56 protein-coding genes and 2 pseudogenes (1 of these 58 only partly in view) are annotated in these 55,818 nt (G+C 68.0%); 21 read left to right on the top strand and 37 right to left on the bottom strand.

Annotated features, from left to right (window positions below; translation table 11 throughout):
* From KME80_RS27760 to KME80_RS27725, 8 genes are all read right to left on the bottom strand, one after another.
* Positions 1-298, bottom strand: partial view of a hypothetical protein gene (locus tag KME80_RS27760; protein WP_219509302.1) — the beginning only. The gene continues 1,754 nt to the left of window position 1, outside the view; only the first 298 of its 2,052 coding nucleotides appear in the window; the start codon lies at positions 296-298; its stop codon lies beyond the left edge, outside the window.
* Positions 298-855 (bottom strand): TraA-like protein, encoded by a 558-nt coding sequence (locus KME80_RS27755; protein WP_219509301.1) that lies wholly within the window; start codon positions 853-855, stop codon positions 298-300. Before KME80_RS27755 ends, KME80_RS27760 begins: the two co-directional genes overlap by 1 nt.
* Positions 852-1,073 (bottom strand): hypothetical protein, encoded by a 222-nt coding sequence (locus tag KME80_RS27750; RefSeq protein ID WP_219509300.1) that lies wholly within the window; start codon positions 1,071-1,073, stop codon positions 852-854. Before KME80_RS27750 ends, KME80_RS27755 begins: the two co-directional genes overlap by 4 nt.
* Complete coding sequence (locus KME80_RS27745; RefSeq protein WP_219509299.1) at positions 1,070-1,324, bottom strand: hypothetical protein; 255 nt, start codon at positions 1,322-1,324, stop codon at positions 1,070-1,072. Before KME80_RS27745 ends, KME80_RS27750 begins: the two co-directional genes overlap by 4 nt.
* Complete coding sequence (locus tag KME80_RS27740; RefSeq protein ID WP_219509298.1) at positions 1,324-2,214, bottom strand: DUF2637 domain-containing protein; 891 nt, start codon at positions 2,212-2,214, stop codon at positions 1,324-1,326. Before KME80_RS27740 ends, KME80_RS27745 begins: the two co-directional genes overlap by 1 nt.
* A gap of 154 nt (positions 2,215-2,368) precedes the next feature.
* Positions 2,369-2,752, bottom strand: a complete 384-nt coding sequence (locus tag KME80_RS27735) for an RRQRL motif-containing zinc-binding protein (RefSeq protein WP_219509297.1) — start codon at positions 2,750-2,752, stop codon at positions 2,369-2,371.
* Positions 2,753-2,784: 32 nt separating this feature from the next.
* A complete protein-coding gene (locus tag KME80_RS27730; RefSeq protein ID WP_219509296.1) occupies positions 2,785-3,177 on the bottom strand; it encodes a WhiB family transcriptional regulator in 393 nt (130 codons plus the stop codon).
* Between the two features lie 258 nt (positions 3,178-3,435).
* The gene (locus KME80_RS27725; protein ID WP_219509295.1) at positions 3,436-4,221 is read right to left on the bottom strand and encodes a GntR family transcriptional regulator; all 786 of its coding nucleotides are present in this window, start codon (positions 4,219-4,221) and stop codon (positions 3,436-3,438) included.
* A 75-nt stretch (positions 4,222-4,296) separates the two neighbouring features.
* Here KME80_RS27725 and KME80_RS27720 point away from each other — a divergent pair, with 75 nt between their 5' ends.
* Entirely contained in the window at positions 4,297-4,731 is a 435-nt protein-coding gene (locus tag KME80_RS27720; RefSeq protein WP_219509294.1) for an NUDIX hydrolase, read from the top strand.
* Positions 4,732-5,018: 287 nt separating this feature from the next.
* On the opposite strand, the gene KME80_RS27715 is transcribed toward KME80_RS27720, so the two are convergent.
* The 13 genes from KME80_RS27715 to KME80_RS27655 all read right to left on the bottom strand — a co-directional run bounded on the left by KME80_RS27715 (position 5,019) and on the right by KME80_RS27655 (position 15,324).
* A complete protein-coding gene (locus tag KME80_RS27715) occupies positions 5,019-5,936 on the bottom strand; it encodes a DNA-processing protein DprA (RefSeq protein WP_219509293.1) in 918 nt (305 codons plus the stop codon).
* A 1,549-nt stretch (positions 5,937-7,485) separates the two neighbouring features.
* The gene (locus KME80_RS27710) at positions 7,486-8,850 is read right to left on the bottom strand and encodes a tyrosine-type recombinase/integrase (RefSeq protein ID WP_219509292.1); all 1,365 of its coding nucleotides are present in this window, start codon (positions 8,848-8,850) and stop codon (positions 7,486-7,488) included.
* Positions 8,847-9,035 carry a helix-turn-helix transcriptional regulator gene (locus KME80_RS27705; protein WP_219509291.1) on the bottom strand — a complete coding sequence of 63 codons (189 nt, stop codon included), beginning with the start codon at positions 9,033-9,035 and terminating at the stop codon, positions 8,847-8,849. Before KME80_RS27705 ends, KME80_RS27710 begins: the two co-directional genes overlap by 4 nt.
* Positions 9,032-10,600, bottom strand: a complete 1,569-nt coding sequence (locus KME80_RS27700) for a replication initiator (protein WP_219509315.1) — start codon at positions 10,598-10,600, stop codon at positions 9,032-9,034. Before KME80_RS27700 ends, KME80_RS27705 begins: the two co-directional genes overlap by 4 nt.
* 38 nt (positions 10,601-10,638) lie before the next feature.
* On the bottom strand, positions 10,639-10,791 hold the full coding sequence (locus tag KME80_RS27695) for a hypothetical protein (RefSeq protein WP_219509290.1): 153 nt from the start codon (positions 10,789-10,791) through the stop codon (positions 10,639-10,641).
* A complete protein-coding gene (locus KME80_RS27690) occupies positions 10,784-10,984 on the bottom strand; it encodes a hypothetical protein (RefSeq protein ID WP_219509289.1) in 201 nt (66 codons plus the stop codon). The genes KME80_RS27695 and KME80_RS27690 overlap by 8 nt, the downstream gene beginning before the upstream one ends.
* Complete coding sequence (locus tag KME80_RS27685; protein ID WP_219509288.1) at positions 10,981-12,399, bottom strand: FtsK/SpoIIIE domain-containing protein; 1,419 nt, start codon at positions 12,397-12,399, stop codon at positions 10,981-10,983. The genes KME80_RS27690 and KME80_RS27685 overlap by 4 nt, the downstream gene beginning before the upstream one ends.
* Positions 12,400-12,488: 89 nt before the next feature.
* Positions 12,489-12,803 carry a hypothetical protein gene (locus KME80_RS27680; RefSeq protein ID WP_219509287.1) on the bottom strand — a complete coding sequence of 105 codons (315 nt, stop codon included), beginning with the start codon at positions 12,801-12,803 and terminating at the stop codon, positions 12,489-12,491.
* Positions 12,800-13,216, bottom strand: coding sequence for a plasmid replication, integration and excision activator (locus KME80_RS27675; protein ID WP_219509286.1), 417 nt, complete (start codon positions 13,214-13,216; stop codon positions 12,800-12,802). Before KME80_RS27675 ends, KME80_RS27680 begins: the two co-directional genes overlap by 4 nt.
* Positions 13,217-13,336: 120 nt before the next feature.
* Positions 13,337-14,047: a GntR family transcriptional regulator gene (locus KME80_RS27670; RefSeq protein ID WP_246645882.1), complete on the bottom strand. Its 711-nt coding sequence runs from the start codon at positions 14,045-14,047 to the stop codon at positions 13,337-13,339.
* A 106-nt stretch (positions 14,048-14,153) separates the two neighbouring features.
* Entirely contained in the window at positions 14,154-14,570 is a 417-nt protein-coding gene (locus KME80_RS27665) for a hypothetical protein (RefSeq protein WP_219509282.1), read from the bottom strand.
* Positions 14,567-14,902: a hypothetical protein gene (locus KME80_RS27660; protein WP_219509281.1), complete on the bottom strand. Its 336-nt coding sequence runs from the start codon at positions 14,900-14,902 to the stop codon at positions 14,567-14,569. The genes KME80_RS27665 and KME80_RS27660 overlap by 4 nt, the downstream gene beginning before the upstream one ends.
* Positions 14,899-15,324, bottom strand: coding sequence for a hypothetical protein (locus tag KME80_RS27655; protein ID WP_219509280.1), 426 nt, complete (start codon positions 15,322-15,324; stop codon positions 14,899-14,901). The genes KME80_RS27660 and KME80_RS27655 overlap by 4 nt, the downstream gene beginning before the upstream one ends.
* Positions 15,325-15,432: 108 nt before the next feature.
* Between KME80_RS27655 and KME80_RS27650 the strand changes: the two genes are divergently transcribed.
* Positions 15,433-16,650: an NsdA family TPR-like regulatory protein gene (locus tag KME80_RS27650; protein WP_219509279.1), complete on the top strand. Its 1,218-nt coding sequence runs from the start codon at positions 15,433-15,435 to the stop codon at positions 16,648-16,650.
* Here the strand turns inward: KME80_RS27650 and KME80_RS27645 are convergent.
* The 3 genes from KME80_RS27645 to KME80_RS27635 form a co-directional block, all read right to left on the bottom strand.
* Positions 16,628-17,191 (bottom strand): NUDIX hydrolase, encoded by a 564-nt coding sequence (locus KME80_RS27645; protein ID WP_219509278.1) that lies wholly within the window; start codon positions 17,189-17,191, stop codon positions 16,628-16,630. The genes KME80_RS27650 and KME80_RS27645 overlap by 23 nt on opposite strands.
* A gap of 1,678 nt (positions 17,192-18,869) precedes the next feature.
* Complete coding sequence (locus tag KME80_RS27640) at positions 18,870-21,119, bottom strand: ATP-binding protein (RefSeq protein ID WP_219509277.1); 2,250 nt, start codon at positions 21,117-21,119, stop codon at positions 18,870-18,872.
* A gap of 92 nt (positions 21,120-21,211) precedes the next feature.
* Complete coding sequence (locus KME80_RS27635) at positions 21,212-22,180, bottom strand: DNA adenine methylase (RefSeq protein ID WP_219509276.1); 969 nt, start codon at positions 22,178-22,180, stop codon at positions 21,212-21,214.
* Positions 22,181-23,248: 1,068 nt separating this feature from the next.
* Here KME80_RS27635 and KME80_RS27630 point away from each other — a divergent pair.
* Positions 23,249-23,875: pseudogene (locus KME80_RS27630) on the top strand (DUF8453 domain-containing protein); the annotation flags it as partial.
* Positions 23,876-24,980: 1,105 nt separating this feature from the next.
* On the opposite strand, the gene KME80_RS27625 reads toward KME80_RS27630, so the two are convergent.
* The gene (locus KME80_RS27625; protein ID WP_219509274.1) at positions 24,981-25,469 is read right to left on the bottom strand and encodes a hypothetical protein; all 489 of its coding nucleotides are present in this window, start codon (positions 25,467-25,469) and stop codon (positions 24,981-24,983) included.
* 421 nt (positions 25,470-25,890) lie between these two features.
* Positions 25,891-26,025 (bottom strand): DUF6461 domain-containing protein, encoded by a 135-nt coding sequence (locus tag KME80_RS52030; RefSeq protein ID WP_281427200.1) that lies wholly within the window; start codon positions 26,023-26,025, stop codon positions 25,891-25,893.
* Between the two features lie 776 nt (positions 26,026-26,801).
* Between KME80_RS52030 and KME80_RS27615 the strand changes: the two genes are divergently transcribed.
* Positions 26,802-27,758 carry a trypsin-like serine peptidase gene (locus KME80_RS27615; protein WP_308125951.1) on the top strand — a complete coding sequence of 319 codons (957 nt, stop codon included), beginning with the start codon at positions 26,802-26,804 and terminating at the stop codon, positions 27,756-27,758.
* A 498-nt stretch (positions 27,759-28,256) separates the two neighbouring features.
* Here the strand turns inward: KME80_RS27615 and KME80_RS27610 are convergent, their stop codons facing one another.
* Positions 28,257-28,409 (bottom strand): hypothetical protein, encoded by a 153-nt coding sequence (locus KME80_RS27610; protein ID WP_246645881.1) that lies wholly within the window; start codon positions 28,407-28,409, stop codon positions 28,257-28,259.
* Between the two features lie 628 nt (positions 28,410-29,037).
* On the opposite strand from KME80_RS27610, the gene KME80_RS27605 reads away from it, so the two are divergent.
* Together KME80_RS27605 and KME80_RS27600 are read left to right on the top strand one after the other, a co-directional pair.
* Complete coding sequence (locus KME80_RS27605) at positions 29,038-29,685, top strand: DJ-1/PfpI family protein (RefSeq protein ID WP_219509269.1); 648 nt, start codon at positions 29,038-29,040, stop codon at positions 29,683-29,685.
* Between the two features lie 49 nt (positions 29,686-29,734).
* Positions 29,735-30,919 (top strand): MFS transporter, encoded by a 1,185-nt coding sequence (locus KME80_RS27600; RefSeq protein WP_219509267.1) that lies wholly within the window; start codon positions 29,735-29,737, stop codon positions 30,917-30,919.
* Between the two features lie 502 nt (positions 30,920-31,421).
* Here KME80_RS27600 and KME80_RS27595 read toward each other — a convergent pair.
* Positions 31,422-31,757 (bottom strand): SCO4225 family membrane protein, encoded by a 336-nt coding sequence (locus KME80_RS27595; protein WP_219509265.1) that lies wholly within the window; start codon positions 31,755-31,757, stop codon positions 31,422-31,424.
* Between the two features lie 133 nt (positions 31,758-31,890).
* Here KME80_RS27595 and KME80_RS27590 point away from each other — a divergent pair, with 133 nt between their 5' ends.
* The 8 genes from KME80_RS27590 (at position 31,891) to KME80_RS27555 (ending at position 37,979) form a co-directional block, all read left to right on the top strand.
* Positions 31,891-33,141: a hypothetical protein gene (locus KME80_RS27590; protein WP_219509263.1), complete on the top strand. Its 1,251-nt coding sequence runs from the start codon at positions 31,891-31,893 to the stop codon at positions 33,139-33,141.
* An 87-nt stretch (positions 33,142-33,228) separates the two neighbouring features.
* Positions 33,229-33,741: a SigE family RNA polymerase sigma factor gene (locus tag KME80_RS27585; protein WP_219509261.1), complete on the top strand. Its 513-nt coding sequence runs from the start codon at positions 33,229-33,231 to the stop codon at positions 33,739-33,741.
* Entirely contained in the window at positions 33,738-34,676 is a 939-nt protein-coding gene (gene mltG, locus KME80_RS27580; RefSeq protein ID WP_219509259.1) for an endolytic transglycosylase MltG, read from the top strand. Before KME80_RS27585 ends, mltG begins: the two co-directional genes overlap by 4 nt.
* 45 nt (positions 34,677-34,721) lie before the next feature.
* On the top strand, positions 34,722-35,057 hold the full coding sequence (locus tag KME80_RS27575) for an ArsR/SmtB family transcription factor (protein ID WP_219509257.1): 336 nt from the start codon (positions 34,722-34,724) through the stop codon (positions 35,055-35,057).
* Between the two features lie 13 nt (positions 35,058-35,070).
* Positions 35,071-36,135: a GNAT family N-acetyltransferase gene (locus KME80_RS27570; RefSeq protein WP_219509252.1), complete on the top strand. Its 1,065-nt coding sequence runs from the start codon at positions 35,071-35,073 to the stop codon at positions 36,133-36,135.
* Positions 36,136-36,194: 59 nt separating this feature from the next.
* Positions 36,195-36,518: an ArsR/SmtB family transcription factor gene (locus KME80_RS27565; protein ID WP_308125950.1), complete on the top strand. Its 324-nt coding sequence runs from the start codon at positions 36,195-36,197 to the stop codon at positions 36,516-36,518.
* Complete coding sequence (arsB, locus tag KME80_RS27560) at positions 36,515-37,591, top strand: ACR3 family arsenite efflux transporter (RefSeq protein WP_219509250.1); 1,077 nt, start codon at positions 36,515-36,517, stop codon at positions 37,589-37,591. Before KME80_RS27565 ends, arsB begins: the two co-directional genes overlap by 4 nt.
* Positions 37,584-37,979, top strand: a complete 396-nt coding sequence (locus KME80_RS27555; protein WP_219509248.1) for an arsenate reductase ArsC — start codon at positions 37,584-37,586, stop codon at positions 37,977-37,979. Before arsB ends, KME80_RS27555 begins: the two co-directional genes overlap by 8 nt.
* Positions 37,980-37,982: 3 nt before the next feature.
* Here KME80_RS27555 and KME80_RS27550 read toward each other — a convergent pair whose 3' ends face one another.
* The 6 genes from KME80_RS27550 to KME80_RS27525 form a co-directional block, all read right to left on the bottom strand.
* Positions 37,983-39,299 (bottom strand): M28 family metallopeptidase, encoded by a 1,317-nt coding sequence (locus KME80_RS27550; protein ID WP_219509246.1) that lies wholly within the window; start codon positions 39,297-39,299, stop codon positions 37,983-37,985.
* Positions 39,296-39,478, bottom strand: coding sequence for a hypothetical protein (locus tag KME80_RS27545; protein WP_219509244.1), 183 nt, complete (start codon positions 39,476-39,478; stop codon positions 39,296-39,298). The genes KME80_RS27550 and KME80_RS27545 overlap by 4 nt, the downstream gene beginning before the upstream one ends.
* Positions 39,479-39,563: 85 nt before the next feature.
* Positions 39,564-40,616, bottom strand: coding sequence for an ArsO family NAD(P)H-dependent flavin-containing monooxygenase (locus tag KME80_RS27540; protein ID WP_219509242.1), 1,053 nt, complete (start codon positions 40,614-40,616; stop codon positions 39,564-39,566).
* A gap of 10 nt (positions 40,617-40,626) precedes the next feature.
* A complete protein-coding gene (locus KME80_RS27535) occupies positions 40,627-40,983 on the bottom strand; it encodes an ArsR/SmtB family transcription factor (RefSeq protein ID WP_219509240.1) in 357 nt (118 codons plus the stop codon).
* A gap of 66 nt (positions 40,984-41,049) precedes the next feature.
* Complete coding sequence (locus KME80_RS27530) at positions 41,050-42,438, bottom strand: FAD-dependent oxidoreductase (RefSeq protein ID WP_219509238.1); 1,389 nt, start codon at positions 42,436-42,438, stop codon at positions 41,050-41,052.
* A 79-nt stretch (positions 42,439-42,517) separates the two neighbouring features.
* Complete coding sequence (locus KME80_RS27525) at positions 42,518-42,835, bottom strand: ArsR/SmtB family transcription factor (protein ID WP_246645880.1); 318 nt, start codon at positions 42,833-42,835, stop codon at positions 42,518-42,520.
* Positions 42,836-42,894: 59 nt separating this feature from the next.
* Here KME80_RS27525 and KME80_RS27520 point away from each other — a divergent pair, with 59 nt between their 5' ends.
* The gene (locus KME80_RS27520; RefSeq protein WP_219509236.1) at positions 42,895-43,962 is read left to right on the top strand and encodes an NAD(P)-binding domain-containing protein; all 1,068 of its coding nucleotides are present in this window, start codon (positions 42,895-42,897) and stop codon (positions 43,960-43,962) included.
* 39 nt (positions 43,963-44,001) lie between these two features.
* On the opposite strand, the gene KME80_RS27515 is transcribed toward KME80_RS27520, so the two are convergent.
* A complete protein-coding gene (locus tag KME80_RS27515) occupies positions 44,002-45,552 on the bottom strand; it encodes a carboxylesterase/lipase family protein (RefSeq protein WP_219509235.1) in 1,551 nt (516 codons plus the stop codon).
* Between the two features lie 370 nt (positions 45,553-45,922).
* On the opposite strand from KME80_RS27515, the gene KME80_RS27510 reads away from it, so the two are divergent.
* Both KME80_RS27510 and KME80_RS27505 read left to right on the top strand, forming a co-directional pair.
* Positions 45,923-47,332, top strand: a complete 1,410-nt coding sequence (locus tag KME80_RS27510) for a cellulase family glycosylhydrolase (protein WP_219509234.1) — start codon at positions 45,923-45,925, stop codon at positions 47,330-47,332.
* A 312-nt stretch (positions 47,333-47,644) separates the two neighbouring features.
* A complete protein-coding gene (locus KME80_RS27505; RefSeq protein ID WP_246645879.1) occupies positions 47,645-48,520 on the top strand; it encodes an alpha/beta fold hydrolase in 876 nt (291 codons plus the stop codon).
* Here the strand turns inward: KME80_RS27505 and KME80_RS27500 are convergent.
* A complete protein-coding gene (locus tag KME80_RS27500) occupies positions 48,498-49,133 on the bottom strand; it encodes a TetR/AcrR family transcriptional regulator (RefSeq protein ID WP_246645878.1) in 636 nt (211 codons plus the stop codon). The two genes, KME80_RS27505 and KME80_RS27500, sit on opposite strands and share 23 nt — an antisense overlap.
* Positions 49,134-49,220: 87 nt before the next feature.
* Here KME80_RS27500 and KME80_RS27495 point away from each other — a divergent pair, with 87 nt between their 5' ends.
* From KME80_RS27495 to KME80_RS27485, 3 genes are all read left to right on the top strand, one after another.
* Positions 49,221-50,405: a cytochrome P450 gene (locus KME80_RS27495; protein ID WP_219509232.1), complete on the top strand. Its 1,185-nt coding sequence runs from the start codon at positions 49,221-49,223 to the stop codon at positions 50,403-50,405.
* 80 nt (positions 50,406-50,485) lie between these two features.
* On the top strand, positions 50,486-51,427 hold the full coding sequence (locus tag KME80_RS27490; protein ID WP_219509226.1) for an ATP-binding cassette domain-containing protein: 942 nt from the start codon (positions 50,486-50,488) through the stop codon (positions 51,425-51,427).
* Positions 51,424-52,185, top strand: coding sequence for an ABC transporter permease (locus tag KME80_RS27485; protein ID WP_219509225.1), 762 nt, complete (start codon positions 51,424-51,426; stop codon positions 52,183-52,185). The genes KME80_RS27490 and KME80_RS27485 overlap by 4 nt, the downstream gene beginning before the upstream one ends.
* Here KME80_RS27485 and KME80_RS27480 read toward each other — a convergent pair.
* On the bottom strand, positions 52,169-55,309 hold the full coding sequence (locus KME80_RS27480) for an AfsR/SARP family transcriptional regulator (protein ID WP_308125949.1): 3,141 nt from the start codon (positions 55,307-55,309) through the stop codon (positions 52,169-52,171). The genes KME80_RS27485 and KME80_RS27480 overlap by 17 nt on opposite strands.
* A gap of 141 nt (positions 55,310-55,450) precedes the next feature.
* On the opposite strand from KME80_RS27480, the pseudogene KME80_RS27475 reads away from it, so the two are divergent.
* A pseudogene (locus KME80_RS27475) lies at positions 55,451-55,818 on the top strand (cytochrome P450); the annotation flags it as partial.

The following is a 55,818-nucleotide window of genomic DNA, read 5'->3' as shown; positions in this document are numbered from 1 at the left end:
GCGTCGAGGCGGTGGTGTGGGTCTTGCCCCACGGGCCGCGGGCGTGCGAGGTGCCGTAGGTGACGCCGGTCAAGATGATCACGCAGACGGTGACCACGCTCGACCAGGCACCGATGGATGCAGGGCTGTAGAGGATGAAGTGCAGAGCGGCGGCCAGGCCGAAGCCGAACAGGCCGACGATCCACGGGGTGACCAGGGTGAGCAGCTTGGACACGCCCTTGGCGGCGACCTTGGCCATGCTGGATTCTTCGATCGTGGCGGTGGCGAGCTCGCGACCGCTCGTGGTGCGTCCGGGCATCAGTCGTCATCCCATCGGAAGGTAGAGGGACGCTGCTCGGGTTTGGCCTTGGGCAGGATGTCCACGAATTCCTTGCGGAACTGGGCGTGGAACTTCACCAGCTCCACCCCCGCACCGCGCTGCAGCTCGGCGGCGCGCTTGAGCCGCTTGACGACCCGCTTGGCACGCCGACGCACATCCGGAGCGCCGATCATGGCCAGCAGCGGGTGACCCTTGAACGAGCGGATCAGGACCGCATACAGCTCGTCCGAGCCCATCGCGAACTCTTCGCCCAGGTCCCGGCACAAGGCGCGGCCGGTGCGGGCGTAGTCGGTGATGGCGCGAGGCCCCGCCCACGGGATCGTGGACAGTTCCGGGATACGTCCGCGGCCGGATGACGACGCGGACGCGTGACGCGGCGCCGCGCCGTTCGAGGTGCTGGAACCGGCCGCGCGGCCACCATGCCCGCGTTCCTCGTTGATGAACACGCCGTTGTCGCCACTCATGCGTCGTCCTCCCTGGCCAGGCAGCACGTACGTCTGGTCGTTGTGGTGCGCCTCGTTTCCGGTGAAGGTCATGGCCCCTCCTCTCGTGCGGTCTCCCGCACCACCTCGGCGAAGCGGTGCAGCAGGCAGGACAGCCGGGGCAGGCCCACGTACGAGGTGGCCAGCGCGTCGATCGCGCCGGCCACCAGGACGATCACGTGACCGAGCAGGGTCAGCGCGGCCAGCACGTAGGCAACCGCGAGCATCACCACCACCCGCGCGAGGGTGGCGATATCGTCGCTGCTGTTCATCGGCGCGCACCTCGCCTATCGGCCCGGCGCGCTTCCCGGCGGGTCAAACGGGCAGTCGGCCGGCGCCGCCGCGGGAACACGACGGCCTCGACGGCGGTCAGGACGATCACGACGCAGGCGAGCGTCAGCCCGAAGCCGACCGGCGACCAGCCGAGCAGCAGCCAGGCCAGGCCCACGACCGCAACCATCACGAGCACGCTGCCGAAGTCGGGGCCGGGCCGGCGACGCGGCGCGAACTTACCGCGGGCCATCACACCTCACCCCCAACGCCGTTGCCGGCCATGAGGGCGGGCGCTTCCTGGTGCACGGGGATCACGCGGTCGCCCCAGCGGACGGCGGGAGCCTCTTCGGATTCCTCGACGACCGTCTCGACGTCCTCGACCGTCTCGGCGGGCCGGTCGGCCAGCCGAGCGTTGATGAGCTCGACCGCGCGCCGCTCGGTGATGCCGAACCGGGCGATCAGGTGGTCCGGGTGCGGCGGCTTGCCCTGCATCCGCAGTGTGGTCGCGACCAGCTCGTCAACCAGGTCGCCGATGATGGTCCGGGCCGCGGTACGGGTGAGCTTGAACCGGTCGGACAGTTTGCGTTCCGACAGCGGCTCACGCGCGAGCACGCTCGCCCCGTAGGCCAGGCGGGCGGCTTCCTCGACCGTGCCGGCCACGACCGGCGTCGGTTCGACCGGCTCGGCGGCCTCGCGGTGGGTGTGGTCCTCGACCGGCTCGGGCCAGGTCTCCACGGGGGGTACGGTGGCCGGGCGCGGGATGCGGCGCAGCATGCCCATCAGCAGCTCATAGGCGACCACGAGCACGATCGGCGCAACCGCGCTGATCAGGCTGGATGCCAGGCCACCGGACCAGCCGTGCGCGACGTTCGCCGCGAGGGTGGCGACTGCGCCGGCGATCAGCGCGAGGCGGGCCAGCCACGGCGCCTTGTCACCCCGGCGGGAGGCGTCGAGCATGACGAGCGATCCCATGATGATCACGCCGTCGATCAGGACGGGCAGCGTCCACGCCGTGGCGGTCGGCTCGCCTGCCGTCACGGCCAGGCCGTGCTGATGGCGGAAGCTGACGTAGGCGGCCACCGCGGCGATCACCGATACGACGGCGATGGCGACCCGGCGCGTGGCCAGACCCGCGGCCATCGCGCCATGAGGCGGGGCGGGAGGCGGGTCGGCCGGCTCGGTAGGGTTCGGATTCACAGTCTGGATCTCCCTTGAATGCGGGGACGGATTGAGGTCCCCGACCGGTGTTGCGACCACTGGCCGGGGACCGCTGACGAGGTGGACGGTGGCGCGGTCAGGCGGCGGCCTGCTCGGCGCAGTCGTTACAGGTGCCGAGTCGGCGCGACAGCACGTAGCCGACATCGCGCAGGCACTCGGGGCAGGTCCGGCGGACGGCATTCGCCTTGGCCAGCGCGGCACGCTGCCGGACGGTCGGGACGCGCTTCGGCAGGGCCAGCCGCACGTCATACAGGAAGGCGACCCGGACGCCACCGCGGGCGCGGTAGCGGCGCGAGCACCACAACACTTGACCCTGCACGTCCTGTCCGCCGGGCCGAAGTCCGGCGGCGGTGAGCTGTCGCAGGGTGAGCAGGTGCGGCGGCGCCATCTGCCACGGCCACGTCGGCAGTGCGTAGCGCTGGCCGGTCGGGTCCCAGAAGCGGGCGCGGATGCGGCTCATGAGTCCATCACCGACTTTCCGGTGGGGAGCCGTCAGGCCGCTTCGCGCGGCGTGGGCGTCGAGGCGCCCTGTCCGCCGAACGCGTCGAGCTCGTCAGGGGTCAGGCCCGCCCACACGCCCGCCTCGGGGCGCGCGTCGAGGGCGTAGAACAGGCAGGAGGCCCACACCGGGCACTCGGCGCACACCTCACGGGCGACCTGCTCGCGGGCGGCTCGGGCGTCGGCGGGTTCCTCGGTGAAAGCGTCGGGGCCGGCGTGCAGGTCCGGATCGAACCGGCAGGCGGCCTCCTCGGCCAGGTGACGCGGCATGCCCTCGACGATCGAGGCCAGCAACGCCTGATAACCGCGGGCGGCTTCCCGGACCAGCCGGGATTGCGCCTGGTCGTAGGCGCGATCGTGCACGGTGAACGATCGAGGCAGCTCCATAGCGAATCCCTTCGGGGCGTGCGTCTCGAAGCAGTGAGCATGAGGTGCGAGGAACAGCCCCACACGAGCCGCCTTTTCGGTGGGAGGCGGTGACCCGAATGAAGTTGTGGCAAGCAGCAGGCGCTACAGCCCCGTCGGCGTGCGGCATGAGCCACCTTCCCCGGTCTTCCGGGCTGTCGCTTCGATCTCATCTAGGCGTCTACTCGACTAGAGGAGCTCTGATTCAGGTATCTCAAACTCGTCTAGAGGAGTCAAGTACTACCTTGCAGGAAGTTGGTAAGCGAGCACGTAGGCATCGCTCGACATCACGGTGTCGCAGACCTCGACGGGTCTACCATCCTCGGCAAAAGCTGTTCGAACGAGGTGGAAGACCGGCGTTCCGGGCGCAAGCTTCAGGGCCTTGGCCTCCTCGCGCAGTGGCATCCGGGCCTTGATCTCTTCGTCGAAGTGGTCCAACCGATAGCCCATCTCCTCCAGGCGGGCGTAGATGCCTCCTGGCCCTGTGTCGGGCTCAGCGATCCGTGTCCCCCCAGCGATTGCCGCAGGCAGGTAGGAGACGGCCGTCTCCACGGGATGGCCGTTGATCAAGTAGCGGCGGGAGCGTACTACGACCTTGTCCCGCGTGGTGAGACCTAGTCGCTCCGCCACGTCGGACGAAGGGTGCTCCTCGGTGATCTGAATTGAGTCAACCGAAGGCTTGCCTCCCGCTTCCTCCGTCTCCACGATGAAGGCCGCTTTCCCTCGATCCCGGTGACGTCGAGCGAAGCGGTCGGACGCCAGCCGGCGAACTGGTGGACGCGAGCGAACAAACACTCCACGCCCGTGCTCTGCAACGGTCAACCCTTCACTTTGGAGCAGTTGTAGGGCACTTCTGACAGTCATGCGTGCCACGCCATAGTGGGCCATCAGTGTCGCCTCAGACGGAACCTTGTCTCCGGGCGCGAGGTGGTCTCCTCGCTCGATGGCCTCCCGGAGATGGTCGGCGATCTGCTTGAACACCGGGCGGTCTGACGCTGAGTCCAGGCCGGGCAGAATGAGGTCCATTGCCGGTCAACTCCTCCACTCGTACATACGTGTACTAGCTTGGGAGTCTAGCTAGGTCCAACGTGAAGGGTGGCCATGGATCAAGAGTCACGTCATTCAGTGAGCGTCGCTGGTGTCATCGTGGACGATCAGGGCAGAGCCTTGCTTATCCAGCGCCGGGACAACGGACACTGGGAAGCTCCGGGCGGCGTCCTTGAGCTAAATGAGGACATCATCAGTGGATTGCGGCGCGAAATCAGGGAAGAGACCGGCCTTGATGTCGAGCCGGAGCTACTAACTGGTGTATACAAGAACATGAAGCGCGGTATCATTGCGCTCGTTTTTCGCTGTCGTGCCACTGGCGGATCGCTAACAGTAACCAACGAGTCGCAGGACTTCCGCTGGCTGGCCGCGGACGAGGTGCGCACGCTGTCTGTCCAAGCGTTTGCTGTGCGCGTCCTTGACGCGCTAAACAGCGACGGCAAGCCTTCCATCCGAGAACATGATGGAATTCGCGTTATAGGGGATTAGGTCGATCTATTCCCGTTTTGTCCGTGTTATATCGAAGTACCGTGTTCTCTGGCGTGGATGTAAGAGATGCTCTATACGCAGGGAGAACTCGCTAGCTTGCTGCGCTGCTGCAACGCACATGAGCGACCTTGCCTTACTTCTACAAGGTCATGCAGCTTCGCGCGCTTGAAAGGCGTGATATCGAGATTATCGATTGATCTGGAGAGTTGCACTTCTAGGGCGTGATTCCCGTTTGAACGAATCCCCTCCAACGAAAGTTTATCGATAGTGAGATGGTGGGACGATGCTCAGAGATGATCTCCGCGCGACTCTGACGGTCCACTGACTGAGCCGCCGAATATGGGAAGTTCCCCTTGCTCGGCGTCATTTTTGACGCTGAAGTTGCCGATAATTGCTTCGCCAAGTTCATCGCGAGAACGAATTGATTGCCCACCTGCAGCAACCAAAATGCGATTTCCTTCAGGCGTACTCTCGCCGAAATTCAGCACGAGAACCGGCCGCCCAGCTCGCATTGCCCCTTGTCCAGCGGCAAGAGTCCCACCTTTCTCGCCGGCTTCGACAACGACCAGTGCGCGACTCAGACCGTATATTACACCGTTCCTTGCCATGGCGGCGTAGGCTGTCCATCGCTGAGATGGCTGGAACTGTGATATCACCAATACGCGCCTTGCGTCGAACGTTCCGGAGAAAACTCTCTTTATTCGGAAGTGATTGAACCCCTCTGCTAGCACTACTACAGTCTTGCCTCCCGCGGTGAGGGCGGCAAGATGGGTTGTGGTATCGACGCCCTTTGCGTAGCCCGACACTACTACCATGTTGTGTCTAGTGACCTCTTCTCCGCAAGCGTGGGCTGCCTTCAATCCGAGCTGAGTGGCGGATCGTGACCCGCACATTCCGACTGAAGGTGCATGGAAGAGATCGGAATTTCCCCAGTAGAAGAGAATCGGCGCTATCGGCCGCCCTTTCCTGATCAAAGACTTTGGATAGTCTGGATCGGTGAACATTGTAACGCGAATCGCTTTCTCGGTAAGGGCTGATGCCTCCTCTAGAATAGATTCTCTGTCCGTGTCGTCAAGCTCATCAAAAAGCTGCACTAATGCTTCCTGGCCGTGATCGCACAAAACTTGCGTTATCCGTGATGGAGTACGAAGTTCTCTGAATGCTACGAGGGCGAGAGCGAGCGTGAAGTGCTCAGCGTAGGACATGCTTAGCTCCTCATGGTGCGGACGGCACTAAGGCCAAAAACCCTTGCCGCTCCGGACTGTCGTGCTGCGAGAGCGGCCTTGCGCATCGACGATCCACTTCGACATACATCGTCTAGGACAATCACGTCCTGCCCATGCAAAGTAGTTGGGATCTCAAAGGTGGCATCGGCAGCGCTACCACCTTCCTTTGCTGGTGGCCTAGGGCCGGACGTGCATACGGTTTGAACTAGTGGCTTGTCGACCTTTTGCGCTACTGCCGCGGCGAGCTTCTCGCCGAAACTCTGTCCGTCCGCCTTGTGGCCTGGGACGGTTACTATTACATCGCCATCTCTGTATAAGGGATGGCGTCTGAAGAAGTTCGCGAACACGTCAACTAAATCTGTGCGAGCTTGATTTCTTGAGGTTCCCGCTGTGTAGTATTTACCCCTGTAGACCAATTCCCCGATGGGCGTATTCTTCCATTGCATCGGATCCTCCGACGACTCCGGGTCCTTGTACCAGTCTAGCGCTATCGAGCAATCAAGTCCGGGATTTCTTCGAAGACTTAGCACTTCGGTTAATAAACCGGCTAATTCCCGTATCTCGTTTGGCAGGCCCGTTGGGAACTCTAGCTCGTGTGTGTACGCCTGCATCCTTTCCGAAGGAACTGGCACTAACCTGCAGAGATCGGGGGCTGCCATTAGAATTTGCTGCGCCGCTTCTTCTGGTCCGCGCAGATCGAGCCACCGTAGGGGGCGATCCATGTCGCGGTACTTGTAGACCGTGTAATCCGCCAGTCGATTGGCCCTGCTGTCCGGTGTGAAGGGTGGAACAGGCCGGAAGAGTGACACGCTCTCGCTCCGAGTGTCCTAGCTGATGATGTTGGTCGCAAATGCTTGATCTCATAGTGTGAGCCCTTCGTGCAAGATTGGACAGAGATGTGAGCTACCCAAGCGCGACAAACCCGGTCAGAGCCCCCGGCTGCATCGCTGGCATGGTAGGCGGTTCTAGGCTCTGGACTATAAGGATGGCGGCCGACAGTTTGTTCGAAAGGCTATTGGCTTGCCCCTGTGACCTGCTGCTCAGCGACTTAGCGCCTGTGAAGAGGCGTTGGAGATCAGCTACCACGCCTGATCTGCGGTGGCTTCGAAGGATGAGACTCTCGACAGGGCCCCTCCAAGATGGAGCGGGCGGAACCTGGTGTGTCCGGGGCGAGAGGCTGCGTTGAATGGGTGCGAAGCTGGCCGACTCGCAAGGCAAAGGTGCAGGTCAGAGGCGCCTCCGCGGATCCCCTGTAAAACCGTCGGCTCAGCCTACGCAAGTTCGAACCTTGCACCTGCCACCAGCAGTAGCTGCAGGTCAGAGGCCCTACGGGGCCTCTTCTGCGTTTCAGGGGTGTGCAGCCGTGAGCAGTCCTGAGCGGCCGTTTGTCGCTGGTCACGCAATATACGCGCAATGATCTTGAGGGCGTTTTCCCTGGTCGGGGCGAGCTTTCGCGGGTTGATGTGCCCCTGGAGACGCAAGCGAGCCCCGGAGATCATCCGGGGCTCGGTGTGTGTGAGAGACAACGTCAGGCCGCCAAGGCGTCAGCTATCCGGCGGTTCGCGATCTCCTGTTGGCCGTCGATGCACTTGGCGTAGACCCGCAGAAGGACGTCAACGCTGTGGCCTGCCCGCTCGGCCACTTCGGGAGCCGAGACGCCCGCGTTGAGCCAGAGGGAGACGGCCGCGTGTCGGAGGTCGTACGGCCGTTTGGCGAGCGGAGAGGCGGCCTGGGAGGGCGTCAAGGCGAGCTTGCGGGCTTCCTGCCAGACCTCCGTGTAAGCCGTCGAGGCGACGACGCCGCCGCGCTCACTCTGGAAGAGCCGTCCGTCCGGACCAAGGCCGAACTCCTCGATGTGTTGCCGGAGGATCTTCACCAGGGTCGGAGGGATGGGGACGGGACGCACATCGTCACGTCCACGATGCTTCAGCCCCCGCTCTTCGTGGGCGTCCCAGGTGTCTGTCCACTGCCTGTTGACCTCAGGGCGGGATACGTCGATGAGGAAACGTCCCCAGCCGGTTGCCGGAAGATCGCAGTCCTCTCTGCGGAGGGCGATGGCTTCGGCGGGGCGAAGAGCCGCGTAGTACATGCAGGCGAACAGGGGCATGAGCCGCCGGCCTCGCCCCCGCCTGCCTACGTAGGTCACCGCGGTCAGCAGCTCTTGTGCCTGCCGAGGGTTCACCACGATTCGTGGATCGACGGTCTCGGTCGTCTTGGTCGGCTTCCACTTGATCCGGTGCAGCGGATTTGCCGAAAGCTCTTCCAACTCTACGGCGTACTCCAGAAGCGCGTGCAGGACAGCTCGCTTGCGCCGGATCGTGTTGGCGCTGGCGGCCTTGCCGTCGAGGCGAAGCGCGATGGCGTCGAGCGCCAGCCGGACGGTCTTGGCCTCGCCGAGGGCAGTCAGATCGAGCGAGGCGCCTTCGAGCCAGCGGATCACCCGTGCCGCGTCCGGGGGAGCAGCAGGCCGCTTGCTCTCGGGAAGGAGCGCGTACTTGCGCAGGGCCGTCCGCAACGACTCGACGTCAGGGCGTCCGGGACGGTCCTTCACGAGGGCGGGAAGCGCCGTGGAGAGGGCGTCCGAGATGCTGTCCCGGGTCTTGGCTGCCGCGTGAGGCCACTTCATCTCTATGTACGCCCGGACGAAGTCGAAGATCGTACGGGCGCTCTTGGCCTGCAACATGGACAGGGGGAGACCCGTCTCCATATCGAACGGCTCGCCACGCTTGGCCGCCTGCCGGAGGTCGGACAGGAGGCTTTCCGCGAGCGCCTTGGTCCTGAGAGTCTTCGACTTCTGCCGACCGCCGACCTTCCAGCGGACGACGAAGGACGGCGTCTTGCTCGACTCGTTCCGGGTGATCGTCCAGAACTTCACGTCGTAGGAGGTGTTCACGCCGCCTCCCGGAGGTCTTCCAGCCAAGCTGTGAGTTCGCTGCGGTAGATGCGGATCTCCCCGTTGGGCAGCTTGAAGCCCTGGGGTGCCTTGCCAATCTCACGCCAGCGGTAGAACGTCCGGCGCGAGATTCCGCCGAGTACGTCGAGGATTTCGGGGACCGTCATCAGCTTGTCGTCCTTCATGCTGCCCTCCCTTCGATTGCCGGAAGATCTTGGCCCGCTGCTTGGGCTTCGAGATGGGCCATGTGGGCTCGCCATCGTTGGCGTTCGGCCACGGTGCGGAGGAGCCGGACGGCCAGCGGTGGCACGTTGGCGTCTCCGGCCGGGACGGGCTTCCAGGCGTATCGGTGGGGGTCTGTGGGTTGGTCGGTTTGGCCGAGGGCTTCCAGGACCCAGGTGCGGCGGTCTTGCTTGTGTTCGGCCAGGGTCTTGTTGGACCACTTGCGGGAGACCAGGACGCGGCGGCCGGCGTAGCCAAGGTGTTCGGGCTTGTGGGCCTTGCCCCGGCAGCGGCCCGGGGTCATCCCGGCCTTGGCTCCCTTGGGCTGGATGCCGTAGCGGAGCCAGTTGGCGCAGGTGGGGGAGCAGGGTTCGTAGCGCAGGGCTTCGGCCAGGCGGGCGGCGTGGTCGCGGCGTGCTTGGTCGTCGGTGTCGAGGCTTTCGCCGAGTGACTTGGTCAGGTACTTGGACAGGTAGCGGATGCATTGGTCAGCGTCGGGGGTGCCGGCCAGCACGCCTTGCACGTCCACCTGGGTGCCGAAGCGGATCACGTGGAGGGGTTCGGCTGTGTCGTCGGTGTCGAACTGGTCGAGGGCCTCGTCCCAGGTGGGCAGGAGCTCGCCCGTGGCCGGATCGATGTAACCGGCCTGCTTGTCCCAGACGGGCAGGTGTTCGCCGTCGAAGACGACCCGGTCGGCCGGGGGCCACCACACTTGGTGGTAGGTGGCCGCCGCGATCTGCTTGATCTCCGCGCGCGGCAGGGTGCCCCTGATCGCCATGTGCAGGTGTGGGGCGAGCCGCTTCTGAGGCTCCACGGAGGCGAAGTACTGGACGTCGTAGCCCGCCACCCGGCGGAGGTTCTGCACGAAGCGATCGACCAGCTTGGAGAAGTGCAGCGCGTCACGGGCCGCCCGAGCGTAGTCGTAGGTGTCGGGATCGATCGGGACGCCGTCGCGGATCTTGCCATAGCTGGGCAGGGTCAGCGTGACGAACAGTGAGGGCCGGTAGATCTTGCCATCCGAGCTGGTGAACGTCCGGCCGAGTGTTGTGCTGGCCATCTTGCGGCGGGGCAGGTCGGGGGCGTCCTGGCGTCGCCGGGTGGATCGGGTGCGCTTGGGCGTAGTCCGGCCGAGGACATGGCCGCGCATTCCGGCCGCGTTGATCTCGTCGTCCAGACCGGAGATGACCGCGTCCAGGTCGGTGGTGTCCTCGCTGGCCTGCTCGGCGGCGTCGCGGCGGGCTTGCATGTCGGCGCGGAACTCGATCAGCCAGCGTTGTTCGTCGTTCGGTTCGTCCGGGGTGATGGCGGGTTCGTGGTCGAGGTGCCAGCCTTCCCGGCATTGGGCCATGCGGAGTTGCCGGTTGCGCTTGGCGCACGGCGGGCAGACGGCCTCTCGCGTGGCTCCGCAGGGCACGTCGATGATCTCGCTCTGCCCGGTCTGGAGGTCGATGCGCTTGAGTGCGACGGGTCGGATGCAGACGCCGTACTGCTTGGCGACCTCCAGAGCGACGTCACGCGCCCACGGCATGCGCAGCCGTTCGGCCCGGGGCAGAGCGCGATCGTAGGTCACGGCTCCTCCCCTTCGTCGGCGACGATGAGCGCGCCCTGGCCGCATTCGCGGCACTCGACGAGGCCCGGCTCCAGGTCGAGCCAGAGTGTGTTGTCGGACTGGCAGGTCGAGCAGCGCAGTCCCTCCAGCAGGTAGGCCACGTCACGCATCGGGGTGCACCTCCGTCTCGGCCATCTCCGCGCACAGCCGGTACCCGCCGTCGTAGGGGTGGGCGAGGACGCGGGCCTGGTAGAGCTCGAAGACCCGCATGCGGGGCAGGTCCCGGGCAGTCAGGAGAACCATCAGCGGGCGGCCCGTCACCAGGTCGAGTTCGTCGGCGGTGCCGTGGAAGCAGATCCTCATGCCGCCCTCCCGAAGGTGGCGACCATGGCGCGGATGTCGTTGTCGGAGACGTAGGCCGCGCGGACCCGGACGGGTTCGGGGCTGCTCTCCAGCCGAACGTAACCGATGCCCGCGCCGAGTTCGGGGACGGGGGAGATGTGGTCTGCAAGGGCTCCCCGGTCGCGGGCGCCGTCGCCGAGGACCATGTCCACCTGTTCCGACTCGTCCAGCCGGAGGGCGATCTTGTCGGGGAACAGGTTGCGGATGTTCATGACCTCCTTGCGGGGGTCCTGGAGTGCTGCCAGGACGCCGACGCCGACCGCGCGGCCCTGGGTGGTGAGGGTGGCCAGCGCGCCGGAGATGCGTTGCTTGAGCTGCCGGTCTGTCTGGTACGCGGTCAGGAACGCCACCTCGTCGACCACGACCAGGACGAACGGGTCATCGACGGTGGGCGTGTGGTTGCGCTGGAGTCCGGCGAATCGAGCGGCGCGCTTCTGCATGATGCTGACGGCCTCGTCGAGGAGGTCGGCGCACTCTTCCGGGGTGGCGGCGTAGCGTGACCCGAACAGGTCCCGGCCGTAGGACAGTTCCATCAGCTTGGGATCCAGCGCCCAGAGTTCGGCCAGGCCTTCGGCTACGGCGGGGAGAAGCCCGCGGATCGCGGACCACAGAATCGAGCCCTTACCGGCCCCGGTCGCGCCGGCGACGAGGACATGGGTGCCGTGGACCCTGAGCCGCCACGGCCGCCCGTCCTCCTGCTTGCCGACCTCGATCGCCTCGACGGTGGCCGCGTCCGGCAGCGGGCGTGATGGGATCGGGACGGAGAGGGGGTCGTGACGCGGGAAGGTGAGTGTCAGCCGCCCGGAGTGAGTCAGCGCGACCCGGCAGGAGACGGCGCCGAAGCCCTGGGCGAGGTGGTCGATGCGATCGGCCCAGTCCTTGACCGCCTGTCCCTTGAGCATGCGCACGGCTACCAGGTCCGCCCACGGGGTGCAGGTGACCTTGACGAGGCGGGGCAGGTAGTCGCGTCCCCGGATGTGCCTGCCGAGACCGGAGACGATCATGACGGGTTGCCAGTGCCGCCGGTAGATCCAGATGAGCCGCCACCAAGCTTGCAGCCGACGCCCAACCAGCCGGACGAACGAGTCCCTATCGGTCAGCGCCCAGGCGGCGAGTCCTGCCGGGGTGGGTGCGGTGAGCAGAAGCGCGGTCTGCCAGCCGTACAGGATGGTGAGCACGCCAGGAGCGACGACGGCGAGCACGGCGATGGGGTGTCGCCAGGTCATCCGGACCAGCCCGGCCAGGACACGTCCGGCGAGGATGATCAGGGTGAGGATGGCGGGAGTGGTGACGACGGCCGGGCGGAAGACGACGGCCGTGTCCGGGGTCGTGGAGACGAGGTTGCGCGCCTCGTCGCCAGGTAGGCGCTTGAACATAAGCTGGACACCTCCTCGTTGATGTGGAAGTCGCGGGAGAACAAGGGGGCCGCCGGAAGTTGCCGCTTCTGGCGGCCCCGCCTTACTGGTCAGGCCGCCCCGGGGGTGGCCTGGTCGGTGGCCGACTGTTCGGCGCGCAGGCGCTCGCAGTCGGTCAGGTAGCGAGCAGCGGCGTTGAAGATCTCGCGGGCGGTGTCCAGGTCGGCGCTGGTGACCGGCCCGGCTCCGGTGGTGGAGATGTGCACGTCCGTGTCACGCGACCGGATCTCCAGGTACGGCCGCGGGTCGTTGAACAGCATTCCGGCGCTGACACGCAGGCCCGGCGTGTAGAACGAGATCGCCAGCCGGGGCTCGGAGTCCGGTCGCATCGACAACGTGACGTAGGTGTACGGCCCGGAGCTCACGCCGCCGCCTCCCTACCGGCTGGTGTGGCCTGCTGCTTCGGGCGGGCGGGCTTCATGCCGGTGGCCCGGTAGGAGTAGGCCAGCCGTCCGGCCGGGTTCACGTACGGCGTGATGGTCATGCCGGTGAATTCGACCGGCGCGATCGGCAGGCCGGCCAGCGCGGGCGGGGCGACGGGCTCGGTCTCAGAGAGGATCTTGACCGCGATCGTCTTCTGCCCGGCCTTGAGGTTCGGGTCGCCGTCCATGACCGGGATCTGCCAGATCGGCTCACCGGTCGTCTTGTCCCGGGCGTAGACGGTCTTGCCGCCGGTCGAGGCCTCGAAGTTCTTGACCTGCTCGACCTGGCCGACGATGAAGCAGCCGTGCGGGAACGCCTGCTCGAAGCTGACCGGGATCGGTCCTTGGATCGCCATGAATGCTCCTCCTTTCAACGGGGACGGCCATTCGTTCGCTCGTCCACTTGTCCGAATAAGTTGAGAGTAGGTGATCGCGACTCGTCCGCACAAGTAGATAAGCGGTAAGGGGGGTAAGAGTTAGCTCACCTTGAAGACATCTTCGAGCTCGTGCAGGCTCCCCGGCAGGGCCAGGCTGATCACCATCAGCGCGTTGCCGGCTGGGTCGTGCACAGTGGCCAGCACGCCGAGGAGCGGCCCGGACGAGCCGAGCAGTTCGGCCTCTTCCTCGGTCGGCGGGCGGGCGTTGATCCGCTCGGTGATGTGGTCGAAGCGCAGGTGCTTGACGGCCTGGAGGTGCTGGCGGATGCCGCGCCGCAAGGGTTCGGGCTTGTCCAGGTCGGTGCCGAGGGCGTGTTCCAGCGGGACCCAGACGGTCTCTACCGCCGAGATCACATCGGCCTGCCGCGCGAGCCGCTTGCGTACCACCACGGGAGTCTTCTCGGCGACGCCCAGCAGCCGGGCGATATGGCGGGGAGCTGGAACCCTTCCGGCCTCAAGGACCGCATCCGGGCTCTCGCCATGCTCCGCTGTCGTCAGGCTGGGGCGTACCCGGTCGGCCGCGCTCTGTGGACGGCCTTTGACGAACGAGCCGCGCCCGTGCTCCCGTTCGATCCATCCCTGCATGGCGAGGGTCTGCAACGCGCGTACGACGGTGGTCCGGCCGACGCCGAGTTCGCGTACAAGCTGGGTTTCGGACGGCAGCATGTCACCAGGGGCGTACTCGCCCGACTCGATGCGGTCCTGAATCGTCCGCATGACCTGCGCGTATTTAGGTGGGGCGAAATCCATGCCCATCTCAACCGCCCGTTCACTCTTCCACTTGTGCGCATAAGCACAGTACCGGCTGAGCTCAGGCCTGTCAGCGGCCCGCGTTCATAAGCGAGCAGGATGTAACTCAGGAGCCTGTCACGAGGGACGCGCACGCGGGGCAAGCCCGGGGAACGTGCGGAGAGAACCTGACCGACCAGCCGCAGAACGGCAGCGGCCGGACTGGAGCCGAGCAGAGGCTGGCCGTTGTGCCGGGGATGACCGCGTGCACCTGGCCCGCCGAGAGGCCGACCACGTAGTCCAGGGGACAAGCCACCTCGATCGGCTCTTTGAGATCGAGATCGTCCCATTGCAGTGGCCAGCGTAGAACCCCGCAGGGCAGACCGAACGGGTGCTCATCGAGCTGCACCAGAGCCGCAGTGCCGTTGCGGAGCTCCGCGACCACGACCCCCTCACGGCCCATCAGCGCAGCGCTGTTGGCACGGATGCGGGCGTGACTGTGCAGAGTGCTCACGATGGTGGCCCGCCAGCCGATCCGGCTCACAACGGCTCCGCCGAGGTTCCAGGGCGGTGCGAGGTGATCGGGTGGTGCTGGGCGCGGAGCTCGGCGTACCGCATGGCGATCCGGCGGGCCGCCCGGAGAGGATCAGACGCCGGATGCCAGGCGTAAATGACGCGGCGGCGATCGGCATTCCATCCGGTACGCCACCAAAGACGTTCGCCGTCGCACCACACGACCAAGCCCACCCAGACTGAAACCAGTGCCAGCCCGTAACCGTCGTGGACGTCGGAATTGATGCCGTCTCGCTGCAAAGCGTCGCGGAGGATTTCCGCTGACCGGCATGGGTCCAAAGTGACCATGGCCGGGGAGATCATTTTTCCACCCGCTCGAATCGCACCGACTCGGCGGGATCCACGTAGGCGCGGAAGATCTCGCGTTGAGCCTGGGCGTTCTCGCCGGCGCCGAAGTCGTAGCAGGTGTGCCGGATGCTGCCCCGGATCGAGGTTTCGCGCGGCATGGCGCGCATCGCCGTGCGCAGCTCGTCCATCGCGGTCGCCTGGAACCCGCTCCATCCGCTCGGACCAGCGACTTCGCCGTTCTCGGTGAGAACGCGGACGGTCCAGGAGAAGCCCTCTCGCTGCGTCTCAGGGGCGCCGATGCAGGAAAGGCAGTCCTCCTGAGCGGACGCGGCCAGGCCCAGCCCGGAGGCGGTCACGTGGCCGCGACGAGTGACGATCTTCCAGCCTCGTCCCTCGCACTCTGTGCATCTAACTGGCGTTGTCATGCCGGTCAGCATGAATGTCCATGCTTTTCAGACCTATCTCACGCTGATATAGCACGAGCGCATATAGGCTCCACGGCGGAGCACGACATCATCCCGGCAACGGAAAGCCGGAGGTCCGAAATGCAAAATGGCGCGTTCGACCCAATTGAGCTACCCGCCGCCGTCTGGGATCAGGACGAAACCCGGGAAATACTCAAGAACCGCGACATTGCCGGACTTTTCAGGATCGCCCGCAAATACGGCGCCAGTCAGGTCCGCATCGGCACCGCCACCGGCCTTGGCCAGCCTCGCGTCAACAAGATCCTCAACGGGGGCGGCTGCATCAAAGAGCTCGCCGTCATCGAGCGCGTCGCCAACGGTCTCCGCCTGCCCGACCATGCCCGCATGCTCCTCGGCCTGGCCCCGCTCGCCGGTACACCCCAGGCCTACGAAGAGGACGACGAGCACGAAGACCAGGCCCGCGAACTCGCCGAACTGCTGGACAGCACGGCCACCATCGACCCCACCACGGTCATGATCCTGCGCACCGACACCAACAACCTGCGCCTCCTGGACCGGCGGCTCGGGGGAGTGGCCATCGCCGACAAGATGCGCGCGCAGATCTCCCAGATCCAGCGCGCACACCGTCACGCCGTACGCCCCGCCATGCGCGCCGAACTCGCCCACCTCCTCGCCGAAACCGCCTCCCTGGCCGGATGGCAGGCCATCAACGCCCTGACCCTCAAAGACGCCTGGCTCCACTATGAACAGGCCAGAGCCGCCGCCTACGAAGCCGAGGACCCGGCCGTCCTGGCCTACGTCTCCGGCGAACAGGCCTACGTCCTGATGGAACTCGGCCGGCCTGCTGAGGCGATGAAGCTCCTGCAGCACGTGCATGCCCAGCATCACACCCGCGTACCTGCCCGGCTCAGGACCTGGCTCTCAGCCGCTGAGGCGGAAGCCGCCGCTGTCCTGGGCGACGAGGCCACCTGCCGCCGCGCCCTCGATCAAGCCGTCTCGCTGCTCCCCGACGGGGACGCCGACCCGGACACGCCCTACCTGTCGATCAACACCCACCACCTGGCCCGCTGGCGCGGCAACTGCCTGGTCCGCTTCGGCGACCCCGCCACCGCCGAGGACCTACGCTCAGCCTTGGCCGGAATGGACGGCACCTACAACCGCGCCGAGTCCGGCGTCCGCTGCGACCTCGCCCACGCCCTGCTCGCCGCTGGCGACCCCGAAGCTGCCCAGCCCCACATTCAGCGAGCCCAGCAGTTGGCCACCATGACCGGCAGTCGCCGGCAACGCCGCCGCATCAACGAACTGGCCAAGGCCGTCAACCGCGGTCCTGGTTGTTGAGCCACACCTGAGCCTGAAGCACTCCGACCAAGGTCCCCGACGTCCAGATGTCCCCGCGTGCCACCATGCCCGGGATCTCACTCATGGGGATCCACTCGATCCGGTCGGCCTCCACCTCACCCTCAGGCCTGCCCACCAGCTCGGCCCCGCGCCCCACGAACAGGATGTGCTCGGAGTCGACCATCCCCGCCATGGGCTGATACGAGACCAGAAGTTCCAAGCCTTTCGGCCGATACCCGGTCTCCTCCTCCACCTCCCGCAGAGCGGTGACCATCGGATCCTCACCCGCCTCGATCAGCCCACCGGGAAGCTCCCACCCCCACCGATCGAACACGAACCGATGCCGCCACATCAGCAAGACCCGATCCTGCTCATCCAGCACAACCGCGATCGCGGCCCGATCCAAGTGCACCACGTGATGCTCGAAGCGCTCCCCACCCGGGATCTCCACATCCGCCAGCCCCAACCGGATCCACCGGTTGTCATAGACCAGCCGCTCCCCATGTACGACCCAGCGTGTCAGCTCAGCGTCATCAGTCACATCGCGAAGTTACCGTCTTGCGCATCTCCAGTACATGGTTTCCGACGCCGCCCACCGAGATCTCTGACCACTGACCGTTCAACCTAAATCACCCCGAAATCGGCCTGAGGAGGCCGCCACGCCCGGACTGCGAGCACTCCACTTTGTATCAGGCCTCTTTACGGCGAAGCTCTGCCTTGAAGCTGCCTCTTCACATGAGAGTTCTACTAGTTATCGTTGGAGTTGGCTTGCAAGCTGTCAGGGCTCACGGTTCCTGATCGCCTGATCAGTGAGGATACGTAGTACGCGATCCGCATTAGCAAGAGGATAGGCAGCCCAGTTGTGGGCCAGGGACACAGGGATGACTGCATCGTCGTACAATCGGCTGCCCATTCGATCCAAGACCTCCAGGGTCCGCCTTAGGGTAGGGAAACGAGATGGATTATCGGCGCCGCTGTCCTTCCCTTTTGTATAAGCCAAACCCTCCTGGGGAGGGACAGTGATAACTAGTAACTGGCCATCCGCAGCATGATAGAAGAACTTCCTGCCGTAGTAGGTCTCAGTAAGACTTTGAACTCGAAGCACCTCTCTCATATAAGAGTCGTCTAGGCGCATGAATGCCTGCCGAGGGACAGGTAGTTCACGCTCTTTGACGAGCGCAGTACGCTGAATGCCTTTGAAATGTTCGACGGGATAGCCGCTTTTGGCGATACCCAAGACTACGGGAGGCTTTTGCCCTCGACTATGGCAACGCTTCCATAGGGCTTGCCAGCATCCAAGTAGGCCACGAAAAATCCGAGCGCTATTTCCGAAGACAGCGAGATCCCCATCGTACAGAAACGCTGTCTGGGAGAGAAGTCTAGGATATAGCTGTTCAAAGCTCAATGCAACGCCGACTAGGACCAAGTGTTCCACGATATCGCGTACGCGGCCCAATGCCTCGCCATTTGTAGCGTCCGGCTTAAACTCCTCATAAACGCGGAAAGTATCCGTGGCCCAGAGGATCTTGTGGCACGAAGGGCACTCACCGGGAGTCTTCAGAGGAGTGCGTAGCCCGGAACGTTTAGCGGCAGTAGGATCGTTTAGCGAGCAAGCGCGATTAGGGCACTTAGGTAGAAGAATATCGCCTCGTTGCGCAGCTTCTGAATCTTTGTCCAAACCATAACGTTGTACCTCTGACAGCACCTCGAGGAGAGAACGGTTCTGTACCTGAGTCGAATAAAATAGATCGTAGAGTTCCGAGCGAAAAGCCTCATGAGGATCGCTATATTGGTCGTGTTCTAGATAGGATCCAGGAAGAAAGCCTGAAACTACCGATGCCTCCAAGGCCTCCGCGATGCGACTCGGGCTGACGAAGGGTCCTGTATGGCTCTGCATCTGCTGCAGATCAATGAAAACACCAGCGATTTGCAGGTATAGGACCCGTGTTGATGGGTACCTATCGAATGCCTCTTCGTACTCATGGCTCGAGCCGTCAACCGCTACGACATACCTGATAGAAGGGGCCGTAGGCTGATCTAGGCTATTAGCCGGTTCAACTAGTCCCTCTATTCTGCTGAAATCAAAGCTCGCGTCCGGTCGACGATAGTGGGCTAGTCTCTCTCGAATGCGCTCATTAGAAACGGTAGGCCCGTGCCCCATCCCAGATGCCATCTCATAACGGATCGCACCCCCAGGCAATCGACTACTGTAAGGCATATCAGTCGCCGATCTCGTCGAAGAGAGTAGCTAGGGCAGCCGGGCCAGTCTCGTTTACGCTAGTACGGGCGAAAATCTCGTCTGGATCTGGGCAGTCTTCGTACATGTCTTCCTCAATTTCAGCATCCGGAGCGAAGTCCGTACTTGCTGTGGTGGGAGGGAGACCTGTTTCGCTTCGAACATAATTCACCATGTCGAGATCGAACTTAGCAATTTGAACGGGAATGGTGTAAGGAGAAGAGTCGGTACGTAGACGCACGAAACCGCGATCGTCGGCGCTTAGGATCTGGTCGGAGAAATCTCCGAAGTCGTAATAATTAGCCAGCTTCTTCATCTCGCTAGCGTTGTTCATGTAGGCGCAGACCCAGTTGGCCGTGTTTGACAAGATCATTTCGTCGACGCTAGATACTTCCTGAGTCGCGTAGATCATTCCAATCTTATACTTCGCTGCCTCTTTAGCTAGGCGCACATACGGATCATTGCTGCTGGCGGCTTTGTTGAACTTGTCGCGATCCAAAAGCCGGTGCGCCTCTTCGAGGAAAATCTGCATAGGACGGGGTGGCTTTCCGTCTCGGAAACGTGCAGAAGCGCGGCCGATTATCTCGTTAACCACACGCTCCGCGCATGTCTGTAGGACCTGCTCAGAGCCGCGAGACAGATCGACGATGACGAGCCGGCCGCGCGCAAGGTCTCCGTAGATGGCAGGTGCGAAGTCGGCCCGAGAGTTTGGCTGGTGGTATGGCTTAAGGGCGCGAAGCTCCTTATAGCCATTAGCTCGTCCACTTGTCGCCAACATACCTACCATGCCATCTATGCTCGGGTCGCCGTGTCCACCGATAGAGGAGTCAGAAAAATACATCTTCACGGCTACGGCGTCGGTTTGGTTTCTGGATGAGACCCCAGCGGCGGCCCTAGCGATGATCGAGCTCGCCGCCATAAGCTGCCGCGCATTGACGGTTATGACGTCGGATCCTGTGATTCCGATGAGTGCTCGCGTGTCGGTGTTTGTTGGAAGCTTACAGGTCCAGCCTTGAGGAGCCTCAAGCCCCGCATGAAGGAGAATCGCATAGTACATTGCTCGGACTGCTAGAAGGCGTTTCTTATCGCCCTCACTCTCCGTGCTTTCAGGCGAACGAGTAGGGTCGCAGGATAGAAAGTTCTGAATGTACTTGCGGTTGTCTCCTTTGAAGAAGGATTCGATGAGACTCCAGCACCCGTCAATCTGAGGCTCATCGAAAAAGTTGAGGGATAGAGGACGAATGTTGCGGCGGCGATCTTCGTCCGTAGCCCCTAAACGATAGATGCGAACGTTGTCACCGAGTTGGGATAGTGCTGTCTTGTCTTGGCGGTTTGCATAAGCATATTCCCCTGCCGGATCGAAGATGAGCTGGCCAACTCGAGTAGCAGTTTTGTGCGCGTATAGATGAACAGCTGCAGCGAGGACCTTCATGGTGTTTGACTTGCCGGCGCGCGTCATGCCAAAAACTGCCGTCTTGTGCGCCACGAAATCTTTTGGACGTACGCGTACATGAACCTCGGTAGTTCTCTGCTGGTCACGCGCAACCCACTCCCGCCGGCGCGTGGAAGAATAACGCAGCTTTCCTACGGTGATCGTAGCGTCGGTGTCGGGTAGATCAGCATTTGGCGCCTCATCACCATGCTGCTCGTCTTCACGCTCACCCATGGGGAGCTCAACGTGATCGACGACTTGCTGCAGGCTGGAACCATGAGGTTTTGCGACAACGTAGCCCGCAGCCGCATAAACTGCGTCCACGTCCTTACCGAAGACGAGGTCACCTTTCTCGTTCTCGGTGAAGGTCCCCAGAATGCGGCAGCGAAATGCAGCCTGTTGCATCAGACTGCGCGTTAGAATGTCGGCAGGAGGATTTTCTTGGCCGTCCTGTCTGTAATGATTGGTGATCGTGCGATCTGTGTCCTCAGCCCGCAGACGCGAGAGGTCGGATTGGTTTGGAAGTGAGGTCTCGCGCAGGACCCGCAGCAAGACGATCTCTCGGTCTTCAGAGGCGATGTTAACTGCCTGCTTCGGAGAGTCGAGACCTCGTGGGTATGCCAGAAGCAAGCAGTGTTGCGGGACGCCATGAGCTGCGTGAAGCCAGTCGTCGTTGGTCAGAACGTTCGCTTCGCGGTACCCGAAGTCAAAGATTCCGCCCACCTTGACGGATTCGTGCAGGAGTTGGATGAGGGCAGACTCTTCCGCTCCAGCGCCGGCACCGAGCAGTACGGATGACATAGGCATCCCCTTAGATGCGCACGTGTCCCATTAAATAGTGCAGTTTATTTTGCCACAAGCTAGACGCAAAGGCTAGCTGGATGTTCAGTTGATTATGTCCTGTTTATGTAGTCATGTGGTACATTGTTGAGATTTGTGATGATCAGCTCGGTGGCGCCACGCTTCTCGTGCCGGTTGCAGTACGTCAAGTCGGTAGTGTGTAGCCGAGGTGTACCAGCTGGCACCAATCCGCCAGGTGTCCGGCCGTTGGCGTCTGTGGAGGCGCGATAGAGATCGATGATTTCATCGTGGTAGTCATATGAAAGAACCCATGGGGCTTGGAGGTTAATGAGGAGCTTCGCGAGCCGCTCATGCTGAGGTCGCCTAAAGGCCTTTCGGTAGAGCCGCTCACCCTTCTCCCAAAAGGGAGGGTCGAAATAATATAGTCGACGACTTTGGGAGTAGTTCTCCTCGACCCAGCGAACCGTAGTGTGGACATCGGTGCGTCGTACGGCGGCAATCCGTCCTTCGGTAGCAAGCCGCCCTATCTGACGAAGTCGATGAATGATCTCTTCTTTGTAGAATCTGCAGTCGATTTTATACTTACTCTGCTGCCTTTGTCCGCCAATAGGGCCTGCTCTCCCTTGGAGAATCCCTGAGTAGCTTGTTCGGTTCAAAAAAAGGCATGCGTATGCTTTCTCGCGAAGCGTTTTTCCTGGGTTGGCTCTGAGTTTGTGCCACTCTTCTAGAGTTACATCGGCTGTAGCGATGTCGGCCACCAGTTGTTCTGTCTTAAAGCACGCTTGATGCCAAAAGGCATATACCAATGGATCTAGATCCGCTAGAACCGTGCGTTCAATAAGCCCTGCTTCTAGAAGGTGAAGCGAAACCGCCCCTCCTCCAGCAAACGGTTCAACGAAGAGGTCCAGCGGAGTTTGATCGTTTAGCTTTAAAAGGTCGACAAAAAATGGCACTAGCTGACGCTTTCCTCCGGGGTAGCGTAGCGGGCTGCGCAGTTCAGTATTTGCCGAGAACTGTCGTCGAGACGGACTCGATGCCTGCTGCGTATTGTCGGTGTGCATAGAGGACTAGGCACCGCCCGAGAGGGCAAAGGTTGCAAGGGCAGGAACCGGCACTTGTCAGCCTCCTCATACACTCTGCTACGTACGCACGACTTGTAACCTTAGTGTGGAATCCGCCTGTTCGATACCCGTCTCGGATCTAACAATGCCACAACTATTATGCGCGGTGGAGGCGAACTGAGGCTGTCGATGCAGCTTTGGGTTGGAGCCCGGGGAGTGGTGCAGGTCGATTCCGCGTCCTCTCCCTGCGGAGATGTCTCGCCCCCTTGGACACTCCCTTGGAAGCTCTCTTGCTGAATTGAGCTTGTGAGGATCAAGACGGCGGCGCGGCGCGCCGCCGCACCCCGGCCCTTCGCCCGCCCGCCGTCCGGGCGTGCGGCCTGGGGGCCGGTCCCGGACCGCGGCGGGACGCCGGGCCGGGCACCGCACGCCGGCCCGCCGTACGGACCGAACGCTCCGACCGGGGTTGCCGCACCGCCGAACAGATGCAGCCCTTACGATCGCCACTGCATGGCCGGTCGCCGTAGATGGCCGGGGGCGATCGAAGGTCCGGAACTTCGTTCCTCAGCCCCGGCCCATCGGGCAAGACGGTTGCTGTCCTGCCTACGGCGCGGGCCGCAGTGCGCGATGTTGGTGGCGATGCCGGCGACCAAGGGCTTCCAGGCAGGGGTGGTCCTGATGACTCCTAAGAGAGGGCTGGCAACGCGCCCACATTCTGGACCTGTTCATGCGCGTTCTCAGCCTGTGTCCGAGGCCTACCTACGTCGCATAAGACGGTCGACCCGTGCCTTGCTCCTGGAGAATGGGCGAGCATAACTGCCTGACCCATCGAAGTTCCGAAGGAGGAGACCGAGGTTGACGCCCCCCGACGTTCCTGACTGGACCGACGCCCTCACTGCCTTGGCTGCCGTAGCGGCCCTGGTGCTCTCTCTGTTCTCGGTCTGGTATGCCAGGCGACAGGCCAGTGCTGCGATCGACCAATCGGCCGATGCCCAGCGAGCTGCTGACGCGGCGAAGGATCAAGCGGTCTCGGCGCGTGATTAAGCAGAAGTAGCCGCCAACCAGCTCGCGCTCGACCGTACGGCGTTCAAGGAGTCGCAGCAGCCCTATGTGGTCGTCGACATCCGGGCGTCCGACTTCATCTCGGAGGCGCTGAATCTCGTGGTGGAGAACGTGGGGCCCACGGTTGCCCGCAATGTTCGAATCAGGTTCGATCCGCCCATCCAAACCTCGATGGACGGGGGAGACCGAGAGAGGCTCGCCGATGCTCTCATATTCACCCAGGGCATCCCTCATCTGCCGCCTGGGCGCAAGATTGAGGCGCTCTTCGATATCGGATGGCAGTTCTTCGCGAAGGACCTGCCCCGCCGGTACACCGTGACGGTGGAGGCGGACGGACCCTATGGCGCTGTCGAGCCGCTTACCTACCTGATCGACCTTGAGATCTACCGCAAGCTCCGGAACCTCAAGGTCAAGACCCTCCACCAGCAGGTCCAGGAAATCGAGAAGCTCCGTGGGGCGGTCGAGGGAGTCGCTGCGGAGCTCGCTCGTCCACGCAGCGAAGCCGAGGAAGCGGAGTGGCGACGAGCAGTTGAAGAGCAACGAGTCCAGGAAGTCCGCGATGCTCTAGCGAGCGCAAGCGAGCCCCTCCTTCCAGGGCCAGAGGAGCGGAATGAAAAGACTAGAACTAGCTAGGGCCTGCTAGGCCGGAAACCCCATACGTCAAACTTCGTGCTTGCCACGATAGGGACGTGGTGAACTTCCAGAAGACACAATTGAACATGCGCGTATCACTCGACATTAACGATCATCGCACATGCGCTGAGGTCTATCGCTTTGTCGAGCTCGCAAAGCAGGAGGGAAGGGGCCCTGCAGAACTGGGGGACTGCAACAGCCCCGTGTGATGGGTTCCGGTCACAACTTCCCGCCGTGCAATATACGTGCAATGATCATGGTCTGCATCGCCGTGAGCCACGGTCTTGCCGCAGGCGGAAGGCCATATCTAAGCCGCAACGGTCACGCGCTGTAAAACCGTCGGCTCAGCCTACGCAAGTTCGAACCTTGCACCTGCCACCAGCAGTAGCTGCAGGTCAGAGGCCCTTCGGGGCCTCTTCTGCGTTTCAGGGGTGTGCAACCAGATGCAGCCCTGAGCGGCCGTTTGTCGGTGGTCACGGGATATACGCGGGATGGATCTGGGGCGTTTCCTCAGATGGGCGCCCATGATCGGGGCTGTATGTGGGATGCTGCCGCCTCTCAACGTCGAAAGGCCCGGGCGACGAAGGACGGCGTCTTGCTGGACTCGTTCCGGGTGATCGGCCAGAACTTCACGTCGTAGCAGGTGTTCACGCCGCCTCCCGGAGGTCTTCCAGCCAAGCTGTGAGTTCCCCGCGATAGATACGGATCTCTCCGTTGGGCAGCTTGAAGCCCTGAGGTGCCTTGCCGATCTCACGCCAGCGGTAGAACGTCCGGCGCGAGATGCCGCCAAGTGCGTCAAGCGGCGGCGCGGCGCGCCGCCGTACCCCCGGCCCTCCGCCCGCCCGCCGTCCGGGAGTGCGGCCTGGAGGCCGGTTCCGGACGGCGCGGGTCTGCGGGCCGGGCGCCGCACGGCCTCACCGTACTGACCGAACGCCTCGGCCGTGGTTGCCATGCCGCCGCGCAGATACAGCCCTCACGACCGCCTCTGCATGGCGGGCCACCGCACAAAGCTGGGGGCGATCGTCTATCCGTGCTTCGTTCCTCGGCACGGCTCACCGGACAACGTGGTTACGGTCCGCTTCCGAACCGAGGCAAGTCCATCGGGTCAGCTGGTTTCCGGTGCCTGGCGGGCAAGGTGCCGCTTGGAGCCCGAGGTGGTCGGTCCAAGCGTGACACCAGCTGGCAGTGGTGATACCGGCTTTCTAATCCTGGGAATCACGCCGACCTGGTACTCGTCCTCGTAGATCAGTTTGCCGGGGTCGCTCGCGCGTACGAGGTCGCATCGCACTCCGTGCACCGTCAATAGATCTCGCAACGGCTCCAGACGGGCGAGCATCGCGCCCGTGGGGGCGCTCTTGAACCACGTGATCGCGCCGATGGAGTTCCCATCGGCATAGAACGGCGGCTCGGGCAGGTGCTCGCGGAACCAGTCGTCGATGTCGAAGTAGAGTTCTTCTTCCTCCGGTGTGAGCAAGTTCTTGCGTCGCAGGTGGTCGACGGCGACGAAGATGCCGACCTCGACCCCCAAACGACCGACGTAGTCGACCTGAAGTCGCAGGTATGGCGTCTCATGACTTGTCACGTCGTCAGGCACAGGATGCTCCGAAGTCTGGGCGGCGTCTGAACTGTGCGTAGGGTTCGAAGACCAGTAAGCCCGAACCCCTAAGTAGCTGCTCCTCGGAGGCGGGCCTGTTAGGGATCATCACCCGGACCGCCGTGCCATACACGTGCAATGATCACGGGCTACACGACCGAGATGCACGCTTGCATCACTGGTGGATGACCGTTTTGCTGCCCGACAGGTCACGAGCTATAAACCGTCGGCTCAGCCTACGCAGTTTGAACCTTGCACCTGCCACCAGCAGTAGCTGCAGGTCAGAGGCCCTTCGGGGTCCTTTCTGCGTTTCAGGGGTCATGCAGCCGGATGCCGCCGTGAGCGGGCTGTTGTCGAAGCTCCCGGAATATGTCCAGTATGGATCTCGGGGCGTTTCTCCTGGTAGGAGGCCATGATCTGCTCAGCCCCTGCTCGGCGTGACCGCACAGAGATAGGTCGACTCCTCCAGCAGCTGTGCTGTCAGCTTGATCCCCGTCAGGTTCTCGGCCAGTGCGAAGACGGCCCGGCTAGATTTTCTGGTGCCTCGGAGCTCCAGGTTGATCGCGAAGCCCTGCCCGTCGCATCGGCCGTAGGAGGCTGAGGCAGGACCTGATCATCTTGACGCCCGATGACCCGGGCAAAGCTGAGCACACCATCGGGCGGGTCGAAGGGCGCAAGTTCGAACTTTGCTCCCGCCACAACAGCAGGAAGGGGCCTGGTAGCAGCGGAAACGCGGGGATGGGCTTTCTCGTCGTGTCCGCGTTCACGCATCCTGCTCGGACTGTGGACGCCCTGGTACTGATTCCGGGATTCGTGAGTGCCGATGTCGTGGGGGACGGTCGCCGCCGAGACGGACGCGTGTGCCGTACTCGCCGTGCTTGGGGCGGCGATCTCTGCGCTGCGCGGTTCGTCTGGCCCGCGAGCCTCCTAGACCGTCCGTGTGGCTGTCCATGGCCTGACATGCTCTGCCGCTGGGTCTCCGACGTTCGGTGTTCTGGCTCCGTGGGCGTGGGTTCGTCTCCGTGTCGTCCTGGATGGCGTCGGGGTGGCCGAGGCAGGTGGTCGCGCCGGGCTATAGAGAGACGTCTTGCAAGACGAGTGCCATTGTATCGAACATGTGATCTAAAACTTCTAGGATGCGGCCAGAATCGTCCTTACGATCTTGGTGTCCGCGCCGGCCCGGTCGATCGGTCGGCGCTCCACCCTGGCGGGGCGCGATGACGCCCCCTGACCGAACGGAGATTCACATTGCGGCGTGCACTGGTCGCGTTAGGCATTGGCTTGGGCGTGCTGGGCTCCGCAGTCGCTCCTGGGCCGGCACAGGCAGCAAGTGTGTGGGCGGAACCGCTGGCTCAGACGACGGCGGAAGCTCAGGACGTCGCGAAGTTCTGGCTCAACGACGGGGGCGCCAACCTGAGGAACGCCACGCCGTACGCCGTGCAGGCCGCGGCCGGCGGGGAACGCCTGACCACGGACATCGTTCCGGGCGGTCCTCCGGCTTCCATCCCGCCATTGGAAGGGCCGACCTTGCCCGACGGATCGGCACCCGCTGCCTCCGGCCGGGTGTTCTTCATCGGCAGCGACGGCGAGCCGCACTGGTGCACCGGCACAGTGGTGAACTCTCTGTATCGGAACCTCGTCGCGACCGCAGGTCACTGCCTGCTGGACATCGAGGCTCCGATGGGCTCGCTCGGCAAGTGGGTCTTCGTGCCCGGCTACTCCGATGGTCAGATCCCCTTCGGCCTGTATGTCGGGAAGCGGGCCTCTGTTCACTCTGACTTCGAGGGCCTTCGGGATTTCGACCGCGATTACGCCTTCGCCAACGTGTACAGCGGTGTCGTCCTCGCCTCTCCAGGCGCGCTGAGCAACGTCGGCAGGCTCGCCGACAACGTCGGCGCCCAGGGGATAACGATCAACCAGCCGCTCGCACCGACGGTCGACGTCTTCGGCTACCCCGCCGGTCCCCATCCCGACGGGAGCCTGCCTTACACGGGTGAGACGCTCGAACGGTCAACAGGCTCGACCTTCGCGATGAATACCACGCTCTTCCGGGCCGACCGTCCCATCGGCGCGAACTCCCCGTTCACCGCGGAGGGCTCGCTCGGGTCCTCGTGGCTGACCGGTTATGCGAGCGGCAGCCGCACCGGCCATCTCAACGGCATCACTGTCAGCGTCTCCGACACCGATGGCGACAACCGGTATGACAGTGGCATATCGCCGTACTTCGACAGTGAGCTGTACGTGGTCTACAGGAACGCCGCGAGCATGTGGACCGGCGTCATCGCCTAGGCAATCTCACATGTAAGCAGTCTTACCGGTTCGATCTGGGTCACGTACGAAGTGATCTGCCGCCAGCAGTAACAGCAGTTCAGAGGCCCTTCGGGGCCTCTTCTGCGTTTCCGGGGTGTGCAGGCAGATACAGCTCTGAGCGGCAGATTTGCAGGTCGAAGCGCATGAATCCTGGGCGAACGGGCTATGCGGCGGTGGCGCGCGGGGTCCTGGCGGGCCGGCGCCGTCGCGGGGGTCACGGTCAGGAGTCAGCAGGTGGGGGCGGCCCTGGTGGTTGTGGGGGCAGGGGGACTTCGAGGATGACGGCGCGGGTGCCGACGGCGTCTACTGGATGCTCATCCACGGTGGGGCCGGTGACGGTGAAGCGATGGCGGTGCAGCCGGCCGAACAGGTCTGTCCGGCGCGAACGACGCCGGTCGAAGGGCTGCCCGCTGAGGCTGTTTCGAGGACAACGAGACCGGTATGGGGCAAGGGCAGGGAGTCCGTCCTCCACGGAGATCATCCATTCTGTGTGGCGCGTAGGTGACGGAGGGCGAGCTGGCCGCCCACCCCTGGAATGAGGGCGCGCAGGCGCACGCCGGACGGGGTTCGCGCCAGTGAGGCGGCGGCGATGACGGTCACGTAGGCCAGGCCGTGCACGGGCCCCGCCACGCTCGTGATCGTTTCGAGGTGGAGCGTGCAGGTTGATGAGCAGGATCGTGAGCGAGACGGCCTCGGCGGTGGCCGCCATCCGCAGGATGCGCACGCCGTCACGCTCCCGGCCGCAAAGCTGATCGAGTACAGATCATGAATTCCTCCAACCATCAGGCAGCCTGAAGCTTAGAGAGCCTTCAGTCTTTCTGAAAGCCGAGGATCGCAGCCGCCGTGTCGGCGTTTGCCCAGGTAATTCAGCCTTGGTGGGCACCGGCGGGGGAGGCGGATGACGTGATTTGTGGGGTATGTGTCGTTGACGCCATCGATCCTTGGGCCGGAACGTGGTGCCGTGCACCCACACCGCATCGCCTTCGTGATTACGGCTCGCGCGGGAGACCCCGCCGCCTTCGTCCGCCACGGTCACCCGTGATCCCCAGCGGGGGCGACCACGGGCATGGACCTCGCGCCGACCTGGGTGGAGGAGGACCAAGCGGGCGCTGAAGTACGGCGGCGAACCCCTCGGTGTCGTCGCCCGCCGCTACGGCTTCGGCACCGTCGAGACCCTACGGCGCGGCTTTCACCGCTGCCTGGGCGTCACGCCCTCCGACCACCGCGACCGATTCCGAACCACGACGGGAGAACACCTGTGACCACGTACGGACTGCTGATCTTCGACGCCGTCGAAGAACTCGACTTCGCCGGCCCCTGGGAGGTCTTCACCACCTCGGCCATCCTGCGCGGCGGCATCGACACCGCGCTGCTCATCGCCGAACACCCCGACCCGGTCCGATGCAGCAAGGGCATGCATGTGGGGCCCGATCGCACCCTGGGCGACCACCCGCCGCTGGACGTGCTGCTCGTCCCGGGCGGGCGCGGCGCCCGGGAAATCCAGCCGCACAACCCGGCCGTCACCGGCTGGATCGCCAAGACTGCCGAGCAGGCCTCCTGGGTCATGAGCGTCTGCACCGGCGCCTTCCTGCTCCACGCCGCCGGTCCCGCTCGCGGGCGCCGGGTGGCCACCCACTGGAACTACGAGGACACCCTCCAGGCGCGCGGGGACGTCACCGTCGTCCGCGACGCCCGCTACGTCGTGGACGGCAACCTGCTCACCACCCAGGGCGTCTCCGCCGGCATCGACGCCGCGCTCTGGCTCGTCGGCCGCCTCCATGGTCGAGACCACGCGCGTGCTGTCCGCCGCGAGATCCAGTACGAGCCCGCCCCGCCCTACCTCGCCGACGAGCCCCTTCTGGCCGGCACGCGTCGAACCGACCGGCGGGGCGGATCACGGCGATGAGGCGGCGCGGAAACGCTGATGCGCTCCTGCCTGTACAGGGATGATCTCCATGTCGCTTCTGGTCTTCTCACTCATGCTCGTGGTCCTCAGCCTGACCACCGGGGAGTTCGTCATCGCCGGGATCCTGCCCGACGTGGCAAGCGACCTGTCGGTTTCCGTTCCGGCCGCCGGGCTGCTGGTCAGCGCCTACGCCATCGGCATGATCGTGGGCGGACCGGTGATCACGACGCTGACCGCACGGCTGCCCCGCCGGCCGCTCGTCGTCGGGCTCATCGTCACCTCCATCGCCGGCAACGCCATGTCAGCCGTCGCCCCGAGCTATCCGATCCTGCTGGCCGGGCGTTTCGTCGCCGGACTGGTGGTGGCCACCTTCTTCGCCGTCGCGGTCGCCACCGCCGTGTCCACCGCTCCGGCGGGCAGGCAGGCCTCGACCGTGGCCCGGCTGACGTTCGGCATGAACCTGGGCATGATCGCCGGGACTCCGCTGGGCACCTTCATCGGTCAGAGCCTCGGCTGGCGGGCGACCTTCGCCGCGATCGCCGTCTTCAGCGCCACTGTTCTGATGATGGTCCTGCGGTCCTTCCCCGACGGGCCCGCGCCGCAGGTCGGCTCGCTCCTCGGCGAGCTGCGTGTCTTCACCAGCCGGGAGGTGATCCTGGCCATCGCGCTGACCGCCGCCGGAAACCTGGGCGTCGTCACCGTCTTCACCTTCATGGCGCCCCTGACAACCGACGTCAGCGGCTTCCCCGGCACGGCGCTGCCCGCGCTGCTGCTGGTGTACGGGGCCGGCGCCGTCCTGGGCAACTTCCTGGGCGGATGGCTGGCCGACCGGGCGCTCCTGCCCTCGCTCGCCGCTCTGCTGGCCGTCCTGGCGGGCGCCCTGGCCCTGGGCTGGCTGGTCAGCGGGCATCAGGGGGCGGCCGCCGTGCTGTGGTTCCTGCTCGGCGTTCTGGCGTTCGCCATCATCCCGGGCATGCAGACCCGGGTGGTGGCCACCGCGCAGGCTGCGCCCACCCTGGCGGTCGCCGTCAACGCCTCCGGTTTCCAGCTCGCCGCCGCGATCGCCGGATGGCTCGGCGGGCGGCTCATCGACGGGCCGGGGCCGCGTTCCCTCTATCCGGTGGCCGCGGCCCTCACGGTCACGGGCCTGCTCATCGCCCTCTACGCGCTGCGGCACGAGCGCCGCCGCCCTGCCGCCACGCCCGCTGCCCAGGAACAGGGAGCTCGCCCATGACGCACTGCCAGGCCGACCGGTCGCGCCCGCTTCGTGCCACGAGCTTCCCGCCGACCCCACCCGGCGCCCGCGGCGATCGGAGCTCCCTGATTGCGAGCCTCTTGTGAACTTAGAGATCTTGGACGCCCGGCTTCGACGGCGCTCCCGCCCTGGACCTCTCCACCCTGGAGCTCCGCGGCCTGCCGGCAGAATTGGCCGCGTACACCACTCTCACGCACCTCAAGCTGAACTTCAACAAGCTCAGCGAGCTGTCGGAATGGCTGGGCCGCCTGCACGCCATCCAGGAACTCGGCTTGGCCGGATCTGGCGGCGCTGGAGAAGGCGTGCTGCGGGTTCTTCGCCTTCGATGTCACGCTCGACGGCGAGCAGGTGGTGTGGGACTGCGCGGTGAGCGACGACGACACCGCCCGCGCCATCCTGGAGGAGTACTACCTGCTGCCTGACACCGCGCCGCGAGGTCCGGAGGAGCTGCCTGAGCGTCTGGCCGGCAAGGGCCTGCGTTTCATGGCCGGCCCGACCCGTTCCGAAGCCCCGGCGGGCGGGGGCGGGCGGGACCGCGCATGAGGCGCCGGATCAGGTAGGCCTGCAGCAGGCCTGCTCCGGTGAGGATCGCTATGAGCAGTACGGGGTTCGCCATCTGCGGCGGGACGAGGTCCCATCCCCACCAGACGATCGGCCCGAGAGGGAAGGTGACGAGCATGAGCGCGACGCCGGACAGCAGGATCGGGTCCTGGACGGTCAGCAGGATCACCGCGGAAGCCACGCCGAGAAGCAGCACCAGGCCGGCGTACGCACCGGCGACGACCGACGCGGCACGGCCGTTCCTGTAATGCCTCATGCGGTCACGCTCCTCGGGTGCCCGGCGGAAGAGGCCGAGTGTATGCAACGGCGCAGCGCGGGCGGGGATTGTCGGTGCGGTGAGCCATACTCCGCCGAGCCAGGGTGATCACCGACAACGCGAAGGCGTGGGCATGGCACAGTTGCTGCGGGCGCTCGACGACGAGGTCTACGTCGAGTACGACACGTTCGGGCTGGACGGCACCGACCTGCCGTCGTGGGGTTCGCCCACCGATGAGATGTACCACTTCATCGCCGGGGTGCGGCTGGAGTCGTGGGACGCCGAGCCGGAGCCCGCGGACGACTCGTGGACGCCGGTCAGTTCGGCGACGTTCGTCGCGGAGAGCGGCGTGGTCTCGATCGTCACGATGATGGACGGCAGGGGGCATGACTTCCTGATCGGGCCGCCGCATTTCGAGTACGGCGTGCGCATGTACCTGCGGGAGCCGCGGCCGGGCGACGGGCATGGCACGGGGGAGTGTGAGGAGGCGTGGCTGCTCAGGATCTGGCCGATCCGGGATGTCTTCGACCCGATCACGCATGCGGCGCCGTTCTCCTATATCGCGCGGGGAGTGCTGTACTACTCGATCGACCTCGAACCCGAGCAGCTCGTGCAGCCGCCGGCGCGGCGGGAGGCGCCGGTGCCGGTCTCGGCGGTGGCGGACTGGGCGTCGCTGCGCCCGGACCCGGATCTGGACACGTTCGACGGATGGCTGCGCAGGGTGAGCCGTAAGGCCGAGGAGGCGGGCGTCACCGTTCACGAGCTGCTGCGCGGGGGCGGGCTCGACATCGAGGACGGCGCGGATCTCACCGTGGCCTCCTGCACCCCGCCGCGGGCGCGGGCGGGGCGGTTCACGGATCCGCTGGTCGACCGCTACTACGCCGAGCAGGCGCGGCTGCGCCCGCTGTCCGGACAGGACCCGGGCGAGGATCGGCTGCGTGAGTACGCCGACGGCGAGCGCATCGCCAAGGAGCTGTGCCGCAGCGGCGCCCGTACGTTCTCGGTGCCCGTCGAAGGTCGTGGCGCCCCGTACGTGTCACCGGGTGTGAGCCGTCGCGTGTGGCGGTGGGAGGACGACCTGCTCGGCGGCGAGCTCATGGACGGCGGGCTGACCGTGGACCGGCAGGTTCTGGCCAGGAACCCGTGGACCAGGCAGATCCTCGTCTCCGGCATCGTCACGGTCCTGCGCCGCGATCACGACAGGCGCGGCACCGGCGACACCGTCTGGTACGTGGTGCGTGACGCCGAGCCGCACGAGGCGGCGAGGGTCCTGTGCGCGGAGGCCACCTGGGAGGAGGACCCGGAGCAGCGCCGGGCCCTGGACGAGGTGGCCAGGGAGAAGCTGGTCGAGCTGCGGGCCACGTACAGGAGCCGGGAAGGGTGAGGGCCCGGTTGGCGGCGATCTGGGCGGTTCAGGCATAGATCGAGGCGCCGCCCGCGTCCTTGCCGGTGAATGTCGCGAGGAGGACGGGTGGATCCAGGCTTTGAGGCGGACTTCCGGCAGTTCGTGGTCGACCGGTCGGGGGCGCTGTTCCGTACGGCGTACCTGCTGACCGGTGACCGGCACGCCGCCGAGGACCTGGTGCAGTCGGCCCTGGTCAAGACGGCCGCGAAGTGGCGCAGTCTGCGTGATCCGGGCGCCATCGAGGGGTACGTGCGCCGGGCCATGTACCACGAGCAGGTGAGCTGGTGGCGGCGGCGCTCACGTGTCGCGGAGGTGTCCACCGGCCGGCTGCCTGACCAGGGCGGCGACGGGCACGCGGACGTCGTGGATCTTCGCCTGGTGATGCGCGCGGCCCTGTCCCGGCTCACGCCCCGGCAGCGGACCATGCTCGTGCTGCGCTACTTCGAGGACCTCTCCGAGACCGAGATCGCGCGGTTGCTCGGCGTCAGGGTGGGGTCGGTACGCAGCCAGATCTACCGCTCGCTGGAACGCCTGAAGAAGACGGCGCCTGAACTGACCACCGTGAGGGAGTTCCGATGAACCTCGAGAACCTGCTGCGTGAAACGCTCTCCGACATGGCCGACGAGGAGCGGCCGCCCGCGCCCGGTCGGTTCCTGGTGGCCCACGACCGCTCCCGGCCTCGTCGCCGCGGCGTCGCCCTGGTGGCGGCGTCGGCAGTCGCCGCGCTGGCCGTCGGATCGGTGGTCGTGGTGCAGGGGATGTCGTCGCGGGCCCCCGGTGAGGCCGTCGCCGGGCCGCTGAACGCGGCGTCCGAGGCCCCGCGGGCTGTCACCGTGACGGTGGTGGAGGGGGTACGGGTCGCGCGGCTTTTCGAGATGCTGTCGTCGCGCACGGGCAGGCCGGTGGCGGAGTTCGAGAAGGCTGCCAAGGACGGCAGCGCGCTCGGGCTGCCGTCCTACGCGCGGGGGAGGCTCGAAGGGTTCGCCTTCCCCGGGCGCTACGCGTTCGCGCCCACCGCGAGCGCGGGTGAGATCCTCGGGGCGATGGTGGCCGGGTTCGGGGTGGCCGCCGACGGCGCCGGCCTGGTCGAGGGGGCCAGGCGTGCCGGCAGGACGCCGCTGGAGATCGTGACCATCGCCAGCATCGTCCAGGCCGAGGCGGGCCGGGACGAGGACATGCCCAAGATCGCCCGGGTCATCCACAACCGGCTGGACCGGAAGATGTTTCTGCAGATGGACAGCACGGTCCTGTACGGCCTGGGCAAGTACGGCGCCCGCGCCGGGCGCGAGGATCTCAGGAGCCGGTCGCCGTACAACACCTACAGGCGTGCCGGACTGCCGCCCGGTCCCATCGGCAACCCGGGGGAGAAGGCCATCCGAGCCGCGCTGAAGCCGGCTTCCGGACCCTGGCTCTACTACGTGACCACCGACCCGAAGAACGGAATCACGAAGTTCGCCTCCTCCGAAGCGGAGTACGCCGAACTGGTCGAAGAACTGCGCCGCAAGAAGCACTGAGCCGGTCTTCCCTTCCCGTGCTTCATCGTCTATCGTCGATGTTCGATGAACACGAACGATGAGTCCCTGCCGCGCGCCGAGGCCGAGGAGTACGCGAGCTGGTTCAAGGCGCTCGCGGACGCGACGCGCATCCAGCTCGTCTCCCTGCTGGCCCGCAGGCGGGCGCCGATGAGCGTGGGCGAGATCGTGCTGGCCTCCGGAGTGGGCCAGTCCACCGTCTCGCACCACCTGAAGATTCTGGCCGACGTACGGTTCGTGCTGGTCGACAAGCAGGGCACGTCCAGCCTCTACCGGATCAACGAAGCCTGCGTGAGCTGTTTCCCTACGGCGGCCGACGTGGTCATGGGCAATCCCGTGCCCGCCGCGCCCGCCTGTGAGTGAAGGGACGCCGGTCATGGGTGAGGAGAGCGCGGACGGGCAGGGAGGCGTGCTGCCGCGGACGGGGGAGAGCGTGCTCGTTCTCGGCTCCGGCGGCGGCGTTCTCGGTTCCGGTGGCGGCTTCGACGTGCTGCCGGCGGCCCAGCGGGTCGGTCCGTACGGGACGGCGTACGTGATGGCGGACGGCCTCCCGTACGGGCTGGACGGCGGCGCGGACGGGATGGAGCGGGCGCGGCGGGAGGCGGCGCGGGCAGGGCTCGGCAACGTGCGGTTCCTGCGGGGCGGCGTCGAAGGGATCCCGCTTCCCGGCCAGTCGGTCGACGTCGTCGTCTGCGGCGGCCTGCCCGACGGCGGGGAGAAGGCGGTGGCTGAGGCGTTCCGGGTGCTGCGGCCGGGCGGCCGCTTCGGGATGACCGCCACGACCGCCGCCATGACCGCCGATGCGGTCACCGACGCGGTCACCCTCCTGGCGGCGGCCGGGTTCGTCAGCATCCGGATCGCACCCGCGACCGATCACGGTCAGGACGTGTCCAGCCCGATCATCCAGGCGGTCAAGCCGCCCGTGGGCCCCGGTCTGGAGATCCGGCCGATGCGGGACTCCGACGCCCCACAGGTGCTGGCGATCTACCAGATGGGCCTCGACACCGGGGAGGCCAGCTTCGAGACGGTCGCGCCGAGCTGGGAGGGCTTCAACGCCGGCAGGTTGCGGCACCTGCGCTACGTGGCGGTGGACGTCGACTCCGGGGAGGTCGTGGGCTGGGTGGCCGCTTCGCCGGTCTCCTCACGGCAGGTCTATTCGGGCGTCGTGGAGCACAGCGTCTACGTCCATCCGGGCTGCCAGGCGCACGGCATCGGCCGGGCGCTGCTGTCGGCGTTCGTCGCCGCGACCGAGGACGCGGGCGTGTGGACGATCCAGTCGGCGATCTTCCCGGAGAACGCGGCGAGCCTGTCGCTGCACCAGGCGCTCGGCTTCCGCGTGGTCGGCACCCGCGAACGCCTCGGCTGCCATCGCGGCGTGTGGCGGGACGTGCTGATGCTGGAACGCCGCAGCAGCGCCGACCCCCCTGTCCAGCATGGATAGATGTGTGTCAATATAGACCTCAGTCGACTTCGATAACCATCGATACGAAAGGGGTGCCGGTGAGGTGCAGCCCGCAGCTGGCCCGTGAGCCGCTGGACGCCGAACGGGCGGCAGCGCTGGCCCAGGTGTTCAAGGCGCTGGGCGATCCCGTACGGCTGCGGATCGTGTCGATCGTGGCCAGTCACGACGGCGGCGAGGTGTGCGTGTGCGACATCACCGGCGCGTTCGAGCTGTCGCAGCCGACCATCAGCCACCACCTCAAGGTGCTCAAGGAGGTCGGCCTGCTCACCAGCGAACGGCGCGCCTCCTGGGTCTACTACCGGCTGGTCCCCGAGGCGCTCGGCGAGCTGTCGGCCCTGCTCGACGTGCCGGTCGTCGCATGAGGCCCGCATCGTCCCCGCCGGGCGTGATCGGCGCGCTGCCGGTCCTCGACCGGCTCCTGCCCGTGTGGATCATCGCGGCGATGGCGGCCGGACTGCTGCTCGGCAGGCTGGTCCCGGGGCTGGACGCCGCCCTGGAGGCGGTGCGGATCGGCGGGATCTCGCTGCCGATCGCGCTCGGCCTGCTGCTGATGATGTACCCGGTGCTGGCCAAGGTCCGCTACGACCGCGTCGGGGCCGTCACCGGCGACCGGCGCATGCTCGCGGCCTCGCTGGTGCTCAACTGGGTGCTCGGCCCGGCGTTGATGTTCGCGCTGGCCTGGACCTTCCTTCCCGACCTGCCCGAATACCGCACCGGGCTCGTCATCGTCGGCCTGGCCCGATGCATCGCGATGGTGCTCATCTGGAACGACCTCGCCTGCGGCGACCGCGAGGCCGCCGCCGTCCTGGTCGCGCTCAACTCGCTCTTCCAGGTCGTCGCGTTCGGCGCGCTCGGCTGGTTCTACCTGGACGTGCTGCCTGGCTGGCTCGGCCTGGCGCAGACCGGGCTCGACGTGTCGACCTGGGACATCGCCCAGTACGTGCTCGTCTTCCTCGGCGTCCCGCTCGTCGCGGGCTACCTGTCCCGCCGGCTCGGCGAGCGCGTCAAGGGCCGCGACTGGTACGAGAGCCGCTTCCTGCCCCGGGTGGGCCCGATGGCGCTGTACGGCCTGCTGTTCACCGTCGTCATCCTGTTCGCCCTGCAAGGCGGCACGATCACCGCGCGGCCCGGCGACGTGGCCCGCATCGCGCTGCCGCTGCTGGCGTACTTCGCGCTCATGTGGGGCGGCTCGTTCCTGGCCGGGAAGGCGATCGGCCTGGGGTACGAGCGGGCCACCACGCTGGCCTTCACCGCGGCGGGCAACAACTTCGAGCTGGCCATCGCGGTCGCGGTCGGCGTCTTCGGCGTCACCTCCGGCCAGGCGCTGGCCGGGGTCGTCGGCCCGCTCATCGAGGTGCCCGTCCTGGTCGCCCTGGTCTACGTCAGCCTGGCCGGGCGCCGCCTGTTCCGCAGCGAGGAGATCGTCCATGCCTAGTGTCCTGTTCGTCTGCGTGCACAACGCCGGACGGTCCCAGATGGCCGCCGGCTGGCTCACCCACCTGGCCGGTGACCGGATCGAGGTGCGTTCCGCCGGGTCCGCGCCGGCCGAGCAGCTCAACCCGGTCGCCGTCGAAGCCATGGCCGAGGCCGGCATCGACATCCGCGCGGCCCGGCCGCGCATCCTCACCGCCGACACGGTGCGGGCCTCCGACGTGGTGATCACGATGGGCTGCGGCGACGCCTGCCCCGTCTTTCCCGGCAAGCGTTACGAGGATTGGCAGCTCGACGATCCCGCCGGTCAGGGCATCGAGGCCGTACGCGCCATCCGCGACGAGATCCGTACCCGGGTCGAGAAGCTCGTCGGCGAGCTGCTGCCCGACTGAGCGTCACCCACGCCGGGCCAGCAGCTCCACGGTGGCCACCAGGAGCCGGGCGGCGGCCAGCAGAGTGTCGTTCCGGACGCGATCGGGCGTCTCGGCGGGGGTCTGGTAGCCGGGCATGCCCATGCCGATGCCGACGGCGGGCAGCCCGGCGGCGGCGTAGCGGCGGTTGTCGGAGGCCATGGCGCCGGCGCGCAGCGGCGCCCCGGTCAGCCGGCCCGCCTGGTCGAGGGTGGCGAGCAGGGCGTGGGCGGGGCCGCCCGCCTCGACGGAGGCGGCCTGGTGCAGCTCGGCCGCCCCGTCCAGGTTGATCACCAGCGTGTCCTCCGGCAGCGTGGCGGCGTGGTGCGCCGAGCCCCGGGCGCCGGCCTCCTCGCCGTCCAGGAACGCCACCGACAGCTCGACGCGGGAGGCGGCCGGGCTCGTCGAGAGGACGCGGGCGGCCTCCAGGACCGCGGCCACGCCTGAGGCGTTGTCGGCGGCGGCGGGCAGCCGGGCGCCGGGGTCATCGCCGACGCCGTCATAGTGCGCCGTCAACAGCACCCGAACCCCCACCCCGCCGCCCGGACCGAGAACGTGCGGTCCCGGCTCGCCGCCGGTGGTGCGCGGGGAGCCGGCGTACGCTCCCGGCTCGTCGTCCGTGGTCCACGGGGAGCCGGCGTGTGTGCCCGGCTTGCCGTCACGGGGGAAGTGGGCGTGGACGTTCAGCCCGTGGGTGTCGAGGCGGCGGAGTGGGGTCGATGCCGTCACCTGGACGAGGCGCTCGGCCGCGGTGTCGGCCAGCCGCCGGTGCAGGTCGGCGCGCACGGCGAGGATCGGCACGCCGCGCGTGGGCGGCCCGGCGATCATCTTGGGCATCCAGCCCTCGGCGTCGGCGCCGCGCGCGATCAGCACCCCGGCGGCCCCCTGCGCCTCGGCGAGGTCGCAGGCGCGGGCCCAGTCGCCGGGCTCGGCCGGCACCCACCGGCCGCGCAGGTCACCGTCGGCGGAGGGCGCCAGGGGCGCGGTGCGCGGGGTGGGCAGATCGGCGGAGGCGAGGTGTTCGGCGAAGTCCCGGCGATGCCGCAGCCGGGTCGTCCCGCCGTCGTGCCATTCGAGGACCGGCGTGGCGTACAGGTCACGCACGTCCGCGACGGGAAAGCCGTCGAGCCGGACGTCGCCGCCCAGCTCGCGCAGCCGGGCGGCCAGCCAGGCGGCGGCGGCCCGGCCGCCGGGGGTGCCGACGCGCCGCCCGGCGTACCGGTCGGCGGCCAGCTCGTGCACGGTGGCCCGCATGCGCGCCGCCGACACCCGGTCGACGGCGCGCCTGGCTGTGGAGGTCATCCGCAGCAGCCGGTCGAGCTGTCGCTGGGGCCGTCCTGCGCGTCGGCGGGGGCGTTGCCGCAGCAGGTCGTGGCCGTCTCGGTCGCGGCGGCCGTACTGCCGCAACAGCCTCCGGCGGCGGCCGGGGCGAAGGCGTCGTTCAGGTCGCCGATGAAACCGCCGCTGAGCTGAGTGGTCATGATGATCTCCTAGTTAGATGGACATCTAAACAGCGGCCACACTCTCACACTGATTAGAAGAACGTCAAGATAGACGAGGATCGAATCAGCCGGTGATCTCGGCCACCAGGTGCCGCGCGGTCCGGCCGGCGCCGATGAGCGTGGCCGACGCCGGGCCGGTCCAGTCGCCGTACCCGAGCAGGTGCAGCCGAGGCTCGCCCCGCGCGCGGGTGCCGTCGGTGGCGATCAACCCGTCGGAGCCGCGCAGCCGCAGCGGCGCCAGATGGCCGAGCGCGGGCCGGAACCCGGTGCACCACACGATGACGTCGCACGGCGCCGTGCTTCCGTCGGCCCAGACGACCCCCTCGGGGGTGATCGCCGAGAACATCGGCTCGGCCTTCAGCACGCCGCGGTCGCGCGCCTCGCGTACCGGCGGGACGGCGACGATGTCGCCCAGCTCGCCAATGCTCACGGGGCTCTCCCCGCGCGCGATCGCCTGATGGCGGCGCGTGGCGAGCGCGAACAGCGCGCGCCCGTCGACCTCGTCGGGCAGCAGCCGGGGCGGGCGCGACGCGACCCAGGTGGTGTGGGCGACCTGCGAGACCTCCGCGAGGATCTGCGCGGCCGAGTTGCCGCCGCCCACGATCACCACGCGCCTGCCCCGGAACGGCTCCGGCCCCCGGTATCCGGCGGTGTGCAGGTGCTCGCCGCGAAAGTCGCGCATGCCGCGACAGTGCGGGATGTACGGCCGCCACCAGGTCCCCGTCGCGCTGACCACGACGCGCGCCCGCCAGGTGCCCGCGCTGCTCTCTACCACGAGGCAGTCCGCGGCACGGCGAACGGCCCGGACGGCGGCGGGACGGACCACGGGCAGCCGATAGCGCCGCTCGTAGTCCGCGAGATAGGCGACGACATGCGCGGCGTCCGGATAGCCGCCGTCGGCCGGGATCGGCATCATGCGGCCGGGCAGCGAGCTGTACTGCGCGGGCGAGAACAGGCGCAGCGACGGCCAGGCGTGCCGCCAGGCGCCGCCCGCCGCCTCCTGGGCGTCCAGGATGACGAAGTCGGCGCCCGCCCGCCGCAGGTAGTAGCCCGCCGCGAGCCCCGCCTGCCCGCCCCCGATGACGACGACCTCAGCCACGGCCGACGGTGCTGTCATGAGAGTGCGGTCATACGGTGACGAGCTCCGGTTCGGCCAGCGGGGCGAACAGCGCGCCCAGCTTGTTCACCGTCTCGGGGACGATCCGGTAGTAGACCCAGGTGCCGCGCCGCTCGCCGTCGATGAGCCCGGCGGTGCGCAGCACCTTCAGGTGGTGGCTGATCGTGGGGGCGGTCAGGTCGAAGGCGTCGGTCAGGTCGCACACGCACGCCTCACCGCCCGCGTGGGAGCCGATCATCGACAGCAGCCGCAGCCGTACGGGGTCGGCGACGGCCTTGAGGAGGCCCGCCAGCTCGGCGGCGTCGCTCTCGGCCAGCGGCTCCCGCGCGATCGGCGCGCAGCACGCCGCTGTCGTGTTGGCGGTCATGACGGCACCTCCTGCTTTGAAACCTGTCTAAATGATAGGCGATGGCAGGACGGCGAGGCCCGGCGCTCAGCCGCAGCAGCCGCCGGACCCGGCGGAGGCGCCCACGGTCGCCAGCGGCAGCAGGCCGCCGCCGACGCCGGTGGCCAGGCCGACCCGCTGCTCCTGGGCCTCGGCGAGACCGGAGGAGCACACGCCGGTCTCGGGCAGGTCCAGCCGTACGTCCCGGGCGGCCTCCCAGTCGCCGGCCAGCGCCGCGACCACCGAGCGGACCTGCTCGTAGCCGGTCGCCATCAGGAACGTGGGCGCGCGCCCGTAACTCTTGACGCCGACCGCGTAGTAGCCATCCTCCGGATGTGCGAGCTCGTCGACGCCGTGCGGCGGGACGGTGCCGCACGAATGCCGGTTCGGGTCGATCAGCGGTGCGAGCTGCCGGGTGGAGCCGAGGACCGGGTCGAGGTCCAGGCGGAGCTCGGCGGCGATGGCGTGGTCGGGGCGGTAGCCGGTGGCGCTGACGATCCGGTCCACGGTGACGGACTGCTCGGCGCCCGACGGGTCGCGGCTGATCACCTCGACGCCGCCGGCGCCCTCCCGTACGCGGTGGGTGAAGAAGCCGGTCAGCAGGCGGATGCGGCCGGAGTCGACGTGCGCGCGCAGCCGGGTGCCGAGCGCGCCGCGTGCCGGCAGCGCGTCGGCGTCGCCGCCGCCGTAGGCGCGGGCGGCGCTCCCGGCGCGGATGGCCCAGGTGATCGGCGTGTCCGGCAGCTCGGCCAGGGCCAGGAGGGTGGTGGCGGCCGAGTGTCCCGCGCCGACGACCAGGGTGTGCCTGCCCTCGTACGTGTCGCGGTCGGCGCCGAGGACGTCGGGCAGAGCGTGATCGACGGCCGCTTCCGCCTCGCCGTGGGCGGGCAGGCCGCTCGCGCCCAGGACGTTGGGCGTCGCGTACGTGCCGGACGCGTCGATGATCGCGCGTGCCCGGATCTCCTCGCCGTCGCTGAGGCGGATCAGGAACGGGACGTCCTCCCGGCCGTTCGTCCGCACCCGGTCGTAGCCCAGGCGGCTGATCGCCGACACGCGGGCGCCGAGCCGTACCTGGTCGCCGAACAGGGCGGCGAGCGGGGCCAGGTAGTCGCTGATCAGCTCGGCGCCGGTGGGAAGCCGGTCGGGGTCGGGCTCGGTCCAGCCGGAGGCGGTGAGCAGGCGGCGGGCGGCGGCGTCGATGTCGTAGCGCCACGGGCTGAAGACCCGGACGTGTCCCCAGCGGGCGACGGAGGCGCCGGCCCGGTCGCCGGCCTCCAGGACCAGGAAGTCGATGCCGCGCTCGGCCAGGTGCGCGGCGGCGGCGAGGCCGACGGGGCCGGCCCCGATGACCACGACGGGCAGGGCGCCGGTGTCGCCCGCGCCCAGGGGGCGCTCCAGTTCGAGTGAGGTGGTGGTGCCGCAGCAGCTGCCGCTCATCGTCGTCTCCGATCGGCTGATTAGAAATCTGTCGAAGTAACCAGCAGCAGCATGCAACGCTGATTAGAAGATTGTCAAATCAGGGAGCGGGCGGGCAGCAGGTGCTCAGCGCGGCCTGGAGATCGGCCAGCGCCTTGCCGATGCGGGCCGGGTCGGCGCGGTAGTAGACCGTCTTCCACTCCCGGCGCGAGGTGAGCACGCCGCCGTCGCGCAGCGTCGCCAGATGGGTGGAGGTGGCCGACTGGGCCAGTGACATCCGCTCGGCGACCTCGCCCACGGTCAGCTCCGCGCCGCCGGCGAACAGCCCCATGATCTGCTGGCGGGTCTCGCTGGCCATCGCCTTGAGGAAGCCGCGCGCCTCGGCGCTGAGCCCCATCCCGTCGGTCGTCATGGTCATAGCATCACCCCGGGCTCATCATATTGTGATTTCCAGATTTGACGATATGATGCGGCGGCATGGACACCATCGTCATCGGCGGCGGCCAGTCGGGTCTCGCCGCCGCCCGCGCCCTGCGCCTGCGTGGCCGCACCCCCGTCATCCTGGAAGCCGGCCCGGAACCGGCAGGCTCCTGGCCGCACTACTACGACAGCCTCACGCTGTTCTCGCCCGCCCGCTACAGCGCCATGCCGGGCCACGAGTTCCCCGGCGACCCCGACCACTACCCCACCCGCGACGAGGCCGCCGCCTACCTGCGGCGCTACGCCGACAGCCTCGACGTGGAGATCCGCACCGGCGTCCGCGTCACCGCCGTGCGCCCCGACGGGGCAGGCGGCTTCCTGGTCCACCCCGCGACCGGCGACCCCATCCGCACCAGGGGCGTCGTGGCCGCGTCGGGCTCGTTCGGCAACCCGTACGTCCCGATCCTGCCCGGACAGGACGGCTTCACCGGCCGGGCACTCCACGCCGCGGCCTACCGCAACCCCGGGCAGCACGCCGGACAGCGCGTCGTCGTGGTCGGCGCGGGCAACTCCGCCGTGCAGATCGGCTACGAGCTCGCCAGGACGGCCACCGTCACCCTCGCCACCCGGGCGCCCATCCGGTTCTTCCCGCAGATCATCGCCGGCCGGGACGCGCACCACTGGCACACCACCACCGGCTTCGACACCCTGCCGCCGCCCTGGCTGGCCCGCATCGCGACCGGGACGCTGGTCATGGACACCGGCGACTACGCCGCCTCACTGGAGGCCGGTCGCTGGGACCGGCGCCCCATGTTCACCGCCTTCGACGGCGACCGGGTCGTCTGGGCCGACGGCAGCCGCGAACCCGTCGACACCGTCATCTACGCCACCGGCTACCTGCCCCACCTGGACTACCTGCGGCCCCTGGGCGCCCTGGACGAGCGCGGGCTCCCGCTGCACGACGGCGGCATCTCCACCACCACCCCGGGGCTGGCCTACGTGGGGCTGGAGTTCCAGCGCTCGTTCGCCTCCAACACCCTCCGCGGCGTCCACCGCGACGCCGGCCACGTCGCCGCCCCCGTCGCCGCCTACGCCGGCGGCGCCCTCACCGCCTACGGCCTCTGATCCGTTGTCGGTCAGAGGCCGCAGGCGAGGCCGGGCGGGTCAGCTCGGGTTGAGGTCGTTCTTCCAGATCTCGCGCTCGTCGCGGCGCGGGTCGTAGACGATGACGTTGTCCGGCTTGTTGTCGCGGTAGAAGGTCATCACCGGGCGTTCGGTGGTGTTGTAGGTGGCCCACTCGCCGAGCCGGCCGGTGGTGGCGAACTCGACCCAGCGGCCGTGCAGGGCGTCGGCGAGGGCCTGGGGCGGGTTCGGGCCGGTGAAGGCGGCGCTGTCCGGGTTGGCGAGCGTGTCCCAGGCGAAGGGCAGCGGCAGGCTGTGGCAGGCGCCCAGCTTGACGCTGAGGATGTTGGGCGTGACGGGTGAGCGCCAGCCGAACTCGAAGACGTACGTGTCGGCGGGCGCGTCGATGCGGGCCTCGGCGATGCGGTAGGTCGGGATGCGGAACATGCGGTCGGTGAGCGTCGCGCAGGCGATGCCGGACGGGGCGTTGCGCGGGTACGGCGCGACGTCGGTCTCGGCGTAGCGGTCGTAGAAGCCGGCCGGAGCCCCGTACACCTCGGTCCTGGTCCGGAACGCCGCGTCGCCGGGCCAGCCCACCATCGGGGTGGGGACGACGAAGGTCCTGAACTCCTCGACGGTGGTGCCGATGAGCAGGGTCACGTCGGCGCCGCGGCCGTCGGCGATGGCGTCGATCGGCAGGCGCGGCACGACCTGGCCGTCGATGACCGGCATGAACGACATGCCGCACGAGGCGATGGTGCTGGCCCCGTAGCGCTCGGGGTCGGCGCTGGAGGTGACGTCGTCGCTGACCTCGGCCTGGGCCGCGATCAGGGCGGCGGTGTCCACGGCGGCGAGCGCCTGGGCGGTGGGCTGCACGTTCAGCCGGGTGGCGACGGCGGCGGTGATCAGGGCGGCGTCCTGGACGGTCTGGCCGATGTGCGCGCTGCCGCTCTCGACGATGGCCTGCTGGAACAGGTTGCGGTCGAGGGAGAGCAGGGTCAGCACGCTCATGGCGCCGGCGGACTCGCCCGCCACGGTGACGTTGCCGGGGTCGCCGCCGAAGCGGGCGATGTTGTCGCGTACCCATTCCAGGGCGAAGATCTGGTCGAGCAGGCCGCGGTTGGCCGGGGCGGGCGCGTCCTCGATGTAGGCGAAGCCGTCCACGCCGAGGCGGTAGTTGACGGTGACGCAGACGACGCCGTCGCGGGCGAAGGTGGCGCCGTCGTAGGTGGTCACCGCGGAGGAGCCGGTGGTGAACGCGCCGCCGTGGATCCACACGAGCACCGGCAGGGCGGCGTCGGAGTTGGGCGCGCTGGTCCACACGTTCAGGTTGAGGTAGTCGTCGCCGGGGACGACCGGGTTGCGGAACAGCTCGCCGAGGCGGCCCTGGAGCGGCGGCTGCGGCGGGGTGGGGCCGAACGCGTGGGCGGGCAGCGGCGTGCTCCACGCCCTGGGCGGCACGGGCGCGGCGAACCGGTTCTGGCCGACGGGCGCGGCGGCGTACGGGATGCCGCGGAAGGCGGCGATCCCGTTCTCGGTGAGGCCCAGGACGGGGCCGTGGACGGTGGGCACCTCAACGGTGGTGGGCGACATGGCACTCCTTGGCCGGGTCAGGTCGGTGCACGCTCGCTGAGGGGCCGGCCGTCCCCGGAGCACCGTCCAGGCCGACAAGCCGCGGCCAGGCATCTGGGTGATTACCCGGAGTGATGATCGCCGGATCTGGGCCTGACGAAGCATGACGATCTGTTGCCTCAGGATTTCTGTCCGGGCTCACCGGGCAGCTGAGTAAGCATTCCTTACCAACTCGCCGCCGCCGACTGCGCTCGATGTCGGGATACAGCCTCTTTGGAACTTTGGGTCTTGTGTAAGGTCCGGTGTCAATTTAGGCTCCGCGTCAAGTTAGTAAACCTTCCTAATCGGACCCCTCCCCCAAGGATCGGAGCTGTTCGTGAGGCGAAGTGCAGTGATCACAGTTCTGGCCGTCGTGGCCGCGCTGTTAGCGCCGTCAGGCGCGAGCGCGGCGGCGGCGGACCCGCTGGTGTCGCAGGGCAAGAGCGTGACGGCCTCCTCGGTCGAGGCCGCCGGCCTGGAGCCGGGCAAGGCGGTGGACGGCGACCCGGCCACCCGCTGGGCCAGCGCCGAGGGCGTGGACCCGCAGTGGATCCGCGTCGACCTCGGCTCCGCGCACACGATCTCCCGCGTACGGCTGACCTGGGAGGTCGCCTACGCCAAGTCCTACCGGGTGCAGACCTCGGCCGACGGCTCCACCTGGAGCGACGTCTACACCACGGCCTCCGGCGACGGGGCGACCGATGACCTCACGGTCACCGGAACCGGCCGGTACGTCCGGGTCCACGGCACCCAGCGCGGCACCCCGTACGGCTACTCGCTGTGGGAGCTGGAGGTCTACGGCGCTCCCGTCACGGGCGGCGGCGGGGACACCCCGGTCGAGGCCAACGGGCAGCTACGCGTGTGCGGCATCAAGCTCTGCAACGAGAACGGCAAGCAGATCCAGCTGCGCGGCATGAGCAGCCACGGCATCCAGTGGTACAACCAGTGCCTCAACAGCGCCTCGCTCGACGCGCTGGCCGCCGACTGGAAGGCCGACGTCCTGCGCATCTCCATGTACGTCCAGGAGGGCGGCTACGAGACCAACCCCCGGCTGTTCACCGACCGGGTGCACAACCTGATCGAGATGGCCACCGCGCGCGGCATGTACGCGATCGTGGACTGGCACATGCTCACCCCCGGCGACCCGATGTACAACCTCAGCCGGGCCAAGACGTTCTTCACCGAGATCGCCCAGCGGCACGACGGCAAGGACAACGTCCTGTACGAGATCGCCAACGAGCCGAACGGTGACGCCGTGACCTGGTCCGTCATCCGCAACTACGCCCACCAGCTCATCCCGGTGATCCGCCAGCACGACGCCGACGCCCCGATCCTGGTCGGCACCCGCGCCTGGTCGTCGCTCGGCGTCTCCGGCGGCGGCGACGAGAGCGAGATCATCGCGAACCCGGTCAACGCCGCCAACATCATGTACACGTTCCACTTCTACGCGGCCTCGCACGGGTCCGAGTACCTGAGCACGCTGTCCAGGGCCGCCGACCGGCTGCCGATCTTCGTGACCGAGTTCGGCACCCAGACGGCCTCGGGCGACGGCGGCAACAACTTCACCAGGTCGCAGCAGTATCTCGACCTGATGGCCCAGAAGAAGATCAGCTGGGTGAACTGGAACTTCTCCGACGACTTCCGCACCGGCGCCGTCTTCAAGACCGGGACCTGCCCGGGCGGCCCGTTCGCCGGGACGGCCAACCTCAAGGAGGCCGGCGTCTGGGTCCGCGACCGGATCCGCACCGCCGACGACTTCTGACGGAACGAGACGACCCCCACCCGCGGCTTGACAACCGATCGGCGCGCGTTTCTAATGTTCGGCGTGTCGCGTGACGCCGCCGGGAAGACGGCCGCGGGTGGGCGGCACCGTATACAGGGAGATGATCGCCGTGGACTCGTTCACCACAGGTCGCGCCTGATCTCGTCGCGCCCGCGCGTCATCGCCGAGCCCTTTCCCGTCCCTTCCCGTTCGCGAACGGGTCGCTGACGCGCGCCGGTTTCCGCACTGCTCGTCCCACATTCTTCACCGCCTGCGCGCGGTCTTTCTCACCTGGCCGAAAGGGCTTTCTTTTTGCTGACCATCACCCATGTTCCCGCCTCCCAGCACGAATCGGACGCCGTACGGGCGAGGATGCAGCAGGTCTTCTCCGACCCGCCCGTCCTCGACGGCGACGCCGAGCTGCGCCCGCTCCTGCCGGAGACCGGCGGGGTGCCCGCCACCTGGGTCACCTCGGGCGGGGCGACGATCGAGGACGGCGTGACCGTCTACGTCCACGGCGGCGGCTTCTCCTTCAGCAACCCGGCGATGGAGCGGATCATGGCCTGCCGCCTGTCGAAGGCCACCGGCCGCCCGGCCCTGGCCGTGGACTACCGTCTGGCCCCGGCGCACCCGTACCCGGCGGCGGTCGAGGACGTGCTGGCCGTCCACCGCAGCCTGCTGGCGCAGGGGGTGCCCGCCGGGAAGATCCTGCTCGTCGGGGAGTCGGCCGGCGGGACGCTGATCCTCTCGGCGCTGCTGAGGCTCGCCGCGGCGGGGGAGCCGATGCCGGTGGGGGCCGTCCCGGTCTCCCCGATCACCGACCTGGCGGCGAAGCCGGCGGGCAACGGCCGTGACTCGATCGACCCGGCCATCCTGGGGCCGATCGCCACGCAGTATCTCGGCGAGGCCCGGCCGGACCAGGCGCCCCAGTCGCCGGTCTACGGGGATCCGCGCGGGCTGCCGCCCATGCTGCTCCCGGTCGGCGGGGACGAGATCGTCCTCGACGACGCCCGGCGGTTCGCCGAGGCCGCCGCCCGGGCGGGCGTCCCGGTGGAGGTGGACGTCTACGAGGGCATGCCGCACGCCTTCCACGCGGCCGTGCTCTTCGCCGAGGACGCGCACCTGCCCACGGCCGCCGCCTTCCTGAGCCGCCTCACGGACTGGGTCACGAGGCTTCCCGCGCGCTGAGCCCGGCGGACAGCACGGCGGATTGGGCGGCGGGCTGGGCGGCGGCGATGACGCCGTGCACGGCCGCCGCGATGCGGGCAGCGGCCTGCTCGGGGTCGGGCCGGTCGGCGTCCAGCCAGGCGATGACGGCCTCCAGGGTGAAGGCGGGGACGAGGTTGGCCGCCCAGTCCAGCCACGGCCCGGCCGGGATGCGGCGCGCGAGGTTGCGGCGGGCGACCTCGCGCGAGGCGTCGGTGATGGTGTCGATCAGCTCGCGGAAGTCGGGCTCGCGGGCCGCGTGGCGGAACAGCAGCCGGAACCCGTCGGGGTCGGCGCCGGCGGCCCGCAGCAGCGCGGGAATGGCGTCGTCGTCGTAGTCGTCGCCGCCCGTGGCCTCGGCCAGCCGCGCGCAGGCGCGGTCGAGCACGGCCCGGTAGAGGGCGGCCTTCGAGTCGAAGTGCCGATAGAGCATCGCCCGGGTCAGCTCGGCCTCGGCGGCGATGTTGTCCAGGCCCGTCGCGGCATAGCCGGCGCGGGCGAAGGCGCGGGTGGCCGCGTCCAGGATCTGCTCACGCCGCTCCGCGCGGCGCATCCTGCGCACCGGCTCGGCCGGCCCGGCGTCGGGCTTGCTCATCGACCCTCCACTTGTAGAAGGCAAAGTATACATGTAGCTTTTTAGACGCTGGAGTATACAAAGCTGCGTCTACCTCCTGGAGGGGTCATGCCGTCCACGCCCGTTCGGCTCCCGTACGAGCAGCCCGACCCGATGCGGCCCGCGCCGCTGCTGCGCGAGCTGCAGGCCCGCGGCCCGATCCACGCCATCCGCACCGCCGTCGGCGACCCCGGCTGGCACGTCACCGCGTACGAGCACGTACGCCTGCTGCTGGACGACGACCGGCTCGGCCGCGCCCACCGCGAGCCCGCACGCGCCTCCCGCACCGGCGAGTCGGCGCTGTTCGGCGGCCCGATGGGCGACTTCGACACCGAGCAGGCCGACCACCGCAGGATGCGCTCGCTGCTGCAGCCGCACTTCTCGCCCAAGCGGATGCGCGCCCTGACCGGCCGGGTCGAGACCCTCACCACCCAGCTCCTCGACGAGCTGGCCGCCGCCGGGCCGCCCGCCGACCTGCACGCCGCGCTGGCGCTGCCGCTGCCGATCGCGGTCATCTGCGAGCTGCTCGGCGTGCCGTACGAGGACCGGGCCCGCTTCCGCGCCTGGACGCAGGCCGCCGGGGACGTCACCGACCGGGCCCGCTCCGAGCAGGGGCTGGCCGAGCTGTTCGGCTACGGGCGGCACCTGGTGGCCCGCAAGCGCGCCGCCGGCGACCCGGACGGCGACGTGATCTCCCGGCTGGCCGCCACCGACGGGGTGAGCGACGACGAGGCGGCGGCGATGGGCATGACGCTGCTGTTCGCCGGCCACGAGACGACGGTGACGGCGATCGGCCTGGGCGTGCTGTGGCTGCTGGCCACCCCCGGCCAGTGGCAGGCCCTGGTCGACGACCCGGCGCGGATCGACGCCGCGGTGGAGGAGATCCTGCGCGCGCCCGGCCTGGGCGGCGGCGGCATCCCCCGTTACGCCCGCACCGACCTGGAGATCGCCGGCGTGCGCGTGCGGGAGGGCGACCTGGTGCTGCTGGACCTCGGGGCCGCCAACCACGACGCGTCGGTGTTCGCCGACCCGGACCGCTTCGACCTCGACCGGCCCGCCGCGCCGCACCTGACGTTCGGCCACGGCGCCCGCTACTGCATCGGCGCGCCGCTCGCCCGGATCGAGCTGAAGGCCGTCTTCTCCCAGCTCGCCGCCCGCTTCCCGACCCTGCGGCTGGGCTGCGCGGTCGACGAGCTGACCTTCAACCCGCACGTGCTCACCGGCGGGCTGACCGCGCTGCCGATCGCCTGGTGAACGCGCCCTGACGCCGCTCACGGGACGCGCATCAGCCCGGCGGCGGCCGGGTGTCAGGCCGGCCGGCCATCGTCATCCCCATGAACGGCACAGCGATCGCGGCCACGGGGCTGCGGAAGGCCTACAAGGACAAGATCGTCCTGGACGGCGTCGACCTGCGCGTCCAGGCCGGCACGATCTTCGCGCTGCTCGGGCCCAACGGCGCGGGCAAGACCACGACGGTGAACGTGCTCACCACCCTGCTGCGCCCCGACGCCGGCCAGGTGCTCGTCGCCGGGCACGACGTCACCACGCAGACCCGGGCGGTGCGGGCGGCGATCGGCGTGACCGGGCAGTTCGCCTCGGTGGACGACCTGCTCACCGGCGAGGAGAACCTGCTGATGATGGCGGACCTCCTGCACCTGCCCAAGGCGGAGGGCAGGCGGATCACCCGGCGGCTGCTCGGCCGGTTCGACCTGGCGGAGGCGGCGGGCAAGCCGGCGTCGTCCTACTCCGGCGGCATGCGCCGCAAGCTGGACCTGGCGATGACGCTGGTCGGCGGGCCGCAGATCATCTTCCTGGACGAGCCCACGACCGGACTCGACCCGCGCAGCCGCCGCACCATGTGGGAGATCATCCGCGAGCTGGTCGCCGACGGCACCACCATCTTCCTCACCACGCAGTACCTGGAGGAGGCCGACCAGCTCGCCGACCGCATCGCCGTGCTCGACCGGGGCCGGCTGGTCGCCGAAGGCACCGCCGCCCAGCTCAAGCGCCGGGTCCCGGGCGGCCACGTCCGGCTGCGGTTCGCCGACCGGCGCGCGCTCGACACCGCGGCCCGCGTCCTGGCCGGATCCGCCACGGACGAGGAGGAGCTGACCCTGCGGGTGCCCGGCGACGGCGGCGTCCGGTCGCTGCGCGCCCTCCTCGACCGCCTCGACTCCCACGCCGTCGAGGCCGAGGAGCTCTCGGTGCACACCCCCGACCTGGACGACGTCTTCCTGGCCCTCACCGGCCACACCGACAAGGAGATCAAGGCATGACCGGCTTCTCGGCCACCCTGACGGACTCGGCGACCATGCTGCGGCGCAACTTCCGGCACACGCTGCGGAACCCGCTGGCGCTGTTCAATGCCGTGATCATGCCGATCGTGCTGATGTTCCTGATGGTCCACATCCTCGGCGGGGCGTTCAGCGTCGGCGTCGACTACGCGGACTACGCGACCCCCGGGCTGATCATGACCACCATCTGCTACGGCATCAGCCCCACCGCGATCGCCGTCAACTCCGACATGACGACCGGGTTCATCAACCGGCTCCGCGTCATGCACGTGTCACGGGCCGCCGTGCTCAACGCGCACGTGATCGGGACCATGCTGCGCAGCCTGGTGGCCATCGCGCTCATCGTCGGGGTCTCGTTCCTCATGGGGTTCCGGCCCTCGGCGAGCTTCCTCCACTGGCTCGGCGCGATCGGCATCGTCGTGCTGACGGTGCTGGCCATCGGCTGGCTGACCATCGCGTTCGGCCTCGCGGCGAAGTCACCGGCCAGCGCGGGCCTGATCGGCGTCCCGCTCATGCTCCTGCCCTTCCTGAGCAGCGCGTTCGTGCCCGCCGAGAAGATGGGCGCGGGGGCGCGGCAGTTCGCCGAGTACCAGCCGTTCACCTCGATCATCGAGGCCCTGCGCGGGTTCCTGACCGGCGCGCCGTCGGCGAGCTCGGCCGTCACGGCGATCGCCTGGTGCGCGGGCACCATGCTGGTCGGCTACGTGTGGGCGCGGGCGTCCTTCACGAAGCGAGGATGACGCCCGCCAGCTCGCGCCAGTCGGCCTCCCGGCCGGCGCCTGACGCCTCGGCGAACGCGGTCTCGCCGAGGCGTCCCCGCGCGTCCGCGGCGATCCTGGCGGCGTCGGGCTGCGACAGGTCCGGCGTGCCGCGCACGGCGTCGCTCGCCGCGAGCAGCCGTACGGCCTGCTCGTCCTCGCCCTGGCGCAACGCCTGGTCCGCGACCCCGACCAGCACCAGGGCGATCAGCGGCGGGTAGGAGGTCTCGGCCGCCAGGCGGAACGCCTCCGCCCGGTGCGCGCGGGCCTGCTCCAAGTCCTCGGTCAGATAGCCGTACAGGTCGCTGACCTTGGCGTGCACCATGACGCTCAGCTCGTGGACGCCCGGCATGGCCCGCACGGTGGCCAGGTGCCGGCGCGCCTCGTCCGCCTCGCCGCGCCAGTGGGCGAGCTGCGCCTTGGCCAGCTCCAGCTCGGCGGACGTCTCCGGCCAGGCGATCTCGCCCGTGTAGCGCTCGGCCTCGGCCATGGCGGACGCGCTGGCCCGCTCGTCGCCGAGCAGCCAGTAGAGGTGGGCCAGTCGCGAGCGCAGGCTGGTGACCTCTTCGTTCACGCCCAGCTCGGTCAGCGCCGTGCTCGCCTCCTCGTAGAGCTCGCACGCGCGGGCCAGCTCGCCGCGCATCGCGAGCCGGTCGGCCAGCAGGGTCAGCGACAGCGAGATCCCCATCCGCTCGCCCAGCGAACGGAACTCGGCGAGCGCGATCTCGGCGTCGTCGTCGACGCCGGTCTCGTCGCCGCTGAGCGTCAGCCGCAACCGGCCGCGCGCGAGCCGCGCCTGCGCCCGCACCCAGGCGTCCTCGTCGCTGATCAGCGGCTCCAGCGCAGGCAGGAACCCCGTCGGGTCCCGCAGCATCCGCTCCCACAGCCGGACGAACCCCAGGATGGAATGGCGCAGGCCGTGGCGCTCGGTGATCCGGTGCGCCTCCTGGATCCACTCCCGCGCCTGATACTGGTCGCCGCCGACCCCGGACGTCAGGAACACGGTCACGATCGTGTACGCGACCGCCCGCGTCTCGTCGGCCACCTCGCCGGGCAGCGAGGCCGCCGCGACGGCCAGCTCGGTGCCCTCGGCCCGGTGCCCGGCCAGGAACCAGAACCAGCCCACCGCCCCGACCAGCCGCATCGCCTCCTCGGCCCAGCCCTCGGCGATCGCGCCGCGCGCGGCCGCGCCGATGTTGTCGTGCTCGGCTTCCAGCGTGGCCAGCCATTCGAGCTGCGCGGCCGTGCGCAGGTGCGGGTCGGCGCTCCGGCCCAGCTCGGTGAAGTAGGCCAGATGCGCCCGCCGCGCCCGTTCGCTCTCCCCGGCCTCGTCGAGCCGGCCGGCCGCGTACTCCCTGATGGTGTTGAGCATCCGGTAGCGGGTGCCGTCGTCGTCGGAGAGCAGCAGCGACTTCTCGATCAACGCGGTCAGCACGTCGAAGACCTGCTCCCCGGCCGTATCCCCGTCACCGCAGACCTGCTCGGCCGCCTCCAGGGTTGCCCCGCCCGCGAACACCGAGAACCGGCGCAGCACGGCGCGTTCGGCCTCCGTCAGCAGGTCCCAGCTCCAGTCGACGACCGCGCGGAGCGTCTTGTGCCGGGCCAGCGCCGTCCGGCTGCCGCCGGTCAGCAGGCGGAAGCGGTCGTCGAGCCGGCGGGCGAGCTGGTCGACGGACATGGTGCGCAGCCGCGCGGCGGCCAGCTCGATCGCCAGCGGGATCCCGTCGAGCGCCCGGCAGATCCGCGCCAGGGCCGCCAGCGTGTCCGCGTCGGAGCCGATGTCCTTGCGCACCAGGTCGGCGCGGTCGCGCAGCAGCCGCACCGCGGGCGAGGACTCGATCCCGGCGGCGTCCGCCCCCTCGGCCGGCAGCGCGAGCGGCTCGACCTGCCACAGCACCTCGCCGGTGATGCCGAGCGGCTCCCGGCTCGTGGCCAGGATGCGCAGCCTGCGGCACTCGCCCAGCAGCCGCTCGGCGAACGCCGCCGCCGCCTCGATCACGTGCTCGCAGTTGTCCAGGACCAGCAGGACCGTGCGCTCGCGCAGCGCCGTGATGAGCCGGTCCATCGGCTCGCCGCCCCGCGCGTCGCCGACCACCGCCTGGTCGCGCAGGCCGACCGCGGTGAGCGCGGCCTGCGCCAGCTCGCCGCCCGCCTGCACCGAGGCCAGCTCCACCAGCCACGCGCCGTCCGGCAGCTCGGCGAGCATCGTCCGCGCGGTCTCCGTGGCCAGCCGGGTCTTGCCGGAGCCGCCCGGCCCCGTCAGCGTGACCAGCCTGTGCCTGACTGACAGGCCGGCGACCGCCGACACGTCGGCGTCCTTGCCGACGAAGCTCGACAGCCCGGCCCGCAGGTTCGTCCTGCGGTTCTCCGCCCGCTCACCCAGCTCGCCGCGGAGCAGCGCGGTGTGCAGCGCGGACAGCTCGGCCGACGGGTCGGCGCCCAGCTCGTCGGCCAGCCGCTCGCGCGTCCGCTGGTAGACGGCCAGCGCCTCGGTCGCGCGCCCCGCCTCGGCGAGCGCCCGCATCAGGCCCGCCACGAACCCCTCGCGCAGCGGGTACGTGGCCACCAGGTCGGTCAGCTCGGAGACCAGCTCCGAGCCCCGCCCCAGCCGGAGGTCCGCGTCGACGCGGTCGCCGAGCGCGGCCACGTGCAGCTCGTCCAGCCGCGTGACCACGGCGTCGAACACCTCGCTGTCACGCAGCGCGATGTCGGCCAGAGCCTGGCCGCGCCACAGCTCCAGGGCCGAGCGCAGCAGCTCGGCCCGCGCCGCGGGCTCGGCGCCACGCGCCTGGGCGACCAGCCGCTCGAACCGGCACACGTCCACCGCGTCCGGGTCGACGGCCAGCCGGTAGCCGCCGGACTCCGCCTCGATCACCCCGTCGGGCAGCACCCGGCGCAGCCTGGACACCAGCGCCTGCAAGGCGTTCACCTCGTCGGCGGGCGGCTGCTCGCCCCAAATCCAGTCGACCAGCCTCGACCGGGTGACGATCCGGCCGGCTTCGAGGGCCAGCGCGGCCAGCAGTGCGCGCAGCCGAACCCCGGGAACCTCGACCACGGCCCCGTCACGGTTACGGACCTCGAAGGGCCCGAGCAATCCGACTCGCACATCAGCAATTGTGCCGAATCGCGAAGACCAGCCGCGACGGCGAGCGCGTACGGGCGCCGTCAGCGGTCGTGTCAGGGCGGCGACGGCCCGATGTCAGCGCGGCAGGCGAAGGTGAAGTCCTGTCGCCAGGGAGGAAAGAGCATGGAACACACCGTCACCACGATGCCCGCGGCCCGTCAGGCCGGCTGCCCCTTCGACCCGCCCAAGGAGCTCATCGAGGCGCGCGAGCAGAGCCCGATCAGCCGCTACCCGTTCCCCGACGGGCACCAGGGCTGGCTGGTGACCGGCTTCGACCTGGTCCGGTCCGTCCTGGCCGACGCGCGGTTCAGCTCACGCAAGGAGTTCATGAAGCACCACCCGACGATCGACTACGGCGACATCAAGGTGCCGCCCGCGCCGCCCGGCGAGTTCCTGCTGATGGACGAGCCGAGGCACAGCCGCTACCGCAAGCCGCTGGTGGGCCGGTTCACCGTGCGGCGGATGCGGCTGCTGACCGAGCGCGTCGAGCA

The sequence above is a fragment of the Nonomuraea ceibae genome (assembly GCF_019396325.1).
In the GTDB taxonomy this organism is placed as follows: domain Bacteria; phylum Actinomycetota; class Actinomycetes; order Streptosporangiales; family Streptosporangiaceae; genus Nonomuraea; species Nonomuraea ceibae.
Note: the sequence above shows the minus strand (reverse complement) of the source record. Positions and strands in the feature narration are given on the sequence as shown.

Coding starts and splice junctions, on each gene's coding strand:
- KME80_RS27730 (WP_219509296.1), bottom strand. CDS start 3,177: ATGGAGCTGCCTCGATCGTTCACCGTGCACGATCGCGCCTACGACCAG.
- KME80_RS27650 (WP_219509279.1), top strand. CDS start 15,433: ATGCAAAATGGCGCGTTCGACCCAATTGAGCTACCCGCCGCCGTCTGG.
- KME80_RS27485 (WP_219509225.1), top strand. CDS start 51,424: ATGACCGGCTTCTCGGCCACCCTGACGGACTCGGCGACCATGCTGCGG.
- KME80_RS27755 (WP_219509301.1), bottom strand. CDS start 855: ATGACCTTCACCGGAAACGAGGCGCACCACAACGACCAGACGTACGTG.
- KME80_RS27675 (WP_219509286.1), bottom strand. CDS start 13,216: ATGGCGATCCAAGGACCGATCCCGGTCAGCTTCGAGCAGGCGTTCCCG.
- KME80_RS27695 (WP_219509290.1), bottom strand. CDS start 10,791: ATGCGTGACGTGGCCTACCTGCTGGAGGGACTGCGCTGCTCGACCTGC.
- KME80_RS27750 (WP_219509300.1), bottom strand. CDS start 1,073: ATGAACAGCAGCGACGATATCGCCACCCTCGCGCGGGTGGTGGTGATG.
- KME80_RS27685 (WP_219509288.1), bottom strand. CDS start 12,399: ATGTTCAAGCGCCTACCTGGCGACGAGGCGCGCAACCTCGTCTCCACG.
- KME80_RS27535 (WP_219509240.1), bottom strand. CDS start 40,983: ATGACCGCCAACACGACAGCGGCGTGCTGCGCGCCGATCGCGCGGGAG.
- KME80_RS27530 (WP_219509238.1), bottom strand. CDS start 42,438: ATGAGCGGCAGCTGCTGCGGCACCACCACCTCACTCGAACTGGAGCGC.
- KME80_RS27655 (WP_219509280.1), bottom strand. CDS start 15,324: ATGCTGACCGGCATGACAACGCCAGTTAGATGCACAGAGTGCGAGGGA.
- KME80_RS27490 (WP_219509226.1), top strand. CDS start 50,486: ATGAACGGCACAGCGATCGCGGCCACGGGGCTGCGGAAGGCCTACAAG.
- KME80_RS27670 (WP_246645882.1), bottom strand. CDS start 14,047: ATGGATTTCGCCCCACCTAAATACGCGCAGGTCATGCGGACGATTCAG.
- KME80_RS27720 (WP_219509294.1), top strand. CDS start 4,297: ATGGATCAAGAGTCACGTCATTCAGTGAGCGTCGCTGGTGTCATCGTG.
- KME80_RS27570 (WP_219509252.1), top strand. CDS start 35,071: ATGGGTGAGGAGAGCGCGGACGGGCAGGGAGGCGTGCTGCCGCGGACG.
- KME80_RS27520 (WP_219509236.1), top strand. CDS start 42,895: ATGGACACCATCGTCATCGGCGGCGGCCAGTCGGGTCTCGCCGCCGCC.
- KME80_RS27635 (WP_219509276.1), bottom strand. CDS start 22,180: ATGCACACCGACAATACGCAGCAGGCATCGAGTCCGTCTCGACGACAG.
- KME80_RS27590 (WP_219509263.1), top strand. CDS start 31,891: ATGGCACAGTTGCTGCGGGCGCTCGACGACGAGGTCTACGTCGAGTAC.
- KME80_RS27575 (WP_219509257.1), top strand. CDS start 34,722: ATGAACACGAACGATGAGTCCCTGCCGCGCGCCGAGGCCGAGGAGTAC.
- KME80_RS27600 (WP_219509267.1), top strand. CDS start 29,735: ATGTCGCTTCTGGTCTTCTCACTCATGCTCGTGGTCCTCAGCCTGACC.
- KME80_RS27550 (WP_219509246.1), bottom strand. CDS start 39,299: ATGACCTCCACAGCCAGGCGCGCCGTCGACCGGGTGTCGGCGGCGCGC.
- KME80_RS27725 (WP_219509295.1), bottom strand. CDS start 4,221: ATGGACCTCATTCTGCCCGGCCTGGACTCAGCGTCAGACCGCCCGGTG.
- KME80_RS27690 (WP_219509289.1), bottom strand. CDS start 10,984: ATGAGGATCTGCTTCCACGGCACCGCCGACGAACTCGACCTGGTGACG.
- KME80_RS27705 (WP_219509291.1), bottom strand. CDS start 9,035: ATGAAGGACGACAAGCTGATGACGGTCCCCGAAATCCTCGACGTACTC.
- KME80_RS27555 (WP_219509248.1), top strand. CDS start 37,584: ATGCCTAGTGTCCTGTTCGTCTGCGTGCACAACGCCGGACGGTCCCAG.
- KME80_RS27545 (WP_219509244.1), bottom strand. CDS start 39,478: ATGACCACTCAGCTCAGCGGCGGTTTCATCGGCGACCTGAACGACGCC.
- KME80_RS27735 (WP_219509297.1), bottom strand. CDS start 2,752: ATGAGCCGCATCCGCGCCCGCTTCTGGGACCCGACCGGCCAGCGCTAC.
- KME80_RS27700 (WP_219509315.1), bottom strand. CDS start 10,600: ATGCCGTGGGCGCGTGACGTCGCTCTGGAGGTCGCCAAGCAGTACGGC.
- KME80_RS27740 (WP_219509298.1), bottom strand. CDS start 2,214: ATGGCCGCGGGTCTGGCCACGCGCCGGGTCGCCATCGCCGTCGTATCG.
- mltG (WP_219509259.1), top strand. CDS start 33,738: ATGAACCTCGAGAACCTGCTGCGTGAAACGCTCTCCGACATGGCCGAC.
- KME80_RS27515 (WP_219509235.1), bottom strand. CDS start 45,552: ATGTCGCCCACCACCGTTGAGGTGCCCACCGTCCACGGCCCCGTCCTG.
- KME80_RS27495 (WP_219509232.1), top strand. CDS start 49,221: ATGCCGTCCACGCCCGTTCGGCTCCCGTACGAGCAGCCCGACCCGATG.
- KME80_RS27500 (WP_246645878.1), bottom strand. CDS start 49,133: ATGAGCAAGCCCGACGCCGGGCCGGCCGAGCCGGTGCGCAGGATGCGC.
- KME80_RS27595 (WP_219509265.1), bottom strand. CDS start 31,757: ATGAGGCATTACAGGAACGGCCGTGCCGCGTCGGTCGTCGCCGGTGCG.
- KME80_RS27715 (WP_219509293.1), bottom strand. CDS start 5,936: ATGTCCTACGCTGAGCACTTCACGCTCGCTCTCGCCCTCGTAGCATTC.
- KME80_RS27640 (WP_219509277.1), bottom strand. CDS start 21,119: ATGTCATCCGTACTGCTCGGTGCCGGCGCTGGAGCGGAAGAGTCTGCC.
- KME80_RS27660 (WP_219509281.1), bottom strand. CDS start 14,902: ATGATCTCCCCGGCCATGGTCACTTTGGACCCATGCCGGTCAGCGGAA.
- arsB (WP_219509250.1), top strand. CDS start 36,515: ATGAGGCCCGCATCGTCCCCGCCGGGCGTGATCGGCGCGCTGCCGGTC.
- KME80_RS27540 (WP_219509242.1), bottom strand. CDS start 40,616: ATGACAGCACCGTCGGCCGTGGCTGAGGTCGTCGTCATCGGGGGCGGG.
- KME80_RS27745 (WP_219509299.1), bottom strand. CDS start 1,324: ATGGCCCGCGGTAAGTTCGCGCCGCGTCGCCGGCCCGGCCCCGACTTC.
- KME80_RS27525 (WP_246645880.1), bottom strand. CDS start 42,835: ATGACCATGACGACCGACGGGATGGGGCTCAGCGCCGAGGCGCGCGGC.